We start from the raw sequence: 45,841 nt of genomic DNA, 5'->3' as shown, positions 1-45,841 counted from the left end.
ACCGGTGGTCGGAGCGGACGATCATCGGCCTGGTGATGCAGTCCCTGGACAACTCCCTGACCACCTACCTCAAGCCCAGGGGGCCGGGCAAGGGCCTGCTGACGGCGAAGCAGGGCCACGGCGCGCCCAACCCCGACCACATCCCCGAGGGCGCCGAGGCGGTCCGGCTGGTGGCGGAGGAGATCGGCGGCTTCCCGGGCACGAACGTCGGCGAGCTGATGGGCAGCCCGCTGACCGCGCACTTCCTGGGCGGCTGCCCGATCGGCGCCTCGCCTGACGAGGGCGTCATCGACCCCTACCACCGGCTCTACGGACACCCGGGCATCTCGGTCGTGGACGGCGCGGCCGTCTCCGCCAACCTCGGCGTCAACCCGTCGCTGACCATCACCGCCCAGGCCGAGCGGGCGATGTCCCTGTGGCCCAACAAGGGCGAGACCGACCCCCGCCCCGAGCAGGGCACCGGCTACGTACGCGTGCCCGTGGTGCCGCCCCGGGCCCCGGCGGTGCCCGAGGAGGCGTTCGCGGCGCTGAGGCTGCCGGTGGTGCTGCCGGTCCCGGCCGTTCCGCCGAAGCGGACGGCGCCGGAGGCGGAGACGGCGGACGCGGCGGAGTCCGCCGGGGCCGCCGAGGCCTGAGCGGACGCGCGGGAGGGGGGAGCGGCCCGGCCGCTCCCCCCTCCTGGCGCGTATGGCGCGCCCGCACGCTCACGCCGTCACAGCGTCCAACCGCGGAGCGGTCGGCCCCCGGCATCCCGGGGACCGACCGCTCGGGTCGTGACCGGACCGCTGTCCCCTGCCGTCCGGCCACTGCACCGGAGCGAGGTCCCACGACGCCCGGTCCTCACCTCCCGGGGGAGGACGGCGTCTCATCGCTCCGATGCGCTCCCCACGCCTCCGGGCGCCCGGCCGGCTCTGGGGTCGTCAGGTCCAACGACCGTGCCCCGCCGCGGTAATGCGCCGTACGGGTGGTCGTTCTCCGGTGAGGCGCGGAGCGGTCGCGGGGACGTCCGGCGGGGCACGGGCCCGGCGGGCTCAGACGCGCCCGCGGCACAGCTCCAGCAGGGTCATGGCCAAGGAGGTGCCCGGCCTGCCCAGCCGCTCGCGGTAGCGGGTGAGGATCTCCATCTCGCGCGAGAGGTTCACCCGGCGCCCGCCCGCGCCGATCCGGGCCCGCTGGATGCGGGCGGAGACCTCCATGCGCTCTTGCACCAGATCGATGATCCGGCGGTCCAGCTCGTCGATCCGCTCGCGGTCCCGCGCGATCCGCTCGTCGGCTCCGGGGGCGGCAGCGGCTGCGGATGCGGTACCGGCTTCGGTGGGGGCAGGGGTGGGGGTGGTGGTGGCCATGGCCGTACGTCCCTTCCGGGGTCGTCGCGCCCAGTGCCGGTCGCGCCCGGGGACACGGCAGGCGCCCCGGGCCTTGACCGGCCCGGGGCGCCTGGGGAAGTCGCTCGTCAGTCGTTCACGCAGCGTGCGGCATCCCGTGGCAGCCGGCCGGGCCGGTGCCATAGGTAAACCAGAAGGTCCGCGCGAACATGCGGTCCAGTATGCACCCGGAGGCGGAGCGGGGCGTGCGGAGGGTCGGACGGTGAGACGGCTGATCGGGTGCACACCCCCGGTAGACTGGGCTTTCCCAGCCCAGATCCACGCCGAAAGGCAGCCAGCCCCGTGGCATCAGAGCCCACCGCGCCCGACGCTCCGGACACCGTCCTCGTCGTCGACTTCGGCGCGCAGTACGCCCAGCTCATCGCCCGCCGTGTCCGCGAGGCCCGGGTCTACAGCGAGGTCGTCCCCTCCACCACGCCGGTGGCGGAGATGCTCGCCAGGAACCCGAAGGCGATCATCCTCTCCGGCGGTCCATCGTCCGTGTACGCCGAGGACGCGCCCGGCATCGACCGTGCGCTGTTCGAGGCCGGGGTGCCCGTCTTCGGCATGTGCTACGGCTTCCAGCTGATGGCCCAGACGCTGGGCGGCACCGTCGACAACACCGGACGCCGCGAGTACGGCGGCACGGCCCTGGCCGTGACCCGTCCCGGCTCCACCCTCTTCGAGGGCACCCCCGCCGAGCAGTCGGTGTGGATGTCGCACGGCGACGCCTGCTCGGCCGCCCCCGAGGGCTTCACCGTCACCGCCTCCACCGACGGCGTCCCCGTGGCGGCCTTCGAGGACGACGAGCGCAGGCTGTACGGCGTGCAGTACCACCCCGAGGTGATGCACTCCACGCACGGCCAGCAGGTGCTGGAGCACTTCCTCTACCGGGGCGCCGGCCTGAAGCCGACCTGGACGGCCGCAGGCGTCGTCGAGGAGCAGGTCGCGGCCATCCGCGCCCAGGTCGGCACCAAGCGCGCGATCTGCGGCCTGTCCGGCGGCGTGGACTCCGCTGTGGCCGCAGCCCTGGTCAACAAGGCCATCGGCGAGCGTCTGACCTGCGTGTACGTGGACCACGGGCTGATGCGCAAGGGCGAGTCCGAGCAGGTCGAGAAGGACTTCGTGGCCGCCACCGGTGTCCAGCTCAAGGTGGTGGACGCCGAGAAGCGCTTCCTGGACGCGCTGGCCGGCGTATCCGACCCCGAGGAGAAGCGCAAGATCATCGGCCGGGAGTTCATCCGCGTCTTCGAGCAGGCCGCGAGCGAGATCGTCGCCGAGGCCGGCTCCGGCGAGGAGGCCGTGGAGTTCCTGGTGCAGGGCACCCTCTACCCGGACGTGGTGGAGTCCGGCGGCGGCACCGGCACCGCCAACATCAAGTCCCACCACAACGTCGGCGGACTGCCCGAGGACCTCCAGTTCCAGCTCGTGGAGCCGCTGCGCAAGCTGTTCAAGGACGAGGTCCGGATGGTCGGACAGGAGCTGGGCCTGCCCGAGGAGATCGTCCACCGCCAGCCGTTCCCCGGCCCCGGTCTGGGCATCCGCATCGTCGGCGAGGTCACCAGGGAGCGCCTGGACCTGCTGCGCGAGGCCGACGCCATCGCCCGCGAGGAGCTGACGGCGGCCGGGCTGGACCGCGACATCTGGCAGTGCCCGGTGGTGCTGCTCGCCGATGTCCGCTCCGTCGGCGTCCAGGGCGACGGCCGCACCTACGGACATCCGGTCGTGCTGCGCCCGGTCTCCTCGGAGGACGCGATGACGGCCGACTGGACGCGCCTGCCGTACGAGACGCTGGCCCGTATCTCGACCCGCATCACCAACGAGGTCGCCGAGGTCAACCGCGTGGTGCTGGACGTCACCAGCAAGCCGCCGGGGACCATCGAGTGGGAGTGACGCCCTCCGCGCCCTCCTGAACGTCCCTGAACGTCAACGCCCGCGCCGCCGCTCACCCTTTCGAGCGGCGGCGCGGGCGTTTGCGGGTCGATACGCTGGGGTGAGGCCGAGAATCCCGCCCATGGGAGGAACCATGACCGCCGAGCCGCTGCCCACCTCTTCGTGGCCCGTGCCGCCGCCGGACGGCTACACAGCGGATGATCTCGACCGCATCCCGGACCTCCCGCCCCACACGGAGTTGATCGACGGGAGCCTGGTCTTCGTGAGCCCGCAGAAGTACTTCCACTCGATGGCGGTGGACCTGCTCGTGATGAACCTGCGGCAGCAGGTTCCGGAGGAGCTGCGGGCCTGCCGCGAGATGAGCGTCGTACTGAACGGACGGAACCGGCCGGAGCCGGACGTCATGATCCTCCGGGCGGAGGCGGTCACCGAGGAGGCCGAGGAGACCGGCTTCCGGGCCGAGGACGTCGTACTCGCCGCGGAGGTCGTCTCGCCGGACTCGGAGGAGCGGGACCGCAAGCGCAAGCCGCAGCTCTACGCGGAGGCGGGCATCCCGCACTTCTGGCGGATCGAGAAGGGGACGGGACGCCGCCCGGTCGTCTACGTCTTCGAGCTGGAGCCCGCGACGCGCGGCTATGTGCCCACCGGCATCCACCACGACCGGCTGAAGCTCACCGTCCCCTTCGACATCGACATCGACCTCACCGCGATCGACCGGCTGTAGAACTCCGGCCTTCCTGTGGGGGCCGCCCGAACCCCGTCAACTCCGGTGCTACTACTAACCCCTTCGAGCGGCGGGGCGGGGGTTTGCGGCAAGTCGTACCGGAGGGGTGATCACCATGGCGGCATGGACGATGTGGCGACCGCAAACGGAGTCGACGACGAGCCGTTCCCCGAGTGGCTGCGGCCCCCGTACCGGGGCTTCACCGTCGACGACCTCTTCCGCCTGACCGACCTCCCGTCCCACACCCAGCTCGTCGACGGCGCGCTGGTCTTCCGCGCCCGGCAGAGCGCGTACCACTCGCTGGCCAACTCCCTGCTGGTGGAGGGCCTGCGCCGCACCTGCCCGGCGCATCTGCGGGTGCGTCGGGAGATGGTCGTGGTGCTCGGTCCCGGGCAGGCGCCCGAGCCGGACGTGTGCGTGATCCGCGCCGAGGCCGTGCGCGGGCTGGAGGCCAACCGCTACGACGCCCGGGACGTCGTGCTGGCCGTGGAGACCGTCGCACCCGACTCGGCGATCCGCGACCGCGAACGCAAACCCCAGCTCTACGCGCGGGCGGGCATCCCGCACTTCTGGCTGGTGGAGGAGGGCACGGGCCGCCGCCCGGTGGTCCACGTCCACCGGCTCGATCCGGGGGCGGGGGCGTACGCCCTCACCGGCGTCCACGAGGGGAGGCTGACGCTCTCCGAGCCGTTCGGCATCGACATCGACCTCACCGCGATCGACCGGATGTAGCCGGCGTGCGGCCTGCCCGCGAGCCGCTCCGGGGCCGCTGTCAGTGGCCGCGGTTAGCTTCTCCCCTGACACGGAATCAGCCCGAGCGGGTCCGAAGGGAAGCGGTCATGCGCAGGTTCAAGCTCCAGGTCCAGGTCAGCGTCGACGGCTACATGGCCGGGCCGAACGGCGAGATGGACTGGATGACGTTCCCCTGGACCGACGACATCGGCGCCCACATCGACGCGCTCACCGAGCCGGTCGACCACATCGTGCTGGGCCGCCGCCTCGCCGAGGGGTTCATTCCGACCTGGGCGGCCGGGCCCGAGGGCGAGACCGAGGAGTCCATCGCCTGGATGAACGACACGCCCAAGACCGTGATCTCCGACTCCCTGGCCGAGTCGCCCTGGGAGAACGTCGCGGTCGCCGGCGGTGATCTCACCGAGGCCGTCAACCGGCTGAAGGAGCAGCCGGGCGGGGACATCATCACCTACGGGGGCGCCACCCTCGTGCGGAACCTGATCGCCCGGGACCTGCTCGACGAACTCCACCTGTTCGTCAACCCCGTCGCGCTCGGCACCGGGATGCCCGTCTTCCCCGACACCGGCTCCCACCACCGGCTGAACCTCGTCGCCGCCCGGCCGTTCGAATGCGGGATCACGGCGCTGCACTACGAGCCGAAGCGGTCCTGATCGGCGCGGGCGCCCACCACACGCCGCGCGGGACGGGGGTCCGCGCGGCGCACCCGCTCAGCCCTTCCGTCGGCGGCACCGGGAGCCGGAGGACCGTCCGGTGCGGTGCCATCCGCCCGGACCGCCGCTCGTGCCCCTACCTCGCGTCGCCGGTGCTGTCACACCGCCCTGTGAGGGGGCGACGGGGTTACGCGGCTCGCCCGTCTCCGCCGCGCAGTGTGGAGAGGAACGCGGACCAGGCGGCGGGGGACAGGCGTATGCAGGGGCCGCCGGGCTCCTTGGAGTCGCGTACGGCCACGGTGGCTGTGACGTTGTCGGCCACCTCGACGCACTGCGAATCCGGCTGGCCACCGCTGTGACCGGACTTGCGGAACACGAACTGAGACACCGCTACATCTCCTTACGGACGCTGTCGATCAGCTTGCTGGAGTCGCGTTGCGCCAAGCTCAACCGGGCGATGCGGTCGAAGACGGCGCTGTGATGCTGGGCGTCGGCTTCGCTCTCCAACCACAGCTTGACGGCGAGCGTATCGGTGCGCACTACGTCCAGCGCTCCGGCCTCCGAGAAGGACAGTACGGTGAAGGCGCTGGTCATACCAGGGTGGGCACCCACTCGGTAGGGCAGCACCTGGACGCGGACGTGAGGGAGCTCCGCCATCTCCAGCAGGCGACTGAGCTGGGCACGCATGACGCCGCGCCCGCCCACCAGTTGGTGCAGGACGGCCTCATGCATGATCGCCCAGAGCTGCAGGGGACGCTTCCCCGTGAGTCGGTCCTGCCGCTTCATGCGTGCTTCCACGAAGGGTTCGACCTCTTCGATGTCGGCCCAGTCATGGTTGCCGACAGCCAGAGCGCGGGCGTAGTCCGGCGTCTGCAACAGCCCTGGCACGAAGGACAGCTCCCAGGCGCGGACCTGGTCGGCCATCTCCTCCAGCGCGAAGTACTCGGCCATGGCTTCGAGCTGTGGGTACTGGTCCCACCAGCCCTTCGCCTTGCGGCGGTCCCGGTCGGCCTTGGCCAGCTTGAGGAGCCGGTCGATAACGGCTTCGTCGTTCACGCCGTAGAGATGACATAGCGCACGGACGTCGGGGTCCCGCATCGGCACCAAACCGCGCTCCAACTTGGCGACCTTCGCTACCGAGCTGGTGAGGGCCTCTGCCGCGTGCGGCTGCCGGAGTCCGCATGCCTCGCGCATGCGCAGCAGCTCACCACCGAGCCTCCGGCCCAGCACCGTGGAGACGGTAGCCCCACGGTTTGCACGTCTGTCCGTCATGTCTGCCTTCCTACAGGGCGGTTGAGCGCACGCACAACCGAGGCACCTGCAAGCCGAAGTCAATCACGAGAAATATTTCTGCGCATCAGACTTGATGCGCGCAATGGTTGAGCGATGCCTTCAGTGCGTAGCCGGTCACTCTCCGGATCTGACCTCCGCCGTTCGAGGCGGCGTTCTCCCTCATGAAGGCGTGATCACCATGGCCGTGTCTCGTTCCCATGCCTCCGCTGCGGTATTGCGCGAAGACAAGCTCGACTACACCCCGTTCCCCAGCAGTGTGAGTCTGGCCCGGCGCCGGACGGCGCGGCTGGTGGGCGAGTGGGGGTACCCCGGCGCAGCCGGGGACGCATCGCTGATCGTCAGCGAACTGGCCGGCAACGCACTGCTGCACGGCCGCGTGCTGGGGCGGCTGTTCAGGGTGCACCTGATGCTGACGGCGTCGGTGCTGCGCATCGAGGTCAGCGACGCACGCGGGGAGCAGTGCCCCGAGCCCAGGAGTCCGGCCGACGACGAGCAGTTCGGTCGGGGCCTGCTGATCGTGGATGCCCTCGCCGCGTGCTGGGGCACCAGCCCACGCACGGTCGGCAAGACGGTCTGGGCCGAGATCGGTCTGGGGCAGACGCGGAGTGATTGACGGCGGGGCGCGAACCGGCGCACTTCCGCCGGGGTATCAGCGGGGCACGGCAAGGAGTGGAACGCCGAACCCCTTGTACTCCTCCGGCTCCGTGGTCGCGATCTCCCAGCCCGTGGTGATGCCGGTGGCGACCGCGTGGAGCACGGGCCATCCCTGCTCGGGAAAGAGCGTCGCGGCGATACGGCCCATCACATCGGCGGAGAGCCTGTCGACACTCGAGACCTCCACCGCGGGAAGCTGCGCGAAGTGTGCGGAGATCCCCGGGCGCTGCCGTGTGGCCTCCGCCAGGCAGAGCGCGGGCACGCTGACGCTGTAGAGCGGGTCCTCGTGCGCTGCCACGATGAACCCCGAAAGCCGGCGGTTGCCGCCTCCGGCGGCGAGTAGCGCATGGTGGTCGAAGACGATGCCCTCGTTCACGCGTTCACGCCGCGGACGCTCCGGAGCCGCGCCGGGCGGCCGTCCTGGCCTTGCTCGCCGCCAGCATGCCGCGGGCCTCGACGAGTTCCTCCTCGGTCAGCTCCTGCCCGCCGAGGAAGTTCTCCTCGATGTAGGCACGGGCGCGTTCCGCCTGCTGCCGGCGCTCCAGCCGATGCCGCAGGGTTTCGTTGACCACGGAGGAGATGGAGGAGGCCTCGCCCTGGTGGATGAGGCGTTGAAGCCCTTCGAGGACGTCTGAGTCGAGAGTGACGGAGATCGGCTTCTTGGGCTTCTTCTCAGGCATGATGCGATTTTATCGCATACCCATGCTGGCCAATCGTGTGAACGGGTGGGCCTCTCACACCAGGCGGCGGGCGGTGGATTTCGCGGATGTACGCAGGTGCTCAGTAGCGGGCGATGCCGAGACCGTTCTCGACCAGTTCCCACACGTTGCTGTACGGGTCCCACCGGGTCTGGTCGGTGGTGGTGTGCTGTTCGTTCAGCTTCTTCGCGAAGTCCCGGGCCTTCTCGTAGCGGCCCTTGATCTGGCCGGGCATGACGTGCTTGGAGCGGTCCACGTCCACGCTCCGCACGTTCGCCCCATAGGTCTGGGCGAAGCCCTGGCAGCCGCGCAGCCGGGCGCCCGCGTCGTTGCAGACCCCGCCCATGGAAGTGGTGTGGTTGCGGTAGTGCAGCAGCCGCCACAGTTCGAAGCAGGGGTGGGAGTAGGCGACGTGCACCCCGGCCTTCCTCGCCCGGGAGAAGGCGGTGGGGATCTGCGGGTGGTCGTCGCGGTCGAAGACGCACCAAACCTGCGGCCAGGCCCAGTCCTTGGGCTTCAGACCGGCTCGCTTGGCCTTGCGCTCCTCCTCGCGGAGCCTGTCGACGGCCTTGTCCACCAGCGTGATCGGCTTGCGGTCCTTGGTCGCCGCGTTGGTCGTGCAGATGTGGTGAGTGGTCCGGCGGGCCGGATCGGCCGGTGCGCCGTGCTCCATGACGAGGTCGAGGTACTCCTCCTCGGTCACCTCGCCCTCGGCGTAGATGTAGACCGCGCGTTTGCGGCTCCGCTCGTCCCGCCGCGACCGCCGGCGCGTGTCGTCCTTCCCCCTGGTCCTCGCCATCAGGCTCGCTCTGCCTCCATCGCCTCGGCCATCAGCAGTCTGCGGCCCACCTGGCCCTCCGACAGGCGCGGAACGCCGCCGAAGACCCCCGCCAGATAGGACGTCATCAGGTCCTCCGTCTCCGCCGGTTTCAGGTCGGAGAGGGGGAAGACCTCGGTCGCCCCGCGTTCGTCCTTCTCCGTCAGCCAGACCTGGCCCGGCTCCAGCAATCGCCCGCCGCCGGGCTCCCGCAGGAGGGAGGGGGCGTGCGAGGTGAAAATCAACTGGGCGTTGCGGCGGTTGACCTGGGGGCGCTGGAAGAGGCGGACGACCTCGGCGGCCACCTGGGGGTGCAGGCTGGAGTCCAGCTCGTCCACCATCAGCACCGCGCCCTCGTCGAGCGCCAGCAGTATCGGACCGAGCAGCGCGAACCAGGAGCGGGTGCCGAAGGACTCCTTCTCCCAGTCGACGGCGACCGAGTCGTCGCCCTCCGCTCCCCGGACCGCGTGCCGCAGGCGGATCCTCGGAGCCTCGCCGGGGCGCCGCTCCACCTCGGCGCCGGTGATGCCCAGGTCCGCCACCCGCAGCAGCTCCTCGATGCGGTGCCGCACCTGCGGGTCCAGCAGCCGCTGGGCGGTGTACGCCTCGCGCTGCGGGCGCTCGGTCTCCGGGGTGACGTCCCACAGGTTGTCCTGGAACCAGCGGTGTATCCGGGTCAGCTGGGGGTGGTTGTCGGCAGCGGCGCGGGAGAGCAGCAGGGCGTTGGGGCGGGTGGTACGGGCCAGCCGCGCCCGGTCCTGGAGGCGCTCGGCGGGGAAGTCGAACTCCTTCTCCCGGCCGGCCTCCCGGTCGAACCAGACCTGGCGGCGGCCCTTGGGGTAGGCGTGCAGCCACTCGCTCTCCACCCGGGTGTCCCCGAGTTCGAAGCCATAGGTCCAGCGGACCCCGTCCGCCAGGACGAAGTCGACCTCCCAGAAGGAACTCTCGGCGGCGGCCTCGCGGTCCAGGGCGAACGCCTCCCGGGGCAGCCTGCGGTAGGACGTCCACTCGCCGTAGGAGGTCAGGACGGCCTCGCGCATCAGCCGCAGGGCCGCGATCACGTTGGACTTGCCGGAGGCGTTCGGGCCGAAGACCCCCAGCACGGGGTAGAGCTCCAGGCTCCTGCCGTCGGACAGCGGCAGCGTGCGGGCGGCGGCGCCGTCCCCCTCGGCGGGGACGGCGAAGGACAGCTCCTGCTCGTCGCGCAGTGACCGCACGTTGGCCACGCGGAACCTCAGCAGCATGCGTCCTCCTCGTCTCGCGCACAGGGTAACCGGGCGGTACCCGGCCGTACCCGCCGGAGAGGGAAACTCACACCAGGCGGCGGGCGGTGGCCCAGCGGGTGAGCTCGTGGCGGTTGGAGAGCTGGAGCTTGCGCAGCACCGCCGAGACATGGCTCTCGACGGTCTTGACCGAGATGAACAGCTGCTTGGCGATCTCCTTGTAGGCGTAGCCGCGCGCGATCAGGCGCAGCACCTCGCGCTCGCGCTGGGTGAGGCGGTCCAGGTCCTCGTCCACCGGCGGGGCGTCGGTGGAGGCGAAGGCGTCCAGGACGAAGCCCGCCAGGCGCGGGGAGAACACCGCGTCGCCCTCGGCGACCCGGAAGACGGCCCGGACCAGGTCCGCGCCGGTGATCGTCTTGGTGACGTAGCCGCGGGCGCCGCCGCGGATGACGCCGATGACGTCCTCGGCCGCGTCCGAGACCGACAGGGCCAGGAAGCGCACCGGGCGCTCGGGGTCGGCCATCAGCGTCGCGCTGCGGCGCAGCACCTCCACCCCGCCGCCGCCGGGCAGATGGACGTCGAGCAGGACGACGTCGGGGCGGGTCGCGGTGATGACGGTGACGGCCTGATCCACGTCGGCGGCCTCGCCGACGACCTCGACCCCGGTCTCGGCGGTGTCCCCGATCTCCGCCTGGACGCCCGTGCGGAACATCCGGTGGTCGTCCACCAGGACCACCCGGGCCCGGCGCTGCTCCTGAGGCCGCTCCCGGTGCTGCTCCTCGTTCATGCTTCCGCCCTCACGTGTCTGCCCTCTCCATCTCCAGCTCCACCACCGTGCCGCCCTCGGGAGCGGAACGCAGCACCGCCGTACCGCCGTTGCGCCGCATCCGGCCGATGATCGACTCCCGTACGCCCATCCGGTCCGGCGGCACCGAGTCCAGATCGAACCCGGGGCCGTGGTCGCGCACGGAGACGAAGACCGTACGTCCCTCGACTTCGGCGAAGACCTGCACCGGGCCGCCCTCGCCACCGTACTTGGCGGCGTTGACCATCGCCTCCCTGGCGGCCTGGAGCTGTGCGCCCAGCCCCTGGTCCAGCGGGCAGTCGCCGACGCAGACCACCTCCACCGGCACCCCGTGGTGGTCCTCCACCTCGGCGGCCGCCGCCCGCACCGCGTCGGCCAGGGTGTCCGGCTCCTCCTCCTCGTCCCTGCCCGTGCCGCTCGGCCTGTAGAGCCAGGCCCGCAGCTCGCGCTCCTGGGCGCGGGCCAGGCGGGCCACCTCGCGGGGGTTGTCCGCGTTGCGCTGGATCAGGGTGAGGGTGTGCAGGACGGAGTCGTGGACGTGGGCGGCCACCTCGGCCCGCTCCTGCGCCCGGATGCGCATCAGCCGCTCCTGGGACAGGTCCTGCGTGAGGCGGACCAGGTACGGGCCGGCCAGCAGCGCCGTGCCGACCAGCAGCGCCAGCGACGCCTGGAGCACCGTGCCCAGATGCGGTCCCAGGCCCCGGGTGACGGCGAAGCCGGTGATGCCCACACCGACCAGGAGGGCGCCCGCGGCGCTGCGGGCGATGGGCAGCAGCCGCCTGCGGCGGCTGACCTCCGCCCAGTGGGCCCGCCGGGAGTTGTCCGCCTGCCGCCAGACGACGGCCACGCCGATCCCGGCCAGCAGCAGCGGCCAGAGGTAGGCGTTCGCCTCGCCGAACTGGAGGTTGGAGCCCAGCGAGGCCAGCGCCACGACCAGCACCAGGACCGCCAGGAGCTGGCCCTTGTCGGGCCTGCGGACCTGCCGCGGCCCGTCCGCCTTCCTCGGCGCGGCCCCGACGCCGCCCGCGCCCAGCGGCACGAAGAACCAGAAGGCGGCGTACAGCAGGGCGCCCAGCCCGTTGGTCATGAACAGCACGAGGAAGACGATCCGCACCCAGGAGACCGGCACGCCCAGATGCCCGGCCAGCCCGCGTGCGACACCGCCGAGCAGCCGCCCCTCGGAGCTGCGGTAGAGCCTGCGCAGCGGCGGGGACTCGGCGGCGGGCGGCGGAGCGGTGGTGGTCACGCCACGATCGTCACACGGACGGGTGGCGCGGGGCATCAGGGTCGGTCCCTGATCCGGCCCGGAGAACTCAGGGTCGCCTCCGGGACGCCCCCTGATGCCCCGAGGGCGGGCGGCACGCCACCATGGTCCCCATGACAGACGCCCAGCCGCCCTCCGGCGAGCCCCGGCCGGACGCGCCGGAAGCCCCGGAAACTCCCCAGGCCCCGGACGCCGGGGCGCGGCTCACCCGCAGTCGCCGGCACAAGGTCGTCGCCGGGGTGTGCGGCGGCCTGGGCCGCCACTACGACCTCGACCCGGTGATCTTCCGTGTGACGCTGGCCGTGCTGTCGGTCGTCGGCGGTATCGGCCTGCTCTTCTACGGCTTCGCCTGGCTGCTCGTCCCGCTGGAGGGCGAGGAGGAGAACGAGGGGCGGCGGCTGCTGACGGGCCGGGTGGAGGGCACCACGCTGGGCGCGGTGCTGTGCGCGCTCGTCGGCAGCGGGCTGCTGCTGAACTCGCTGGGCAGCGGCGACGGCGGGACGCAGACGTTCTCCGTGCTGCTGGCCGGGGCCGTCGCCGGGGCGGCCTACTGGTCCCGGCACCGGCGCCGCACCGCGGCCGCGGAGGAGCAGGGCAGCCCGGCGGACCCGATGACGGCGCACGCCGTCGCCGACGCGCCCCCCGAGGCCCAGGCCCCGCCCGCGCCGGCCGGGCCGTCGTGGTGGCGCGAGCCGCTGACGAAGGACGGGCCGTCGCAGACACAGGCGGACACCGGTTACCTGTGGGGGCCGGAGGACGAGCCGTCCGTCGGCCTGTACGCGGGGGCGTCCCCGTACGCGAGCGCGCCTTTGTACGGGAAGGAGGCGCCTGGCGGGGACGGGTCCGGCCCCGGGCGGTCCGGTAAGCCGCGCCGGCGCAGGTCCATCGGCGGTCCGCTCCTCCTGCTGGCCCTGGCCGCGGCGGTGATCGGCGCCGCCGCCGTCTGGCACACGCAGCCGCTGGGCGTCGCGCTGTCCGTCGGCCTCGGCTCGGCGCTGGGCGTCTTCGTCCTGGGCGCGCTGGTCACCGTCTTCTACGGACGGATCGGCGGGGGGACGTTCTTCGCGATCATGTGCACCGGCCTGCTGCTGGCGGGTTCGATGCTGCTGCCGAAGGACATCACCACCGACTGGGCCGAGAGGGCGTGGAGCCCGGCGAGCGCGGCCGCGGTCCAGGAGCGGTACGAACTGGGCACCGGCTCGGCCCTGCTCGACCTCTCGGGGGCGAGTCCGGGCGAGGGCCGGACGCTGAGCACGGTGCTCGACCTGGGCGCGGGCGAGGCGCGGATCACCGTCCCCCACGACGTCGAGGTGAAGCTGACCGTCGACGTGGGTGTCGGCGGATACCGGCTCGCCGGGCTGCCCGGGGACGGCGGCTGGGGGACCGCGCAGGGAGGCGGCATCGGGATCGCCGAGCGGCGCACAATGCCCCCGGCCGAGGACGGCGCGCCGGGGGGCACGCTGCGGCTGACCGTCCGCGTCGGCGTGGGCGAGGCCGTGATCGTGCAGCACCTGCCGGACGAGGCGGCCGGGGAGGGGGGCGGCTCAGGGAAGCCGGAGAAGGACCCCGGGAAGGAGCCGGCGGGGACCGCGAGCGGTGAGGCGGTGTGCGTCCGGCCGCCGGGTGGCCGTCAGCCGGACGAGTCGGGGAAGGAGCCCCGGACCGTGTGCCCGCCGCCGTCCGTCGCCGAGGCGGTCGCGGTGTAGCCGTCGCCCGCCGTCTCCCGCGCACCGGCCGCGTGGTCGTACCGGGCCGCGAAGACGTGCCGCCCGGCGGGAACGGTCCGGCCCTCCTTCAGCGTCCAGCGGTAGACCAGTGCGCCGCCGGTCTCGCGCACGGTGACGGTGAAGTCGTCCTCGGGCAGGGTCCGCCGGCTCCCGGTGTGCCGTACACCGCCGGTCCGGGCGATCCGCACCTCCAGCACGAGCGAGGCGAGGGGCTCGCGGGTGGTGAGTGTGACGTTGCTCTGCGCCCGGTAGGCGTTGCGGTGGGGGGCGACGGTGCCCTCGGAGCGCAGCGGCCCGCTGCTCGGCGCGTCCGGGGCCCGGCCGGCGGGGGAGAACCGTGCGGCATCCGGGCCGGGCGCCGCCGGGAGCGGGCCGGCGGCCACCTCCCGTGCCGGACCGTCCTCGCGCACCGGGGAGGTGAGGACGTGGGCGCCGGCGAGGAGCGCCGCGGTCGAGGCCAGGGCGACGAGGGCGGCGCGGGGCCACGGCACGCCGCGCGCCCGGACGCGGGAGCGGCCGGGGCCGCCGTCCGGCCCGGCGGAGACGGCCCGGCTCACCCGCGCGTACATGCGCGCCCGGTCCGGCCGGTAGGAGCCGGCCTCTTCCCGCAGCAGCTCGTGCAGGGGATCCATCGTCTCAGCGCTCTCTTCCCACCGGCCTTCCGGCGGTCCGGCCTCCGGGCGGTCCGTCAGTCCAGGACGTCGATGGAGTAGCGGTTGGTCTCCACACCCGCCGCGGTGATCACCTGCACCTCCACCCGGCCGGGCTCGACGTCCACCGGCACGGGGACGGTCAGCACGGTGTCGGCCGGGTTGGCGAAGCCCCCGGTCACCGGGACCAGGGGGACGTGGACGTGGACGGCGCCGATGCGCACCGTCGTCCGGGCCAGCCGGTCCGGCGCCTCCGCGCCGGGCGGCACGAAACCCGAGCCGCGGATCTCGATGTCGTCGCCGGTGCGGATCGGCGAGTCCAGGTCGCCCACCTCGCGGGAGCGGACGACGGACAGGATGACGGGCCGGCCGCCCTCGGAGTACTTCCCGGCCAGGTACGTCAGCGCCGAGATCGCCACCAGCAGCGCCAGCCCCCAGGGCAGATCCGGCAGTTCGCCGGGCCGGCGGGCCAGCCGTACCGCCGCGAGGACCGCCGCCGCCGAGCACACCGCCACGTACTGCACATCCGTGAAGGAGCCGCGCCCGCCGTCGTCGGTGAGCAGGTCGGCGGCGCGCGGCCGGTCGGCGCGCACCTTCTGCAGGCGCTGCGCCCGCACCCGCAGCGCGACGGTCCGGTGCACGGTGACGGCGACCGCGCAGCACAGGGCGAGGACGGTCAGCAGCCCGGCGCCGCGCCCCGGATCCAGACCGGCGAGCAGCCGGGCGGGCGCGTCCGCGCCGGGGGCGAGGGCCAGTCCGACGGCGACGACCAGCACGGAGTACGAGGCCAGCAGCACCCAGACGGCGGCGACCGTGCGCGAGGTGGACAGCCGCCCGTCCTCGCCGGTCACCGGCGCCAGCACCCCGCCGCGCGCCCGGTGCAGCAGCGCGGCGGCGGTCAGCACGGCCGCGCAGACCAGCGCGGCGGCCAGTGAGGCGGTGCGCCCGGTCGTCCAGCCCGAGCCGAGCACCGCCGTGACGGCCTGGCCGGCCAGCAGCAGTGCGACCGCGCCCCAGACGGCGGCGGCGGTGCGCCGCCACAGCCGGCCCAGCCGGAAAGCGGACTCGGCGCGGGTGTGTTCGGCGACGGTGCGGGTCGCCTGGGTCAGTTCGTCGGAGACCCACTGGCGGGACGCGCCGGGCGAGTGAGCGAGGGCGGCGGGCACTCCGATGCCGGCCGCGAGTTCGTCGCGCCGCCGCCGGAACTCGGCCAGTGCGCGGCGGCGGCCCTCCCGCACCCCGTGCGGGCAGTCCGCGCAGGCGCAGCCGCCGTGCCCGGCCGGCGGAGCGCCGCCCGCCGCGCCGGACGGCCTCGCCGTCCCCTTCGGGGGCGGGCTCACCGTACCGCCGCCCCGCGCCGTGTCCACGGTCACTGTCGACCCACCTCTCCCCGGCTCTCCCCGAGCCGCCGACTCTCCGGCAACGGGAGGGAATTGTGCCCTACGGGGAAGGGGGTCGGGGCGGTGTTCCCGGCTGTCCCCGGCTGTCCCCGGCTGTTCCGCGGTCCGTTCCCGGCCCGCCCCGGCTCTTCCCGGCCTTGTCTCCCGGGCGCGGAGGCCGGTTCGCGGTGGCGGCGGGGAGGGGGTGCGCCTCCGGGAGCGCCGCGCGTCCACCACCCGGACGAGTGAGCCGCCCCGGCGGGCGGTGTGCCTTCCGAGGGTGAGGCAGTGCTTTCAGCCCTCCCCGGCCGACCGCTCGGCCGGTTCGTCGGCCGGTTCGTCGGCCGGTTCGTCGAGTGCGGACAGCGCGGCCGCCCACAGCGGCAGCAGCCAGTGTGCGACCAGCAGGACGAGCACGGTCCCGGCCAGGGTCCGGACGGAGATCGCCTCCTCGCCGCCGAAGGCCAGGAGCAGCCACAGCAGCGCGGCCAGGTGCAGGGCGAGGGAGGTCCGGTGGGCCAGGACGAAGGCCCGCCCGCGCTCGGCGTGCTGGCGCTCGTCCAGCACCCGGGCGCGCAGCTCCAGCAGGCCATGGGTGGCGAGGTTGAGCGCCCCGGTGACGAAGCACCACGCCGCCGTCAGCAGGAGGAGGGCGGCGAGCGCGCCCCACCGGGGCCCCGCGTCCGCCGACGGGGCCGTCACCGGCACCAGGACGGCGAGCGCGGCGGCGGTCAGGGTGATGTGCGCGGCGACGAGGCCGCGTCGGCGCGCACGGGTGGCGTGGAGGCGCCGGTGGCGCGGGTCGTTCATCAGCCGCAGCATGCGCCGGTCGTGGCGCGTGATGGTCTTCATACCGGTTTCCTCCCGTAGACCTCGTCGGTGAGCGGGCGGAAGGGCTCCAGGGAGAACAGCGCCTCGACGGGCAGCTCGAAGAAGGCGGCGATCCGCAGAGCCAGGTCGAGGCTCGGGTTGTAGTCGCCGCGTTCGATGTAGCCGATGGTCTGGTAATGGGCGCCGACCGCTTCCGCCAGGTGCCGGCGGGAGACCTTCCGCTCCGCCCGCACCATGGCCAGCCTGTTGTGCACCTGCTCGCTCATGTATAAGAAGTACTACATCTGTGAGTGCTCGGGCAACAGCGAGCCGGGAGACACGCGGATGCTGTGGGGCCGGGCGGGGACCGAAGCCCGCCCTGGCCGACGGGGGAGCGGGGACCCCCGGATACGCTCGCGTGCCATGGAGGCACTCACACACTTCTTCGTCGGCCTGCACATCGTCGGCATCGGCGCCCTGCTCGGCGGCTTCATGACCCAGATGAAGGCCATGGGGGCCGGCGAGGCACGTATCGTCCCGGCGATGCTGCACGGAGCCCTCACCATGCTGGTGACGGGCATCGCCCTGGTCGGCCTGAACGAGGCGGACGGCCGGACCGTCGACCACATAAAGATCGGTGTGAAGCTCACCCTGCTGGTGGTGATCCTCGCCCTGGTCTACGTCAAGCGGGACGAGGAGCGGCTGCCCGCGCCGGTGTTCGGCACCATCGGCCTGCTCACCGTCGCCAACATCTTCATCGCCGTCATGTGGGTGTAGCCGGCCACACGTACCGCGGCCACACGTACCGCGGGCGGAGGGCGGCGGTGCCTCGCACCGCCGCCCTCCGTTCGTCCCGGGCCGTTCGCCTCAGGCCGGCCGGACCGCGCTGTGGAAGGGCATGTAGTCGACGGACTCGTACCGCACCTCGGCCCCCGGCTTCGGCGCGTGGATCATCTGGCCGCCGCCCGCGTAGACGCCGACGTGGCTGATGTCGTCGTAGAAGAAGACCAGGTCGCCCGGCCGCATGTCGGCCTTGGCGATCCGGGTGCCCGCCTCCACCTGGTCGTAGGTGGTGCGCGGCAGTGAGACGCCGGCGCTGAGCCAGGCGGCCTGGGTCAGGCCCGAGCAGTCGTAGGAGTTGGGGCCGGTGGCGCCCCAGACGTACGGCTTGCCGAGCTGGGCCTCGGCGAAGGCGAGCACCTTGTCGGCCTTCGCGGCGTACGAGTCGTCCCCGGTGCCGCCGCCGGCACCGGTGTCCGTGCCGCCGGTGTCCGTGCCCGTGCCGCTGTCCGCGGGCGCCTCGGCCTGCTCGCGCTCGGCGTCCGCGGCCTTTTGGCGGGCCTCCTCCTGCCTCTCCCGCTCGGCAGCGGCGGCGGCCGCCTTGCGGCGGGCCTCCTCCTGCCGCTTGCGCTCGGCGGCGGCCAGACGCGCCTTCTCCTCGGCGGTCAGCTCCGACAGCAGTTCGCGGGCCTGCGCCAGCTTGCCCTGGACGGTCTTCTTGCTGTCCGCCAGATCCTTCTGGGCGTCGGTGAGTTCGGCCAGGCTCGCCGAGGCCTCCGAGCGTTTCTTCCGGGCCGCGCGCTGCTCGTCCCGGTAGTCGTCGACGGCCTGGCGCTGGCGGTCGGTGATCCGGTCCATCAGGTGCTTCTGGCCGAAGAAGTCCTGCGGGTTGTCGGACAGGAGCAGCACCGCGGTGCCGGAGACCCCTCCGGTGCGGTACTGCGCGGTGGCGTAGCCGCCCAGCTTCCGGCGGGCGTCGTTGAGCTTGTCCGCGCGCTCGGCGGCCTCGTCGAGGAGCCGGTCGACCTTCTCGCGCTGCTCGTCCGTCTTCTCCTTGGCCGCGTTGTACTTCTGCGTCGCGCTGCCCGCCTCCCGGTACAGCGCGTCCACCCGCTCGCGGACCTCCTCGATCGAGGGCCGGTCGTCCTCGGGCGAGGCCTGGGCCGGGCCCTGGGACAGGAGGGTCGCGGAGGCGATGGCCGCGGTGGTGAATCCGACCGCTCCGCGCCGGGAGGCGGGGGACAGCAGGGGGGTACGCGGTCTGCGGTGCGACGCCAAGGCGAGCGCTCCTTCCGTGGAACACCGCCTACCGGGTTAGCTGACGGGTTCGGGCGTCGGAAGTTCGCCCTACGGGCCCGCGGGCCCGATTCACCCCGTGGGGAGTGGGTCCCCGGCCCCGGCCGCACGGCCGGGCTCGGCGGAGGCCGCCCGTGCCGACGCTGTCGCCGGCGAGGGGTCCGGGCCGCCTGACGCTGGACCGTAGAGCACCGGTGGGACTCCTGTGAAGACTGGTGTTCGGTATATCCCGAAACCGATTCGTTATCGGTCGGTTATCGTCCGTTTCGGGGGGCCGGGCCGCGGCGGGGACGGCGGCGCTCAGTCGCGGGAGCGTCGCCCGGGCCAGCGGTACGGGTGGCGCACGACGATCGTCCCCACCTTGGAGCCGCCGCTGATCCTCAGTACCGGCATGCCGGGCACGGGCGGTTCGGTGGCCCGGTTGCGTACGGAGCCCATCCCGGAGGTGACCCCCTCGGCCCGCACCGTCCAGCCGCGCGGCACGACGACCTTGATCTCGCCCATCCCCGCGTCCAGTTCCACGAAGACCTCGCGGTGGCGGCACTCCGCCCGCGTGAAGTCGAGCACGATCCGCCCCAGGGTGGTCTTGGCGGTGATCCGCTCCGGCACCACCCAGTGGCCGTCCTGCCGGACGTCCCCGGCGACCGTCCTGAGCGCCAGCGGCTCCCGGTCGCTCGGGGCCAGGCCCGCGGAGTCCTGGCCGGGCAGGTCCGCGACCAGGGCCTCCAGATCGCCGTAGGTCTTGGCGGCGAACGTCTTCTCCAGCCGCTCGTCCAGCTCCTCCAGGTCGATGCGGCCGTCGCCGGCGGCCTCGCGCAGCCGCTCGGCCACCGCCTCGCGGTCGGTGTGCCCGGCGCGCAGTTCCGAGCCGGGACGGGGACGGGGCGCGGGGACGTCGGTCATGCCCGCCATCTTAGGAGCGCCGTCCCGGCCGGCGGCACGGCGTCCTAGACTCGACGGCGATGAGCAGCCTCTTCGACGACAGCTTCCTGGCCGACCTCGAGCCCTCCGGGGACGAGGAGCCGCCGCCCCCGCCGGAGGAGGCGTCCGCGCCGCCGGAGGACGGCGTCCCCGACGACCTCTTCGCGGGCGCCTTCGGCACCGGCGGGGCGCGCGACGCCTACTACGGCAACGGCGCGGCCCGTCCCGTCGTCGATCCGGCCGCCCTGCTGGAGGGGCTCAACGACCAGCAGCGCGCGGCCGTGGTGCACACCGGCTCGCCCCTGCTGATCGTCGCGGGCGCCGGATCCGGCAAGACGCGGGTGCTCACCCACCGCATCGCGCACCTGCTGGGCGCGCGCGGCGTCCACCCCGGGGAGATCCTCGCGATCACCTTCACCAACAAGGCCGCGGGCGAGATGAAGGAGCGCGTGGCGGAGCTGGTCGGCCCGCGCGCGCAGTCGATGTGGGTCTCCACCTTCCACAGCGCGTGCGTGCGCATCCTGCGGCGCGAGAGCAAGAAGCTCGGCTTCACCTCCAGCTTCTCGATCTACGACGCCGCCGACTCCCGCCGTCTGATGGCGCTGGTCTGCCGCGACCTGGAGCTGGACCCCAAGCGCTTCCCGCCCAAGTCGTTCAGCGCCCAGGTGTCGAACCTGAAGAACGAGCTGGTCGACGAGGAGGACTTCGCGGCCAGGGCGTCCGGGGGCACCTCCCGGGCCGAAGGCTCCGGGGGAGGCTTCGAGAAGACGCTGGCCGAGGCGTACACGATGTACCAGGCGCGGCTGCGCGAGGCCAACGCCCTGGACTTCGACGACATCATCATGACGACCGTCCACCTGCTCCAGGCGTTCCCCGAGGTCGCCGAGCACTACCGCCGCCGCTTCCGCCATGTGCTGGTCGACGAGTACCAGGACACCAACCACGCCCAGTACACCCTGATCAGGGAGCTGGTGGGCGTGGACGGCGGCGCGGGGGAGGCGGCCGGCGCGGAAGGGGGCGCGGCCGGCGGCGGGCGCGCCGAGCTGTGCGTGGTCGGCGACGCCGACCAGTCGATCTACGCGTTCCGCGGCGCCACCATCCGCAACATCCTCCAGTTCGAGGAGGACTACCCGGACGCGACCACCATCCTGCTGGAGCAGAACTACCGCTCCACCCAGACCATCCTCTCGGCCGCCAACGCCGTCATCGAGCGGAACGAGAACCGCCGCCCGAAGAACCTGTGGACCGACGCCGGGGCGGGTTCGCGCATCACGGGCTATGTGGCCGACACCGAGCACGACGAGGCGCAGTTCGTCGCCGAGGAGATCGACCGGCTGACGGACGCGGGCGAGGCGAAGGCGGGCGACGTCGCCGTCTTCTACCGCACCAACGCCCAGTCCCGTGTCTTCGAGGAGGTCTTCATCCGGGTCGGCCTGCCGTACAAGGTCGTCGGCGGGGTGCGCTTCTACGAGCGCAAGGAGGTCCGCGACGTCCTGGCGTACCTGCGGGTACTGGCCAACCCCGAGGACGCGGTGCCGCTGCGCCGCATCCTCAACGTCCCCAAGCGCGGCATCGGCGACCGGGCCGAGGCGATGATCGAGGCGCTGGCGCTGCGCGAGCGGATCACCTTCCCGCAGGCGCTGCGCCGGGTCGACGAGGCGTACGGCATGGCGGCCCGCTCGGCCAACGCCGTCAAGCGCTTCAACGCGCTGATGGAGGACCTGCGGACGGTCGTGGAGTCCGGCGCCGGTCCGGCGACCGTGGTGGAGGCGGTGCTGGAGCGCACCGGATACCTGGCGGAGCTTCAGGCCTCCACCGATCCGCAGGACGAGACCCGGGTGGAGAACCTCCAGGAACTGGCCGCCGTGGCGCTGGAGTTCGAGCAGGAGCGCGGTGAGAATCCGGGCACGCTCGCGGAGTTCCTGGAACAGGTGGCCCTCGTCGCCGACTCCGACCAGATCCCGGACGAGGACACCGAGGGATCGGGCGTGGTGACGCTGATGACGCTGCACACCGCCAAGGGCCTGGAGTTCCCGGTCGTCTTCCTGACCGGGATGGAGGACGGCGTCTTCCCGCACATGCGGACCCTGGGCAAGACCAAGGAACTGGAGGAGGAGCGGCGGCTGGCGTACGTCGGCATCACGCGGGCGCGCGAGCGGCTCTACCTCACGCGTTCGGCGATGCGCAGCGCATGGGGGCAGCCCGCTTACAACCCGCCCTCCCGCTTCCTGGAGGAGATCCCGGAGCAGTATCTGGAGTGGAAGCGCACAGGACCGATGGCCGCGCCGGGCGCAGGGGCGAGGGGCGGCGCCGGGGGGCTGTCGTCGACGGCGTCCTCCCTCTCCTCGTCGCTGTCCGCCTCGTTCCCGTCGGGCCCGGCGGCGTCGCGGCGGCGCGGTCCGAGCGGCTTCGCCACCGGCCGGGCCAAGGACCGGCCCGTGGTCGCACTGGAGGTGGGGGACCGGGTGACGCACGACAGCTTCGGGCTGGGCAGGGTGGTGGCCGTGAAGGGCAGCGGGGACAACGCGGAGGCGACGATCGACTTCGGCGGCGACAAGCCGAAGCGGCTGCTGCTGCGGTACGCCCCGGTGGAGAAGCTCTGAGGGAGCCCTCAGGGAACTCCGGGGGATCTCCGGGCCCCGGTCGGCGGCGCTGACGGCGCGCCGGCCGGGGCGGTCGGGACCGGTCGGGATCAGGTGGGGTCGAGGCCCTTGGCGCGGAACCAGGGCAGCGGGTCGATGGCCGCGCCGCCGGCCGGCCGCACCTCGAAGTGCAGATGGGGGCCGGTGGAGTTCCCGGAGTTGCCGGAGTAGGCGATGGTGTCACCGGCCTTGACGTAGCCGGAGCGGATCCGGGTGCTGCTCAGATGGCAGTACCAGGTCTCGGTCCCGTCGGGCGCGGTCACTATCGCCATGTTCCCGTAGGCGCTGTTCCACTGGGTCCTGACCGTGCCGTCGGTGGCGGCCATGACCGGGGTGCCGTAGGCGACGGGGAAGTCCAGGCCCGTGTGCAGCGACATCCAGTTGATGCCGGCCTGCCCGTAGTAGGCGCTGAGCCCCTGCTGGACCACCGGGAGCGCGAACTTGGGGCGCATCGCCTCCTTGCGCGCCGCCTCGGCCGCCTTGCGTTTGCGCTCGGCCTCCTGGCGTTCCTTGAGGTCGATGCGCTCCTGGGTGCGGCTGGCGCGGTCGGCGAAGCCCTCGGCCTCGTCGGAGAGCCCGGCGAGCTGGGTGTCGAGCTTGCTGTTGGCCGCCTTGGACTTGACCGCGGAGGCGGCGTCGGGGGCGGCCTGCGCGGTGGTGTCCTCGGCCTCGTCGCCGACGTTGCTGACGGAGGCGGCGGCCACGGCGGTCACGCCCATGACGCAGACGGACGGCACGGCGACGGTGAGCAGCGCCGAGCGCTTCGGCCGCGCGGAGCGGCGGCGGCGCGAACCCGCCGGGCGTGCCGGACGTGCCGACGGCCCGGACCTCCGCGGATCCTCCTCGCGCTCCTCCGGCCCGGCCGGGCCGGAGAGGTCGAAGGGATCGGAGGCGCCGGGCCGCTCGCTGGAGTCGGCGGACTCGTCCGGTCCGTGGCCGGGTTCGGGTTCGGGCGCGGGGAAGGCGCCGGTCCCGTCCGTGTCGGCGGAGGAGTGGGCGTCGTACCCGGCGTATCCGGTGTACTCGCCGTATTCGGTGTGCCGGTCGTACTCGGTGTACTCGGTGTATTCGCCGTGTCGGCCGTAGTCGGTGTACTCGCCGTGGGCCTGTCCGTCGCCGGCCTCGGGCTCCACCGCGGGGTAGGACCCGGAGTCGTCCCAGGAGCCGGCCGGGTGGTTGTCGTACACGGCGTGCTGTCCGGCGTCCCCGGTCCAGGAGGCTTCGGAGGAGACCGCCGGGCCGGTGTGGACGCCGGTGCCGTAGCCGGTCTCCGCCCAGCCGTGGCCGCCGCCGTCCGGGGACTCGGCGGGCTGCGCCGGGGCTTGCGTCCAGGAGCCGGCCGGGTGGTTGTCGTACACGGCGTGCTGTCCGGTGTCCCCGGTCCAGCCGTCGCCCGAGGGGAACCGCTGGTCGGCGGAGGCCTGGGAGGTGTCGCCCGGCATCGCGCCGAAGAGGGGGTCGCCGTCGCCGTACGCGGCGCCGAGGGCGTCGGAGGTGCCGGTGACGTAGCCGTACGGGGTGTCCTGCGAGCCCTGGTAGCCGTATGCGGACTGGCCGTACGGGGAGCCGTGAGGGCCGTACGAGGAGTCGGCGGGGGGATCGGCGGGGGTCGAGACTCCCGACAGGTGACGGTCGTTCACCACCAACTTCTCTTTCGCCTCGACGACAGGGGCGGAGCAGTGCGGCGACTGTACCCGGCGGTATGCGACGGCGACAATCTTCGGCAGGTTTCGGGCGGCCGGGAAACGGGCATTCGGTCGCCTTTCGGTGGACTACGGATCAGTACTTGGCCGCGTGTTCGAAATCAGTTCGAATAAATTGGGCGCCGGAAGGAGTCGGAAGACGCCGAATCGGTGCCGGAGGCCCGGGAATTCACGCGCGGGGACACGGAGATACGGGTATGCGGGAAAACCGGCGGGGCGTTCCGGGAAGCGGCGGCTGAGAGGGATGGCGGGGCGGTCCGGCCGAGGCCGGTCGGTCAGGCGGCCCCGGCGGATCCCCGTTCCGCACGCGCCGCCCGTTCCCTGCGGTGCGGCGCCCCCGCGGCCAGTTCCCGCCGTACTCCGGCGGCGACCTCCCAGTGCGCGGGAAGTGTCAGATGTCCCAGGCCGCTCACGCGCACGTTGCGGGAATTCAGGTCGGGGTGGTCGATCCGGGCGGTCTCCACGGGGACCATGAGCTGGTCCAGATCGCTCCAGAAGGCCACGAAGCGGGTGCGGCAGCCCGGCGCGGGACCGGTCAGCTCCTCGATCACGTCGGACTCCGGCCGCAGCTGGCGCACGATCGGGTGGGCCGACATCAGCGGCGCCACCCGGGTGCCGGAGTGCGGGGTGCCGAGGGTCACCAGGGTGCGGACGCGGGTGTCGCCGCCCATCCGCTGGGCGTAGTGGCGGGCGATCAGGCCGCCCAGACTGTGTCCGACCACGTCGATGCGGCGGCGGCCGGTGCTCTCGCAGACCTCCTCGACGTACTCCGCCAGACGCTCCGCGGCGCAGCGGACGTCGCAGGTGAGAGGGGAGTAGTTGAAGGCGCGGATGTCGCGCCAGCCGTTGCGCACCAGTGAGCGGCGCAGCAGGGTGAACACCGAGCGATTGTCGATGAAGCCGTGCAGCAGCAGGACGGGAGGGCAATTCTCCCCTTCACGGCTTCCCGTGTCGCCGGAGCACCCCTTCTCCCGCCTCCCCCCGGGCGGGGACCCCGGGCGCACCCGCTCGTCCTCATCGCCCGCGCCCGCCGGCGGAGCCGGTACGCACCGCTCCTGTGCCATGCCCGCGGGGTAGAGCAGGGTGCGGCTCGCCAGGGAGGCGGCCTCCAGTGCGGCGGCCCGCAGCTCACGCGGGGCGAAGGGGATCAGGGACAGCGGCAGGGCACCGAGGAACGAGCCGGACGGGATGGGCAGCGCCCTGGTGACCCTCATGCCGTCGACCTCCTCCCGGTGGCACGCGCCGGGCATATGTGGTCGTATGCCCTCTGAACGGGGGACTGATGCAGGATGGAAGCGAATCGGGGGAGGGCGGGACGGCGGACCGCCCGGGGACTCACCGCGGGTCCCCTCGGGGAGACCGGCCGTGACGGTCGGTGTCCCGTGTGATTTCCCCCTCCCTCCTTACCGCGGAACCGCCCGGTGGGGGATGCTGGCGATAACGTTCGTTCACCGGGTAACCGCCCACCGGTAGATGGTCGGGCGGGCCGGCCGGGCCGCAGTCGTTATGGGAGGCAGTGATGGGTGTGTCGGGTCCGATCCGCGTGGTGGTCGCCAAGCCGGGTCTCGACGGCCACGACCGCGGAGCCAAGGTGATCGCACGGGCGCTGCGCGATGCCGGTATGGAGGTCATCTACACCGGCCTGCACCAGACGCCCGAGCAGATCGTGGACACCGCGATCCAGGAGGACGCCGACGCGATCGGCCTGTCCATCCTCTCCGGTGCCCACAACACGCTCTTCGCCAAAGTTCTGGAGTTGCTGCGGGAGCGCGACGCGGCGGACATCAAGGTCTTCGGCGGGGGCATCATCCCCGAGGACGACATCCCCCCGCTCAAGGAGCAGGGGGTGGCCGCGATCTTCACCCCCGGTGCGCCCACCGGTGAGGTGGTGGAGTGGGTGCGCTCCCACGTACGTTCCGTGGCGGCCTGACCTCGATCCGGTCCCGGCCTACCGGTCACGGCTCGGCCGGGGCGCGGGGTCGCCGTGCCCCGGCGGCTCGAGCTCCGCGAGCATCGTGGCGCGGAGGCGGAGCGTGGCCACCAGCCGCTGGAACGCCTCCGCCCAGTAGCCGCCCGCGCCCGGTGAGCCGTCCTCGGGCTCGTCCGGGACCGCGGCCAGCGGGGCGAGGCGGTCGGCCTCGCCCGGGTCCAGGCAGCGTTCGGCCAGCCCCAGCACTCCGCTGAAGCTCCATGGATAGCTGCCCGCGTCCCGGGCGATCTCCAGCGCGTCCACCACGGCCCGGCCCAGCGGTCCGGCCCAGGGGACCGCGCAGACGCCCAGCACCCGGAACGCCTCGGACAGGCCGTGGGCGGCTATGAACTCCGCCGCCCACCGCGCCCGCTCCCGGTGCGGCAGCAGTGCCAGCAGTTTCGCCGGGTCGCCCGGGGCCGCCGCCATCGGGGCGGACGGCTTGCGCAGCAGCGCCCGCGCCCACACGGTGTTCCGCTGGCGTACGGCGGCCCGCGCCCAGGCGGCGTGCAGGTCCGCCTCCCAGTCGTCGGCCACCGGCAGCGCCGTGATCCGGGCGGGCGTACGGCCGCCCAGATGCTCCGGCCAGGTGTCCAGCGGCGCGGCCTCCACCACCTGCACCAGCCACCACGACCGCTCGCCGCGGCCCGGCGGCGCCCCGGACACCACGCCGTCGCGCCGCATACCCGGGTCGCACTCGTACGGCGCCTCGACCACCAGACGGCCCGGACGGCCGGTGCGGTCCAGCGCGACGCAGGAGCGGGCCCGGGCCGCCATCCGCGCCGCGAGCGCGGAGGAGGGCAGTGCCGACAGCAGCTCGGCGGCGGTGGCCCGGACGTTGCGGCTGCGGTCCGCCAGCGCACGTTCCAGGAACTCCTCGTCCCCCGGCGACAGGCCCTCGCGCAGCGAGTCCAGGAACATCAGCCGGTCCTCGGCCCGCTCCGCGGCCCAGGTGCCGGCCAGCAGCTCACGGGCCGCCGCCGGATCACGGCGCCGCAGGGACAGCAGCAGTGCCGACCGCTCGGCGAACAGGCCCTCCTCCCACAACCGCCGCACGGCGCCGCCGTCCTCGGGCGGGCCGAGGCCGCGCCCGGAGCGGCCGCGCAGGGCGAACCGCCAGTCCGGGTTGAGCCGCGCCAGCCACAGGGCCCGCGGTCCGCCCAGGGCGAGCGCGCCCGCGCGCAGGTCCGTGCGCGCGCGGGCCGCGTCCAGCAGGGCGGGCAGCTGCTCGGCCGGGGCGCGGTAGCCGTGGGCGCCCGCGGCGGCCAGCCACTGCGGCAGCAGCTCGGCGAGGTCGGGCGCGGTGCCCCGGCGTCCGCCACCCGCGCCGGGGCGGTCGGCGAGCAGCAGGGACAGCCGCCGGGCGGCGGCCGGCGGCAGCGGCGGGCGCGGGTCCGGCGGCGCCGGCTCCGGCCGGGGCGCGGCGGGGGCGGGCCGCAGCCCGGCCCGCCGCCGCACCGTCTCCACCGCGGCGGCGTCCAGCAGCGCCTCGACCGAGCCGCCGGGCGGTGTGCGCCGCTCCGCGCCCAGCAGTGCGGCGCCGACCAGTTCGCCCCAGCTCACCCCGCACCGCCCGGCACGTCCGGCGAGGTGAGCGGCACGGCCGCGGCCGGCTCCGACCCCGGCCCCGCTCCCGGCACCGCCTCCGGGCCCGGCCAGACGGTGTACGGGGTGAAACCCCGGTGGCCGCACTCGCCGAACACCGTGACCGGCTCGCCGCCCGAGACGGCGGCGAGCCGCCACATCCGGGAGCGCACCCCCGCCGTCCTCGCCACCGGCAGCGCGGAGCCGCCCTCGTCGGCCAGCTGCCAGCCGTCCCCGACCGGCACGGGCACCACGCCGGCCAGGACCACCGGCAGGCCCTCCAGCCACGGGTCGCCGCACAGCGCGGCGCCGTAGGAGGCCAGCGCGTCGTGCACACCGGCCCCCGGCGGCCGCCCGCCCGGCCCGGGCTCCGAGTGCCGCTCGCCGAGAGCGGCGCGCAGTGCCGGGGCGCCGGGGTAGTAGGCGAGGTCGGCGTCAACCGAGACCCCCACCGCCAGGGGCGGTTCCGGCAGCCGGCCGGCGGCGAACGACAGCACCAGAGCCGTGTGCCCGGTCCGCCGCCCGTGCAGCCAGACCCGGCGTGCCACGACCCTTCCCTCCTCGGTGTCGTGCCGGCCCAGCACCAGCCAGTGGTCGCGCACCACCGCGTCGCGGCCGGCCAGCACCTCGGCCGCCCGGGTGGTGATCCCCACCCGGGACCGCACGGTCGCGGCCAGCGGCTCCGGCAGCCCGCCGATGTTCAAGAACCCCTGGTCCAGCAGGTGCAGCAGGGCGCACTCCTCCAGCAGCCGGGACGGCCAGCCGGGGCCGGAGCCGGGGACGGCCCCCAGCTCCCGGACCCGGGCGGCCAGGCCGGGCGCCTGGGCGTCCACCATGCGGGCGGCCGTCTCCTCCCACACGCCGCGGCCCGCCTCCCCCGCCGGTCGCTCCATGTCCGCCAGACCGCCGCGCAGCAGGTCCGCCAGCCGGTGCTCCAGCTCGGTGGCGCCCGCCGAGATCCGTTCGGCCCGCCGCCCGGCCCGCCGCCGCGCCGCCTCGGGGCCGGCGGAGGCCGCCGCCCGCTCCCCGGCGCGGGCGGCGGCCTCCCCTCCTCCCCCGGCTTCCGCGGTCCCTCCGGCACACGGCCGGCCGTCCCCCTCTCCCGTGGGAGCGGCGTCAGGCGCCGGCGCCTGACGCCGCTCCGCAGGCCGCCGCGATCCCCCTGTGCTCATGTGCCCCTCGCTCTCCCCGTACGGACGCGTGATTGTCGTCGCCACCGACGCCGCAGCTCTCACCGACCGGAAACACAAGCTCGCTCTCTGTGCGGTGAACCATGTGGACGACCGTACGAGCAGCCACTGACAATCCGTCTCCGAGCATCTCCGGCCGTATCCGACCGTCCGTGACAGCCTCCGATCACCTTCGACCGCCTTCGACCGATCCCCACCGTTTCCGATGTCTCCGCACGGTGACCGGGGCGGCCGGGCAGACCGGACGGGTCGGACGGGTCGGACGGGGAGGGTGACCGCGTGATCGCCGCGGGGGATTGTCAGTGGGGCCGTGCATCGTGGGACCGACACGCGAAAGCCGCATGCGAGGGGGAAACGTGACCGCCACCAGCGCACCGGCCGCTCTGCGGCCCCACGCCGAGGAGGCCTTCGCCGAGGAGCTGGGCGCCCTGGCCGCGGCGGACGACCGGCCGCGCCCGCAGCGGTGGAGGCTGTCGCCGTGGGCCGTCGCCACCTACCTGCTCGGCGGCACCCTGCCGGACGGCACGGTCATCAGCCCCAAGTACGTCGGCCCGCGCCGGATCGTCGAGGTGGCCGTCGCCACGCTGGCCACCGACCGGGCCCTGCTGCTGCTCGGGGTGCCCGGCACCGCCAAGACCTGGGTGTCGGAGCATCTGGCGGCGGCCGTCAGCGGCGACTCCACGCTGCTGGTCCAGGGCACGGCGGGCACCGCCGAGGAGGCGGTCCGCTACGGCTGGAACTACGCGCGGCTGCTGGCCGAGGGGCCCAGCCGCGAGGCCCTGGTGCCCAGCCCCGTCATGCGGGCCATGTCCGGCGGCGCGGTCGCGCGGGTCGAGGAGCTGACCCGTATGCCGGCCGATGTGCAGGACACCCTGATCACGATCCTGTCGGAGAAGACGCTGCCGATACCGGAGCTGGGCGAGGAGGTCCAGGCCGTCCGCGGCTTCAACCTGATCGCCACGGCCAACGACCGCGACAGGGGCGTCAACGAGCTGTCCAGCGCACTGCGCCGCCGCTTCAACACCGTCGTCCTGCCGCTGCCCGGGACACCCGAGGAGGAGGTGGACATCGTGGCCCGGCGCGTGGAGCAGATCGGCCGCTCCCTGGACCTGCCCGCCGTCCCCGACGGCGCCGACGAGATCCGGCGGGTGGTCACCGTCTTCCGCGAGCTGCGCGACGGCGTCACCCTCGACGGCCGCACCAGGGTCAAGTCGCCCTCGGGCACCCTGTCGACGGCCGAGGCCATCTCGGTGGTCACCGGAGGACTGGCCCTGGCCGCCCACTTCGGCGACGGGGTGCTGCGCGCGGACGACGTGGCCGCCGGCGTCCTCGGCGCGGTCGTCCGCGACCCGGCCGCCGACCGGGTGGTGTGGCGGGAGTACCTGGAGGCGGTCGTCCGGGAGAGGGAGGGCTGGAAGGACTTCTACCGGGCCTGCCGGGAGGCGGGCGCATGAGCGTGCCCGGGACGGGGGCGGCGGTCGCCGCGGCGGGCGGCGTCGCGGGTGCCCCGGGTGCGGCGGGTGCCGCGCCGCCGCCGGGGCCGCTGCTGCTGGGCGTACGCCACCACGGTCCCGGCTCGGCGCGGGCCGTCCTGGCGGCGCTGGACGCCCACCGGCCGGCGGTGCTGCTGGTGGAGGGGCCGCCGGAGGCCGACGCGGTGGTGGGGCTCGCGGCGCACAAGGAGATGCGCCCGCCGGTCGCACTGCTGGCCCATGCGGCGGACGACCCGGGCCGCGCCGCGTTCTGGCCGCTGGCCGGATTCTCCCCGGAGTGGGTCGCCGTCCGCTGGGCGCTGGAGCACGGGGTGCCGGTGCGGTTCTTCGACCTGCCCGCGGCCCGCACCCTGGCCCTGGGGGACGAGGGCGGGGAGGAGAAGGAGGAGGGGCCGGCCGGGGAGCTGCGCCTCGACCCGCTGCGGGTGCTCGCGGAGACGGCCGGCCACGACGATCCCGAACGCTGGTGGGAGGACGTCGTCGAGCACCGCGGCGTACCGCCGGCCGGCCCCGCCGGAGCCCGCCCCGCCGACCCGTACGCGCCCTTCACCGCCCTCGCCGACGCCATGACCGCCCTGCGCGAGGCGCACGAGGGAGCATCCGGCACTCCCGCGGGCGCCTCCTCCGAAGGAGGCGCGGGCCGGCGGCGCGACGCGGTGCGCGAGGCCCATATGCGGCTGCGGCTGCGGGAGGCGTGCGGTCGGTTCGGCGACGACCGGGTCGCCGTGGTCTGCGGCGCCTGGCACGTACCGGCCCTCGCCGCGGGGGCGACCGCCGCCGCCGACCGGCGGCTGTTGAAGGGCCTGCCGAAGGTGAGGACGGAGATCACCTGGGTGCCGTGGACCAACGAGCGGCTGGCCCGGCGCAGCGGCTACGGCGCCGGGATCACCTCGCCCGGCTGGTACGGCCATCTGTTCGACGCACCCGACCGGCCCGTCGAGCGGTGGATGGCCGAGGCCGCCCGGCTGCTGCGCGAGGAGGGCCGTACCGGGGCTTCGCCGTCCTCGCCACCCTCGGTGTCCTCGGTGTCCCCGGCGCACGTCATCGAGGCGGTACGGCTCGCCGACGCCCTGGCGGCCCTGCGCGGGCGCCCCCTGCCGGGGCTCGCCGAGACGCTCGACGCGGTGCGGGCCGTGCTGTGCGAGGGCTCGGACATGCCGCTCGCCCTCGTCCACGACCGGCTGGTCGTCGGGGACGCGCTCGGCACGGTGCCGCCGGACGCCCCCGCCGTTCCGCTCCAGCGCGACCTCGCCCGCCTGCAGAGATCGCTGCGCCTCAGGCCCGAGGCGCGCGAGCGTGAACTCGACCTCGATCTGCGGGAGGAGAACGCCGCGGCGCGCAGCAGGCTGCTGCACCGGCTGCGGCTGCTCGGCGTCGACTGGGGCGAGCCGGTGCACGGCCGCGCCGGCGGCACGGGCACCTTCCGCGAGACCTGGCGGCTGCGCTGGCGGCCGGAGCTGTCGGTGCGGATCGCCGAGGCCGGGGTGTGGGGCACCACCGTGGCCGCCGCGGCCGGCGCCAGGGCCGAGGCGCTGGCCCGCGACGCCGCCTCGCTGGCCGAGACCACCGAACTGGCCGAACGCTGCCTGCTCGCCGGGCTCGGCGAGGCCCTGCCCGCGGTGATGCGCGCCCTCGCCGACCGCGCGGCCCTGGACACCGACGTCGGCCACCTGGCCCGGGCCCTGCCCGCGCTGGTGCGCTCCGTGCGCTACGGCGACGTGCGCGGCACGGACGCCGCCGCGCTGCGCGAGGTCGCCGAGGGGATCGCCGAGCGGGTGTGCGTCGGACTGCCGCCCGCCTGCGCCGGCCTCGGCGCCGCCGCCGCGGCCGAGATGCGCGGCCATGTGGACGCCGCCCACCGGGCGGTCGTCCTGCTGGCGGGGGAGGACCTGCTCACGCGCTGGTGGTCGGTGCTGCGCAGCCTCGCCGGGCGCGACCGCGCCCCCGCGGTCCCCGGGCTGCTCCGGGGCCGCTGCGTCCGGCTGCTGCTGGACGACGGGCGGCTCTCCGGGGAGGAGGCGGCCGGGCTGATGGGCCCGGCGCTCTCCCCGGGGGCCCCGCCGACGGACGCGGCGGGGTGGATCGAGGGGTTCCTGGCGGACGGCGGGATGCTGCTCGTCCACGACGAGCGGCTGCTGGCCCTGGTGGACGACTGGCTCACGGGGATGTCCGGGGAGGCGTTCACCGCCGTACTGCCGCTGCTGCGGCGGACGTTCGCCGCGTACGAGCCGGGGGTGCGGCGCACCGTCGGCGAACTGGTCCGGCGCGGTACGCGGGCGCCGGGCGGCGCGGCGGCGGCCCGGGAGACCGTCCCCGGTTTCGGGGAGGGGCCGGATCCGGAGCGCGCCGGTGCCGTACTGCCCACCCTGCGGCTGCTGTTGGGGGAACGCGCGGAGGAGGGCGCCGCGCGGGGCGGCGCGGAGGGAGAGGAGGTGACCGCACGGTGAACGAACCGGACACGGCGGCGGATACGGCGGGGAGCACCACCGGTACCACGGCCACGGCCACGGGCACGGACGGGCGGGACGCCGGCGAGCGGCTGCGGCGCTGGCGGCTGGTCCTTGGCGGCGGCCGGGACGCCGACGGCACCGGAGAAGCCCTGACCGGCCGGGACGCGGCCATGGACCGCACTCTCGCCGCCCTCTACGGGGACGAGGAGGGCGCCGGCGTCCGGCCGGGGCCGCGGTCCGCCGGGCTGGGCGCCTCGGCGCCGGGCGTGGCCCGCTGGCTGGGCGACGTCCGCGACTGCTTCCCGGCCTCCGTCGTCCAGGTGATGCAGCGGGACGCCATCGACCGGCTCGGCCTGTCCGCCCTGCTGACGGAACCGGAGCTGCTGGAGGCCGTCGAGGCGGACGTCCACCTCGCCGGCACCCTGCTCTCCCTGGGCAGGGCGATGCCCGAGGCGAGCCGGGAGGCCGCACGCGCGGTCGTCCGCAAGGTCGTCGGGGAACTGGAGCGCCGACTCGCGGCCCGCACCAGGGCGGCGCTGACGGGTGCCCTGGACCGGTCGGCGAAGATACGCCGCCCCCGCCACCGGGACATCGACTGGAACCGCACCCTCCGGGCCAACCTGGGGAACTACCTGCCCGAGTACCGCACGGTCGTGCCCGAACGGCTGGTCGGCCACGGCCGCGCCTCCCGGGCGGCGCGCAAGGACGTCGTCCTGTGCGTCGACCAGTCCGGCTCGATGGCCGCCTCGGTCGTTTACGCCTCCGTCTTCGGGGCCGTGCTCGCCTCGATGCGGTCGGTCTCCACCCGGCTGGTCGTCTTCGACACCTCCGTCGTGGACCTCACCGACCTGCTCGACGACCCCGTCGACGTCCTGTTCGGGACCAGGCTCGGCGGCGGCACCGACATCAACCGCGCGCTGGCCTACTGCCAGTCGCGCATCACCCGGCCCGCCGAGACGGTCCTCGTCCTCGTCAGCGACCTCCACGAAGGCGGCATCCGCGGCGAGATGCTCAAGCGCGTCGCCGCGATGAGGAGCGCGGGCGTGGAGTTCGTGGCGATCCTGGCGCTCTCGGACGAGGGCGCCCCCGCCTACGACCGGGAGCACGCCGCGGCACTGGCCGCACTCGGCGTGCCCGCCTTCGCCTGCACCCCCGACCACTTCCCGGAGGTGATGGCGGCGGCGATCGAGAGGCGCCCCCTGCCGATCCCCGGGGAGTGACCGGGCGTGGGCCGCACCGGTGCGCCGCGCCCGCGCCGTCATCGCCCGTCGCGCGCCGTCCGTCGCGCGCCGTCCGCCGTCCGCCGTCCGCCGTCCGCGGGGAGGCCGGCCGGGTGGTCGTCACGCCGGACGGCAGGGTCGCCCGGCCCGGGGATCCGGCCGGAAACCCGTCCGGGGACCGGCGCCCGCTCCGGCCCCCCGGACGGCCCCGGCGGCCGGCCGGATCCCGCCCTGCCGCGGCGCCTCCCACCCAGGTCGGGAGGGCGGTGTCTGTGACGGTTGTCACCGCACGGGTGTGAGCTGCGATTTATGCCGGGCACACCGACGGGGCTAACCTGCAAGGCGGACATGCCGCGCGCTCCGCAGACGCCGCGGCCACGCGGCACGCCCACGCTGACAACGAACCGCGACACCACAACTAGGGACGGACGCGCGTGGACCTGTTCGAGTACCAGGCGAGGGATCTCTTCGCCAAGCATGACGTACCGGTGCTGGCCGGTGAAGTCATCGACACGCCCGAGGCGGCGCGCGAGGCGACCGAGCGACTCGGCGGTCGCGCGGTCGTCAAGGCGCAGGTCAAGACCGGTGGCCGGGGCAAGGCCGGCGGTGTGAAGCTGGCCTCCGACCCGGACGACGCCGTCGAGAAGGCCGGCCAGATCCTGGGCATGGACATCAAGGGCCACACCGTCCACAAGGTGATGCTGGCCCAGACCGCGGACATCGCGGAGGAGTACTACGTCTCCTTCCTGCTGGACCGCGCCAACCGCACCTTCCTCGCGATGGCGTCCGTCGAGGGCGGCATGGACATCGAGGAGGTCGCGGCCACCAAGCCCGAGGCCCTGGCCAAGATCCCGGTGGACGCCGTCGAGGGCGTCACCGAGGCCAAGGCCCGCGAGATCGTCGAGGCCGCGAAGTTCCCGGCCGACGTCGCCGACGGAATCGTCGACGCCGTGCAGAAGCTGTGGACCGTCTTCGTCAAGGAGGACGCCCTCCTCGTCGAGGTGAACCCGCTGGTCAAGACCGGCGACGGTCGGATCATCGCGCTGGACGGCAAGGTGTCCCTGGACGCCAACGCCGAGTTCCGCCAGCCGGACCACGCCGCCCTGGAGGACAAGGCCGCGGCCAACCCGCTGGAGGCCGCCGCCAAGGCCAAGGGCCTGAACTACGTCAAGCTCGACGGCCAGGTCGGCATCATCGGCAACGGCGCGGGCCTGGTCATGAGCACCCTGGACGTCGTGGCCTACGCCGGTGAGAACCACGGCGGCGTCAAGCCCGCCAACTTCCTCGACATCGGCGGCGGCGCCTCCGCCGAGGTCATGGCCAACGGCCTGGAGATCATCCTCGGCGACCCGGACGTCAAGTCCGTCTTCGTCAACGTCTTCGGCGGCATCACCGCCTGCGACGCCGTCGCCAACGGCATCGTGCAGGCCCTGGAGCTGCTGAAGTCCAAGGGCGAGGACGTCTCCAAGCCGCTGGTGGTGCGCCTCGACGGCAACAACGCGGAGCTGGGCCGCAAGATCCTGAACGACGCCGACCACCCGCTGGTGCAGCAGGTGGACACCATGGACGGCGCGGCCGAGCGTGCCGCCGAGCTGGCCGCGAAGTAACGAAGGACGAGGACACCGACAACAATGGCTATCTTCCTCACCAAGGAAAGCAAGGTCATCGTCCAGGGGATGACCGGCTCCGAGGGCCAGAAGCACACCCGGCGCATGCTGGCCTCCGGCACCAACATCGTCGGCGGCGTCAACCCGCGCAAGGCGGGCACGACCGTCGACTTCGACGGGACCGAAGTGCCCGTCTTCGGCACGGTCAAGGAGGCCATGGAGGCCACCGGCGCCGACGTCACCGTCGTCTTCGTCCCGGAGAAGTTCACCAAGAGCGCGGTCATCGAGGCGATCGACGCCGAGATCCCGCTCGCCGTGGTGATCACCGAGGGCATCGCCGTCCACGACACCGCCGAGTTCTGGGCCTACGCGGGCTCCAAGGGCAACAAGACCCGCATCGTCGGCCCGAACTGCCCCGGCCTGATCACCCCCGGCCAGTCCAACGCGGGCATCATCCCGGCCGACATCACCAAGCCGGGCCGCATCGGCCTGGTCTCGAAGTCCGGCACGCTGACGTACCAGATGATGTACGAGCTGCGCGACCTCGGCTTCTCGACCTGCGTCGGCATCGGCGGCGACCCGATCATCGGCACCACCCACATCGACGCACTCAAGGCGTTCGAGGCCGACCCCGACACCGACCTGATCGTGATGATCGGCGAGATCGGCGGCGACGCCGAGGAGCGGGCCGCGGACTTCATCAAGGCCAACGTCACCAAGCCGGTCGTCGGCTACGTCGCGGGCTTCACCGCCCCCGAGGGCAAGACCATGGGCCACGCCGGCGCCATCGTCTCCGGCTCCTCCGGCACCGCCCAGGCGAAGAAGGAGGCCCTGGAGGCCGCGGGTGTGAAGGTCGGCAAGACGCCGTCCGAGACCGCCCGCCTGGCGCGCGAGCTGCTCGCCGGCTGACACGGTCGGCACAGCACGGCGCGGGCCCGCACCCCTCGGGGTGCGGGCCCGCGCCGTTCGGGGGTCTTCGCGGGCCTGTGCGGGCCTGTGGCAGCCCTCGGGGCCGTCCTCAGCCGGCCGCCCGGTCCTCCTGCCCGCCCGGGGAGGACTCGGACACGGCCGGGGTCCCGGCCTCCTGCGGCGCCTGCCGGGCGGAGTCGTGCGCCTGCGGCCCGGCCAGGGACGCCAGCAGTGCCGCCGCGGCCACCAGCGCGGTCGCCCCGAACGAGGCGCCCGTCCGCAGCCGCACCGTCCGCTCGCTGCCGTCGCGCGCCGTGCGGGCGGACGGGAGCCCGGGCAGGGAGCCGGCGTCCGCCAGCTCCTCCAGCATCGAGCGGATGATCTCCCTGCGCCGATCCGGCGCGACACGGCGCAGACCGGGCACGTACTCGGCCAGCGCCTCGCGCGCGTGCATCAGCCGCGCGGCCGTGGCGGCGGTGCTCGCCTCGCTCTCGGCGGCCGTCTCCGACACTCCCAGCCCGAGGCCGTCGTGCAGGAGCAGCGTGCGGCGGTAGGAGGGCGGCAGGTCCAGCAGGGCTTCCGGCGGCAGCCTTTCACCGCTCTCCGCGCTGTTTTTCCCCGCCCCGCTCTCCGCGCTGTTTTTCCCCGCCCCACTCTCCGCGCTGTTTTTCCCCGCCCCGCTCTCCGCGCTGTTTTTCCCCGCCCCACTCTCCGCCCCGTCTTTCCCCGCCCCGTGCTCGCCCGGTCCGTCCCTCCGGGCCGCGCGGCGGCGGGGGTCCAGCCGGTGCCAGGGCGAGAGCGCGTGGTCGTACGCCGCCGTCCGCACCCAGCCGGCCGGATCCCGGTCCACGGCGACCTCGGGCCACCGCTCCCACGCCTGCCGGAAGGCGTGGCGTACGGCCTGCCCGGCCAGTGCCCGGTCGCCGGTGAGCAGATACGTCTGGCGCAGCAGCGGCCGGGCCAGGCGCGCGTACAGCAGATCGAACGCCTCGGCCGGCCCGTCCGCCGCCGCCGGGCCGGGGAGGTCCGCGGTCTCCGTGAGCCCGAACGACGGCCCGGCGGCGGGCTCCTCGCGCTCGGAGGCTTCCGGGGCCGCGTCCTCGGCGGGCGCGGGGATGGAGAGTGTCTCGGTCATGCTGGCCGCCCCCTACGGGTCGTCATGATTGCGGCGGTATGGATGCCATACCGCCGCACTGTATGAAAAAACTGCATAGCGTGCTGTGTGCGACACATCGACTTTTTCCCTGCTCCCCGGGCGAATCGGGCGTTGTTGGCAGCATGTCGGCGTGTATCCCATGACCCGCCGCGACGCGTCGCCCTCCTCACCGCCCCCGCATGCCCTCGCGCTCATCCGTCATGCGCCGGTTCCTCCCCGCGACCGCCTTCTCGACGGTGTGATGGCCGCGGGCCTGGGCCTGGGCGGAATCGCAGTCCTCGTCATGCTGCTGTGGATCACCTCGCCCCACCCCGACGACGGTCCCGGCGGCGCGCTGCGCATCGCCGCCGACCTCTGGCTGGTGGCACACGGTGCCCCTCTCGTCCGTACCGAAACCCTCAGCGGTTCCCCCGCGCCGGTCGGGCTGGTGCCCCTGCTGCTGTGCGCCGTGCCGGTGTGGCTGCTCCACCGCACGGCCCGCGGCGCGGCCCGGGGGCCGGTGTCCGCACGAGCCCCCGGCGGGAGTCCCGGTTCGGGGCCCGGTGCGGATCCCGGCGCGGGGGACACGGGCGCGGCATGGCGCGCCATGTGCTGGATCGTCGCCGGATATCTGCTGGTCGCGGCGGCCGTGACCGGCTACGCGGCCTCCGGCCCCATCCGGGTCGATCCGCTGGGCGCCGCGCTGCGCCTGCCCGCAGTCACGGCCGCCGCCGCGGCGGCGGGAACGTGGACGGGCCTGGGGCGGCCGCTGCCCGAGGCCCCGCCGCGGCTCCTGCGCCGGATGTGCCGGATGCGCCGGATGCGGCGGCGGACGGAGCGGCCCGCGCTCACCCGCGCCGGGGCGTCGGCCGCCCTGCGCGGCGCCGCCGCGTCGGCCGCGGCGCAGTGCGCCGGGGGCGCACTGCTGACGGCGGGCGCCCTGCTGTGGCATGTGGCCACCGCCCAGCGGGCCGCGTTCCCGTCGCAGGAGCAGCCGACCCTGGAGTGGCCGGGGCTGGCGGCGGTCCTGCTGCTGGCCCTGGCCCTGACGCCCAACGCGGCCGTCTGGGGCGCGGCGTACGGCCTCGGCCCCGGGTTCACGCTCGGGGGAGGCGGCACGGTGCGGCCCGCTGCCGTGACCGGCCTGCCGCCGCTGCCGGACTTCCCGCTGCTGGCGGCCGTACCGGCCGAGGGGCCGGGCACCCCCGTGACCTGGGCCGCGGCTCTTGTGGTCCCGCTGGCGGGCGGGCTGCTCGCGGCGTGGTGCGTGGCGCGCGCGGCCGTGCCCGCCGGGGGAGGGCCCGCGGTGCTGGGCGGACGGGCGACCGCCGGCGCGGCCACGCTGGCCGCCTGCGGCTGCGGCGCGGCGATGGCGGCGCTGGCCGCCTGCGCGGGCGGTCCGCTGGGCACGGGGGCGCTGGCCCATATCGGCCCGGACTGGCGGCTCACCGGGGCCGCGGCGCTGGGCTGGACGGCCGCCCTGGGGGTGCCGACGGCCCTGGCCATGCGCTCCTGGCGGCTGCGCCCGGCCCGCGGACACTGACGCCCGGCGGCCGCGAGGCCCCCGGCCGCTCCCCGCACCCGTCGCGGTCGTCGTGACCGCGCCCCGCCTCACTCCTCGCGTTCGGGTTCACCGAACAGCGGGCGCAGCTGCTCGGGCAGATGCCGTTCGCACGCCTGGCGCGAGGAGTTGGTGAGGGCGTCCTCGACGCAGACGAAGTAGTCGCGGTAGACGAGCTGGACGGTGAACTGCGCGGCGATGATCAGCAGTGCGAGGATCCCGGTGACCAGCCCGGTCACCGCCGCCGCCAGCTGGGGCCGGCCCGAGCGGCCGGCCTCCGGGCCGGCGGGGGCGGGCGCCCGGCCCGCGCCGGGCTCCGGCGCGGTGGAGCGGTCGGCGCCGGCCACGTCCTCGGGCCGGGCGGCCGCCCGGCCGGTCTCCGCGCCGCCGCCGGTGCCGCCGTCCGCACCGCCGTCCGTACCGCCTCCGGCGCCCGGCTTGCCGCGGATGGCGCCGACGCCCCAGTACACGGCCAGCGCGCCCAGCGGCACCGCCAGCCAGGGGAGGCCGAAGAAGGCGAAGATCAGCCCCCAGCCGCCGATGACCAGGGCGTACCGGGCCCGGCGCTGGACGGGGTCGGTCGGATCCCAGCGCATACCGCCGGGTGCGCCGCCCTGCCCGCCGTTCTGCTCCGGACGGCCGCCGCTGCCGAAGCCGCCGCTCTGGCGACCCGGCTGGCGGCTGCTCCACCTGCGGCCCCAGTCGGGCGAGGAGCCCTCCGGCCGGTCGCCGCCCCGGCCGTCGCCGTCCCCGTCACCTCGCGGGGAGTCCGGTGAATCGGACGATCCGGAGGAGCCGGACGGGTCGGCCCCCTGGGGTCCACGCGGGCGCCAGGGCTGCTCGGGGCGGCCCTCGGGCGGCGCGGCGAAGGGGTTGTCCTCCTCCCGGCCGCGGGAGAGCCGGCCGTCCGAGGAGTGTGGGCCGTCCGAGTGCGGGCCGCCGAAGGAGCCCGGGAGAGGCAGGCCGGAAGGGGACGGGCCGGTGAGGGGCCGCAGCCGGAGCGGGCCCGGGGCGGTAACGGTCGGGATCCCGGTCGAGGTCTCAGGGGCCGCGCGGCGTCGTCGGTCCGTCATGTGCTCTGTGTCTTCCCCTAGATGTCGTCCCGGCCCCGGGCCGTTCGCCGATGTGTGGCCCTGACGCTACCGGGCGGCCGTCCCCCCGTCCCGAGGGGGCCGTCCGGTGTGCCGGTATCGTTGCTGACGGTCGGCCGCTTCGTAGGGTTCCCCGGATTCGTCCGCCCCACGGATTCGTACGACCGTACAAAGCCGCACCGTCCCACCGAGAGATCCGAGAAGAGCCTCGTCGTGGCTTCCGCTTCCCGTTCCTTCGCCGCCCACTCCCCGGCCCGCGTCGTGGTCCTCGTATCGGGTTCGGGCACGAACCTCCAGGCGCTCCTCGACGCCGTCGCCGAGGAGCGGCCGGACGCCTTCGGCGCCGAGATCGTCGCCGTCGGAGCCGACCGCGACGGCATCGCCGGGCTGGAGCGCGCCGAGCGCGCCGGGCTGCCCACCTTCGTCTGCCGCGTGCGCGACCACGCCGGCCGGGACGCCTGGGACCGCGCGCTGGCCGAGGCGGTGGCGGCCCACGAGCCCGACCTGGTGGTCTCCGCCGGCTTCATGAAGATCGTGGGCAAGGAGTTCCTCGCCCGGTTCGGCGGGCGCTTCGTCAACACCCACCCCGCCCTGCTCCCCAGCTTTCCCGGCGCCCACGGCGTGCGCGACGCGCTCGCGTACGGCGTGAAGGTCACCGGGTGCACCGTCCACTTCGTCGACGACGGCGTCGACACCGGCCCGATCATCGCCCAGGGCGTGGTCGAGGTGCGGGAGGAGGACGACGAATCCACGCTCCACGAGCGGATCAAGGAAGTCGAGCGGCGGCTGCTCGTCGACACGGTGCGACGCATCGCCCGCCACGGCTACCGCATCGAGGCAAGAAAGGTCATTCTCGGTCATGACTGAAGGCTCCGAGACCCCCGAGACCCCCCAGACCACCGGGGCCACCAGGCGGCCCGTCCGCCGCGCGCTGGTCAGCGTCTACGACAAGACGGGCCTGGAGGAGCTGGCCCGCGGCCTGGACGCGGCGGGCGTCAGGCTCGTCTCGACCGGCTCGACGGCCGCACGGATCGCCGCCGCGGGCGTGGAGGTCACCCGGGTCGAGGAGCTGACCGGCTTCCCCGAGTGCCTGGACGGCCGGGTGAAGACCCTCCACCCGCGGGTGCACGCCGGCATCCTGGCCGACCTGCGCCTGGAGGACCACCGCCGGCAGCTCGGCGAGCTGGACGTGGAGCCCTTCGACCTCGTCGTCGTCAACCTCTACCCCTTCCGGGAGACCGTCGCCTCCGGCGCCTCCCCGGACGAGTGCGTGGAGCAGATCGACATCGGCGGCCCGTCGATGGTCCGCGCCGCGGCCAAGAACCACCCGTCCGTGGCCGTCGTCGTCAACCCCGGCCGCTACGGCGAGGTGCTGGAGGCCGTCACGGGCGGCGGCTTCGACCTCGCCGCCCGCCGACGCCTGGCCGCCGAGGCGTTCGCGCACACCGCGGCCTACGACGTGGCCGTCGCCTCCTGGTTCGCGACCGACTACGCCCCGGCCGACGACTCCGGCTTCCCCGAGTTCCTCGGCACCGCCTACCGGCGTTCGAACGTGCTGCGCTACGGCGAGAACCCGCACCAGGCCGCCGCCCTCTACAGCGACGGCAGCGGCGGACTGGCCGGCGCCGAGCAGCTGCACGGCAAGGAGATGTCCTACAACAACTACACGGACACCGAGGCCGCGCGCCGGGCCGCCCACGACCACGCCGAGCCGTGCGTGGCGATCATCAAGCACGCCAACCCCTGCGGCATCGCCGTCGGCGCGGACGTCGCCGAGGCCCACCGCAAGGCGCACGCCTGCGACCCGCTGTCCGCCTTCGGCGGTGTGATCGCCGTCAACCGTCCGGTGACGGTCGCCATGGCCGAGCAGGTCGCCGAGATCTTCACCGAGGTCATCGTGGCGCCGGACTACGAGGACGGCGCGGTGGAGGTGCTGGCCCGCAAGAAGAACATCCGCGTGCTGCGCTGCCCCCAGGCCCCGGCCGCCCACCTGGAGCACAAGCCGGTCGACGGCGGTGCGCTGCTCCAGGTCGCCGACCGCCTCCAGGCCGACGGCGACGACCCCGCCGCCTGGACGCTCGCCACCGGCGAGGCGCTGGGGGAGGCGGAGCTGGCCGAGCTGGCCTTCGCCTGGCGTGCCTGCCGGGCGGTGAAGTCCAACGCGATCCTGCTGGCCAAGGGGGGTGCCACCGTCGGCGTCGGCATGGGCCAGGTCAACCGGGTGGACTCCGCCAAACTCGCCGTCCAGCGCGCCGGCGAGGAGCGGGCGCGCGGCTCCTACGCGGCCTCCGACGCCTTCTTCCCCTTCCCCGACGGCTTCCAGGTCCTGGCGGACGCGGGCGTGCGGGCGGTCGTCCAGCCGGGCGGTTCGGTCCGCGACGAGCAGGTGGTCGAGGCGGCGAAGGCGGCGGGTGTGACGATGTACTTCACGGGCACCCGGCACTTCTTCCACTGAGGTGGACGCACGTCAGGCCGCGCCCCGGCGGGGGCGCGGCCTGCGGTGTGCGCGGGGTCGTGTGCGGGCCGCCGTACCGGTCCTCAGGCCCGCGGGCGGTTGAACCAGGCCGCCGACTCGGCGGAGGACAGCAGCGCGACGCAGACGATGCCGAGCGCCAGCCACAGCAGCCCGAGCGGCAGCGTGAGCAGGCCGATCAGCACCAGGACGGCCGACCAGGCGATGCCCCAGATCCGCAGTCCGCCTCCGCCCTGCGGGAACTTCACGGCCAGCACGATGCCGGCGACCGCGTGGAGCAGGAAGAAGACGAACAGCGTGTAGTAGATCCCGGTGCCCACGCCCAGGTCGCCGTAGGTCTCCTCCAGATCGTCCTCGGCCGCGGCGAAGGTGACGATCGCCAGCAGTGAGAAGAGGGCCTGGAGCCCGCCGGCGATGAAGAAGATCATGCGGGACGAGTTGACCTTGCCCGGCATCGCTCCGGGCGGCCCGCCCGGCGGTCCGCCGGGAGAGCCCATCGGGCCGGGCGGCGGAGCCAGCGGGTGCTCCTCGGCGCCGCCGAAGGGGCCGTAGTGCCCGCCCGGCGGGTTGCTCGGCTGCCCTCCGGGCGGCCGGTCGTACGGGTTCTTCCGGTAGGGATCGTTCGGGGTGTTCGGGTCGGAGCTGCTCATGGCGTTCTCCTCCGGTTCCTCCGGTTCCTCGGGGCGGCCCGTGCGGCGACCGGACGCCGAGGGGCCGTACCGCGGTCCCCCCGCGGTACGGCCCCCGATGCCTGCGTCCTCGCGCGGCGCCCGCCGGACGGGCCGCGTCACTCCCTCAAGGAGCACCCTTCCCAGTACCGGCCCGCGCATCCCGGCAGATGCGGAAGACGCGCCGGAACGGGGGAGGGGCCGGCGGACGGGACTACCGCTGCTGCTTCACGACGACGCTCTTGATCACCTTGTCGGCGAAGGTCTGCTTCTTGTCGTCCCACAGCGGCCACAGGTAGCCGATGTAGCAGGCCGCGCCGTCCAGGAAGTGCGCCAGCTTGCGCACGAAGGCCATGCCGAAGCCGAGCGGCTGCCCGTCGGCCTCCCGCAGCACGCTGATCTTCAGGGCCTTCTTGCCCGGGGTCTGCCCGGTCCTGCCCTCCTGGTGGATCAGCCACAGCTGGCCGGCCAGGGAGAGCAGGGCGCCTATGGCGATCAGCGGCCAGGCGCTGCCGGGCACATCGGCCGCGTTCTGCGCGCAGATCGTGTCACCGATCGGGCAGCTGTCGGCCGCGTCGATGACCGCTCCGAGGAACTGCCCGTATCCGACGGCCATCAGGATCCCGGGGATCAGGCCGATGATCAGGCCGTCCAGCAGGGCCGCGCCGACCCGGGCGCCCCAGCCCGCGTACGGCGGCATGCCACCGCCGTGGGGCTGCTGGGGGTAGTAGGAGGCGTACGCCCCGCCGGGCTGCTGGGGGTACTGCGGGTGCTGGGGGTACGCGCCCTGCGGGGCGGCCCCCTGCTGCGGGTGGCCGTAACCGGGCTGCGGCGGCTGGCCGTAGGGGTCCTGCGGGTGGCTCATGAGCGTCTTCCTAACGAGCGGACGGGAAACGGGGACGGTCGGGGCCGAGGGGATGTCCAGGGGGACGTCCGAAGGAACACCGCGGCGCCCCCGCAGCTCCGCTGCGTGAGGAACGGGTCGTACAAGAGCGTGCCTCCCCCGTGCGCCGCACCCGTCGGCCCCCGAGGGCACGGCACCCGCGACCATGCTGGTGGGGATGGATGACGCTGTCCAGACAAGACGAGGGGCTGTGGCGAATCCGCAATGCTCCGGCCCGGCCGGCGACGTGGAGCGAGGCGTTCCGCGACATCCCTCTCACTCTCCGTGCCGAAGGCGCCGCGTGGTGCGGCGTGGTGCGGACGCGATTGGAGACCGGACCCCCGTATCCGGGAGGATGGCCCCCATGACCGCCCAGATTCTCGACGGCAAGGCCACCGCAGCCGCGATCAAGACCGAACTCGCCGCCCGCGTAGAAGCCCTGAAGGCGCGCGGCATCCAGCCCGGCCTGGGCACGCTCCTGGTCGGCGACGACGTCGGCAGCCAGAAGTACGTGGCGGGCAAGCACCGCGACTGCGCCCAGGTGGGCATCGCCTCCATCCAGCGCGAGCTGCCCGGCACCGCCTCCCAGGAGGACATCGAGGCGGTCGTCCGCGAACTCAACGAGGACCCGTCCTGCACCGGCTACATCGTGCAGCTCCCGCTGCCGCGCGGGATCGACACCAACCGCGTCCTGGAGCTGATGGACCCGGCCAAGGACGCCGACGGGCTCCACCCGACGAACCTCGGCCGCCTGGTGCTCAACGAGCGGGCCCCGCTGCCGTGCACCCCCAACGGCATCGTCGAGCTGCTGCGCCGCCACAAGGTGGAGATCGACGGGGCGGACGTGGCCGTCGTCGGACGCGGCATCACCGTCGGCCGCTCCATCGGACTGCTGCTCACCCGCCGCTCGGAGAACGCGACGGTGACCCTGTGCCACACCGGCACCCGGGACCTGGGGGAGCATCTGCGCCGGGCGGACATCGTGGTGGCGGCGGCCGGTGCGGCGCATCTGGTCCGCCCCGAGTACATCAGGCCGGGCGCGGCCGTGCTGGACGTGGGCGTCAGCCGGGACGCGGCGACGGGGAAGATCGCCGGCGATGTGCACCCGGACGTCGCGGAGGTCGCGGGGTGGCTCTCGCCGAACCCGGGCGGCGTCGGCCCGATGACGCGGGCGATGCTGCTGGCCAACGTGGTGGAGGCGGCGGAGCGCGCCGCGGGTGCGGACCGTGTCGGCTGAGACGGGGGCCGAGCGGACCCGAGGGGCCGGGGAGGCCGGGGAGACCGAGCGGAGCCGGGAGACCGGGGGAACCGCCGGGACCGGCGCCGGCCGGCGCCGGTCCCGGCGGTTCCCGCTGATCACCCGTGACACCGCCCGCCCCGAGGGGGGCGGGCGGGCGGCCCCCGGGGACGCCCCCGCGCCCGCGCGGCAGTGGCCGCTGCTGTGCGTGCTGGCCGGGACGGCCGCCGGCCTGCTGGTGACGCTCGGCCACTTCCGCGCGGGTCTGCTGACCGTCGGCCTGTCCCTGCTCACCGGCGCCGTGCTGCGCTGGGCCGTGCCGTCG

General features: G+C 74.1%; 43 protein-coding genes and 1 riboswitch (1 of these 44 running past the window's edge). Of the genes, 20 read left to right on the top strand and 23 right to left on the bottom strand.

The features are described from left to right. The coding region (locus BM237_RS20530; RefSeq protein WP_139238139.1) for a GMC oxidoreductase at positions 1–635 on the top strand (635 nt) is incomplete at its 5' end. Between the two features lie 396 nt (positions 636–1,031). Here the strand turns inward: BM237_RS20530 and BM237_RS20525 are convergent. Continuing rightward, entirely contained in the window at positions 1,032–1,346 is a 315-nt protein-coding gene (locus BM237_RS20525; RefSeq protein ID WP_093851174.1) for a chorismate mutase, read from the bottom strand. Between the two features lie 321 nt (positions 1,347–1,667). Between BM237_RS20525 and guaA the strand changes: the two genes are divergently transcribed. The 4 genes from guaA (at position 1,668) to BM237_RS20505 (ending at position 5,384) form a co-directional block, all read left to right on the top strand. After that, on the top strand, positions 1,668–3,257 hold the full coding sequence (guaA, locus tag BM237_RS20520; protein WP_093851173.1) for a glutamine-hydrolyzing GMP synthase: 1,590 nt from the start codon (positions 1,668–1,670) through the stop codon (positions 3,255–3,257). Between the two features lie 133 nt (positions 3,258–3,390). Further along, positions 3,391–3,981: a Uma2 family endonuclease gene (locus BM237_RS20515; RefSeq protein ID WP_093851172.1), complete on the top strand. Its 591-nt coding sequence runs from the start codon at positions 3,391–3,393 to the stop codon at positions 3,979–3,981. 123 nt (positions 3,982–4,104) lie between these two features. Continuing rightward, positions 4,105–4,713, top strand: coding sequence for a Uma2 family endonuclease (locus tag BM237_RS20510; RefSeq protein ID WP_093851171.1), 609 nt, complete (start codon positions 4,105–4,107; stop codon positions 4,711–4,713). 107 nt (positions 4,714–4,820) lie between these two features. Then, complete coding sequence (locus tag BM237_RS20505; protein WP_093851170.1) at positions 4,821–5,384, top strand: dihydrofolate reductase family protein; 564 nt, start codon at positions 4,821–4,823, stop codon at positions 5,382–5,384. 187 nt (positions 5,385–5,571) lie between these two features. Here the strand turns inward: BM237_RS20505 and BM237_RS20500 are convergent, their stop codons facing one another. Together BM237_RS20500 and BM237_RS20495 are read right to left on the bottom strand one after the other, a co-directional pair. Then, positions 5,572–5,772, bottom strand: coding sequence for a DUF397 domain-containing protein (locus BM237_RS20500; RefSeq protein WP_093851169.1), 201 nt, complete (start codon positions 5,770–5,772; stop codon positions 5,572–5,574). Between the two features lie 2 nt (positions 5,773–5,774). Then, complete coding sequence (locus BM237_RS20495) at positions 5,775–6,656, bottom strand: helix-turn-helix domain-containing protein (RefSeq protein WP_093851168.1); 882 nt, start codon at positions 6,654–6,656, stop codon at positions 5,775–5,777. A gap of 235 nt (positions 6,657–6,891) precedes the next feature. Here BM237_RS20495 and BM237_RS20490 point away from each other — a divergent pair, with 235 nt between their 5' ends. Then, entirely contained in the window at positions 6,892–7,290 is a 399-nt protein-coding gene (locus BM237_RS20490) for an ATP-binding protein (RefSeq protein WP_342746250.1), read from the top strand. A 36-nt stretch (positions 7,291–7,326) separates the two neighbouring features. On the opposite strand, the gene BM237_RS20485 is transcribed toward BM237_RS20490, so the two are convergent. From BM237_RS20485 to BM237_RS20460, 6 genes are all read right to left on the bottom strand, one after another. Further along, entirely contained in the window at positions 7,327–7,707 is a 381-nt protein-coding gene (locus tag BM237_RS20485) for a PIN domain-containing protein (RefSeq protein WP_093851167.1), read from the bottom strand. A gap of 4 nt (positions 7,708–7,711) precedes the next feature. Continuing rightward, a complete protein-coding gene (locus tag BM237_RS20480) occupies positions 7,712–8,011 on the bottom strand; it encodes a ribbon-helix-helix protein, CopG family (RefSeq protein ID WP_093851166.1) in 300 nt (99 codons plus the stop codon). A gap of 100 nt (positions 8,012–8,111) precedes the next feature. Next, positions 8,112–8,828, bottom strand: coding sequence for an RloB family protein (locus BM237_RS20475; RefSeq protein WP_093851165.1), 717 nt, complete (start codon positions 8,826–8,828; stop codon positions 8,112–8,114). Next, complete coding sequence (locus BM237_RS20470; protein WP_093851164.1) at positions 8,828–10,090, bottom strand: AAA family ATPase; 1,263 nt, start codon at positions 10,088–10,090, stop codon at positions 8,828–8,830. Before BM237_RS20470 ends, BM237_RS20475 begins: the two co-directional genes overlap by 1 nt. A gap of 67 nt (positions 10,091–10,157) precedes the next feature. Further along, entirely contained in the window at positions 10,158–10,856 is a 699-nt protein-coding gene (locus BM237_RS20465) for a LuxR C-terminal-related transcriptional regulator (RefSeq protein ID WP_093851163.1), read from the bottom strand. A 10-nt stretch (positions 10,857–10,866) separates the two neighbouring features. Then, positions 10,867–12,156 (bottom strand): ATP-binding protein, encoded by a 1,290-nt coding sequence (locus BM237_RS20460; RefSeq protein ID WP_093851162.1) that lies wholly within the window; start codon positions 12,154–12,156, stop codon positions 10,867–10,869. A gap of 95 nt (positions 12,157–12,251) precedes the next feature. Here BM237_RS20460 and BM237_RS20455 point away from each other — a divergent pair, with 95 nt between their 5' ends. After that, a complete protein-coding gene (locus BM237_RS20455; RefSeq protein WP_245793822.1) occupies positions 12,252–13,844 on the top strand; it encodes a PspC domain-containing protein in 1,593 nt (530 codons plus the stop codon). Here the strand turns inward: BM237_RS20455 and BM237_RS20450 are convergent. From BM237_RS20450 to BM237_RS20435, 4 genes are all read right to left on the bottom strand, one after another. Beyond that, on the bottom strand, positions 13,769–14,497 hold the full coding sequence (locus BM237_RS20450) for a hypothetical protein (protein ID WP_093851160.1): 729 nt from the start codon (positions 14,495–14,497) through the stop codon (positions 13,769–13,771). The two genes, BM237_RS20455 and BM237_RS20450, sit on opposite strands and share 76 nt — an antisense overlap. 56 nt (positions 14,498–14,553) lie before the next feature. Next, positions 14,554–15,855, bottom strand: a complete 1,302-nt coding sequence (locus tag BM237_RS20445) for a hypothetical protein (RefSeq protein WP_093851190.1) — start codon at positions 15,853–15,855, stop codon at positions 14,554–14,556. Positions 15,856–16,188: 333 nt separating this feature from the next. After that, a complete protein-coding gene (locus BM237_RS20440) occupies positions 16,189–16,746 on the bottom strand; it encodes a hypothetical protein (RefSeq protein WP_093851159.1) in 558 nt (185 codons plus the stop codon). Then, positions 16,743–16,991, bottom strand: coding sequence for a helix-turn-helix transcriptional regulator (locus BM237_RS20435; RefSeq protein WP_093851158.1), 249 nt, complete (start codon positions 16,989–16,991; stop codon positions 16,743–16,745). The genes BM237_RS20440 and BM237_RS20435 overlap by 4 nt, the downstream gene beginning before the upstream one ends. A gap of 136 nt (positions 16,992–17,127) precedes the next feature. Here BM237_RS20435 and BM237_RS20430 point away from each other — a divergent pair, with 136 nt between their 5' ends. Continuing rightward, positions 17,128–17,481 carry a hypothetical protein gene (locus BM237_RS20430; RefSeq protein ID WP_093851157.1) on the top strand — a complete coding sequence of 118 codons (354 nt, stop codon included), beginning with the start codon at positions 17,128–17,130 and terminating at the stop codon, positions 17,479–17,481. Positions 17,482–17,571: 90 nt separating this feature from the next. Here BM237_RS20430 and BM237_RS20425 read toward each other — a convergent pair whose 3' ends face one another. Beyond that, positions 17,572–18,762 carry a C40 family peptidase gene (locus BM237_RS20425; RefSeq protein WP_093851156.1) on the bottom strand — a complete coding sequence of 397 codons (1,191 nt, stop codon included), beginning with the start codon at positions 18,760–18,762 and terminating at the stop codon, positions 17,572–17,574. A 10-nt stretch (positions 18,763–18,772) separates the two neighbouring features. After that, positions 18,773–18,914: riboswitch (cyclic di-AMP (ydaO/yuaA leader) on the bottom strand. A 166-nt stretch (positions 18,915–19,080) separates the two neighbouring features. Further along, positions 19,081–19,683 (bottom strand): DUF1707 SHOCT-like domain-containing protein, encoded by a 603-nt coding sequence (locus BM237_RS20420; RefSeq protein ID WP_245793820.1) that lies wholly within the window; start codon positions 19,681–19,683, stop codon positions 19,081–19,083. A 59-nt stretch (positions 19,684–19,742) separates the two neighbouring features. Here BM237_RS20420 and pcrA point away from each other — a divergent pair, with 59 nt between their 5' ends. Then, positions 19,743–22,304, top strand: coding sequence for a DNA helicase PcrA (gene pcrA, locus BM237_RS20415; protein ID WP_093851154.1), 2,562 nt, complete (start codon positions 19,743–19,745; stop codon positions 22,302–22,304). An 89-nt stretch (positions 22,305–22,393) separates the two neighbouring features. Here the strand turns inward: pcrA and BM237_RS20410 are convergent, their stop codons facing one another. Continuing rightward, entirely contained in the window at positions 22,394–23,986 is a 1,593-nt protein-coding gene (locus tag BM237_RS20410) for a M23 family metallopeptidase (protein WP_425443719.1), read from the bottom strand. 335 nt (positions 23,987–24,321) lie between these two features. Further along, positions 24,322–25,260: an alpha/beta hydrolase gene (locus BM237_RS20405; protein WP_093851188.1), complete on the bottom strand. Its 939-nt coding sequence runs from the start codon at positions 25,258–25,260 to the stop codon at positions 24,322–24,324. A 305-nt stretch (positions 25,261–25,565) separates the two neighbouring features. Between BM237_RS20405 and icmB the strand changes: the two genes are divergently transcribed. Beyond that, on the top strand, positions 25,566–25,976 hold the full coding sequence (gene icmB / locus BM237_RS20400) for a coenzyme B12-dependent isobutyryl CoA mutase small subunit (protein ID WP_093851153.1): 411 nt from the start codon (positions 25,566–25,568) through the stop codon (positions 25,974–25,976). An 18-nt stretch (positions 25,977–25,994) separates the two neighbouring features. Here icmB and BM237_RS20395 read toward each other — a convergent pair whose 3' ends face one another. Both BM237_RS20395 and BM237_RS20390 read right to left on the bottom strand, forming a co-directional pair. After that, the gene (locus tag BM237_RS20395) at positions 25,995–27,578 is read right to left on the bottom strand and encodes a DUF5691 domain-containing protein (RefSeq protein ID WP_093851152.1); all 1,584 of its coding nucleotides are present in this window, start codon (positions 27,576–27,578) and stop codon (positions 25,995–25,997) included. Next, positions 27,575–28,771, bottom strand: a complete 1,197-nt coding sequence (locus tag BM237_RS20390) for an SWIM zinc finger family protein (RefSeq protein ID WP_175541078.1) — start codon at positions 28,769–28,771, stop codon at positions 27,575–27,577. The genes BM237_RS20395 and BM237_RS20390 overlap by 4 nt, the downstream gene beginning before the upstream one ends. Before the next feature lie 359 nt (positions 28,772–29,130). On the opposite strand from BM237_RS20390, the gene BM237_RS20385 reads away from it, so the two are divergent. The 5 genes from BM237_RS20385 (at position 29,131) to sucD (ending at position 36,468) form a co-directional block, all read left to right on the top strand. Beyond that, entirely contained in the window at positions 29,131–30,243 is a 1,113-nt protein-coding gene (locus tag BM237_RS20385) for an ATP-binding protein (protein ID WP_412720760.1), read from the top strand. Next, entirely contained in the window at positions 30,240–32,729 is a 2,490-nt protein-coding gene (locus BM237_RS20380) for a DUF5682 family protein (protein WP_245793815.1), read from the top strand. The genes BM237_RS20385 and BM237_RS20380 overlap by 4 nt, the downstream gene beginning before the upstream one ends. A 92-nt stretch (positions 32,730–32,821) precedes the next feature. Then, the gene (locus BM237_RS20375) at positions 32,822–33,952 is read left to right on the top strand and encodes a VWA domain-containing protein (protein ID WP_245793850.1); all 1,131 of its coding nucleotides are present in this window, start codon (positions 32,822–32,824) and stop codon (positions 33,950–33,952) included. Positions 33,953–34,386: 434 nt separating this feature from the next. Further along, positions 34,387–35,559, top strand: coding sequence for an ADP-forming succinate--CoA ligase subunit beta (gene sucC / locus BM237_RS20370; RefSeq protein ID WP_093851150.1), 1,173 nt, complete (start codon positions 34,387–34,389; stop codon positions 35,557–35,559). 24 nt (positions 35,560–35,583) lie between these two features. Continuing rightward, positions 35,584–36,468: a succinate--CoA ligase subunit alpha gene (gene sucD / locus BM237_RS20365; RefSeq protein WP_093851149.1), complete on the top strand. Its 885-nt coding sequence runs from the start codon at positions 35,584–35,586 to the stop codon at positions 36,466–36,468. Between the two features lie 109 nt (positions 36,469–36,577). Here the strand turns inward: sucD and BM237_RS30560 are convergent, their stop codons facing one another. Continuing rightward, a complete protein-coding gene (locus tag BM237_RS30560) occupies positions 36,578–37,603 on the bottom strand; it encodes a SigE family RNA polymerase sigma factor (protein ID WP_093851148.1) in 1,026 nt (341 codons plus the stop codon). 160 nt (positions 37,604–37,763) lie between these two features. On the opposite strand from BM237_RS30560, the gene BM237_RS20355 reads away from it, so the two are divergent. Further along, positions 37,764–39,146, top strand: a complete 1,383-nt coding sequence (locus BM237_RS20355) for a cell division protein PerM (RefSeq protein WP_245793847.1) — start codon at positions 37,764–37,766, stop codon at positions 39,144–39,146. A 68-nt stretch (positions 39,147–39,214) separates the two neighbouring features. On the opposite strand, the gene BM237_RS20350 is transcribed toward BM237_RS20355, so the two are convergent. Further along, positions 39,215–40,237: a hypothetical protein gene (locus BM237_RS20350; RefSeq protein ID WP_093851146.1), complete on the bottom strand. Its 1,023-nt coding sequence runs from the start codon at positions 40,235–40,237 to the stop codon at positions 39,215–39,217. A gap of 231 nt (positions 40,238–40,468) precedes the next feature. Between BM237_RS20350 and purN the strand changes: the two genes are divergently transcribed. Both purN and purH read left to right on the top strand, forming a co-directional pair. Next, complete coding sequence (gene purN / locus BM237_RS20345) at positions 40,469–41,122, top strand: phosphoribosylglycinamide formyltransferase (protein ID WP_093851145.1); 654 nt, start codon at positions 40,469–40,471, stop codon at positions 41,120–41,122. Beyond that, positions 41,115–42,710, top strand: coding sequence for a bifunctional phosphoribosylaminoimidazolecarboxamide formyltransferase/IMP cyclohydrolase (purH, locus tag BM237_RS20340; RefSeq protein WP_093851144.1), 1,596 nt, complete (start codon positions 41,115–41,117; stop codon positions 42,708–42,710). The genes purN and purH overlap by 8 nt, the downstream gene beginning before the upstream one ends. Before the next feature lie 83 nt (positions 42,711–42,793). Here the strand turns inward: purH and BM237_RS20335 are convergent, their stop codons facing one another. Continuing rightward, positions 42,794–43,378 carry a hypothetical protein gene (locus BM237_RS20335; protein WP_139238137.1) on the bottom strand — a complete coding sequence of 195 codons (585 nt, stop codon included), beginning with the start codon at positions 43,376–43,378 and terminating at the stop codon, positions 42,794–42,796. Between the two features lie 232 nt (positions 43,379–43,610). After that, on the bottom strand, positions 43,611–44,261 hold the full coding sequence (locus BM237_RS20330) for an RDD family protein (protein WP_093851142.1): 651 nt from the start codon (positions 44,259–44,261) through the stop codon (positions 43,611–43,613). Positions 44,262–44,643: 382 nt separating this feature from the next. Here BM237_RS20330 and BM237_RS20325 point away from each other — a divergent pair, with 382 nt between their 5' ends. Further along, complete coding sequence (locus tag BM237_RS20325; protein WP_093851141.1) at positions 44,644–45,516, top strand: bifunctional methylenetetrahydrofolate dehydrogenase/methenyltetrahydrofolate cyclohydrolase; 873 nt, start codon at positions 44,644–44,646, stop codon at positions 45,514–45,516. Continuing rightward, positions 45,506–45,841 carry the 5' portion of a DUF3017 domain-containing protein gene (locus BM237_RS20320; protein ID WP_093851186.1) on the top strand. It continues 153 nt past the right edge of the window, so only the first 336 of its 489 coding nucleotides appear in the window; the start codon lies at positions 45,506–45,508; its stop codon lies off the right edge, out of view. Before BM237_RS20325 ends, BM237_RS20320 begins: the two co-directional genes overlap by 11 nt.

This window comes from Streptomyces mangrovi (assembly GCF_900114215.1).
Taxonomy (GTDB): Bacteria; Actinomycetota; Actinomycetes; order Streptomycetales; family Streptomycetaceae; genus Streptomyces; species Streptomyces barkulensis.
The sequence above is the reverse complement of the archived record's forward strand: the minus strand, read 5'-3'. Positions and strand labels throughout refer to the sequence as shown.

Coding starts and splice junctions, on each gene's coding strand:
- BM237_RS20355 (WP_245793847.1), top strand. CDS start 37,764: ATGACCCGCCGCGACGCGTCGCCCTCCTCACCGCCCCCGCATGCCCTC.
- BM237_RS20460 (WP_093851162.1), bottom strand. CDS start 12,156: ATGCCCCGCGCCACCCGTCCGTGTGACGATCGTGGCGTGACCACCACC.
- BM237_RS20350 (WP_093851146.1), bottom strand. CDS start 40,237: ATGACGGACCGACGACGCCGCGCGGCCCCTGAGACCTCGACCGGGATC.
- BM237_RS20440 (WP_093851159.1), bottom strand. CDS start 16,746: ATGAAGACCATCACGCGCCACGACCGGCGCATGCTGCGGCTGATGAAC.
- pcrA (WP_093851154.1), top strand. CDS start 19,743: ATGAGCAGCCTCTTCGACGACAGCTTCCTGGCCGACCTCGAGCCCTCC.
- BM237_RS20505 (WP_093851170.1), top strand. CDS start 4,821: ATGCGCAGGTTCAAGCTCCAGGTCCAGGTCAGCGTCGACGGCTACATG.
- BM237_RS20510 (WP_093851171.1), top strand. CDS start 4,105: ATGGACGATGTGGCGACCGCAAACGGAGTCGACGACGAGCCGTTCCCC.
- BM237_RS20475 (WP_093851165.1), bottom strand. CDS start 8,828: ATGGCGAGGACCAGGGGGAAGGACGACACGCGCCGGCGGTCGCGGCGG.
- BM237_RS20495 (WP_093851168.1), bottom strand. CDS start 6,656: ATGACGGACAGACGTGCAAACCGTGGGGCTACCGTCTCCACGGTGCTG.
- icmB (WP_093851153.1), top strand. CDS start 25,566: ATGGGTGTGTCGGGTCCGATCCGCGTGGTGGTCGCCAAGCCGGGTCTC.
- BM237_RS20385 (WP_412720760.1), top strand. CDS start 29,131: ATGCGAGGGGGAAACGTGACCGCCACCAGCGCACCGGCCGCTCTGCGG.
- BM237_RS20380 (WP_245793815.1), top strand. CDS start 30,240: ATGAGCGTGCCCGGGACGGGGGCGGCGGTCGCCGCGGCGGGCGGCGTC.
- BM237_RS20430 (WP_093851157.1), top strand. CDS start 17,128: ATGGAGGCACTCACACACTTCTTCGTCGGCCTGCACATCGTCGGCATC.
- BM237_RS20330 (WP_093851142.1), bottom strand. CDS start 44,261: ATGAGCCACCCGCAGGACCCCTACGGCCAGCCGCCGCAGCCCGGTTAC.
- BM237_RS20390 (WP_175541078.1), bottom strand. CDS start 28,771: ATGAGCACAGGGGGATCGCGGCGGCCTGCGGAGCGGCGTCAGGCGCCG.
- purH (WP_093851144.1), top strand. CDS start 41,115: ATGACTGAAGGCTCCGAGACCCCCGAGACCCCCCAGACCACCGGGGCC.
- BM237_RS20480 (WP_093851166.1), bottom strand. CDS start 8,011: ATGCCTGAGAAGAAGCCCAAGAAGCCGATCTCCGTCACTCTCGACTCA.
- BM237_RS20465 (WP_093851163.1), bottom strand. CDS start 10,856: ATGAACGAGGAGCAGCACCGGGAGCGGCCTCAGGAGCAGCGCCGGGCC.
- BM237_RS20525 (WP_093851174.1), bottom strand. CDS start 1,346: ATGGCCACCACCACCCCCACCCCTGCCCCCACCGAAGCCGGTACCGCA.
- BM237_RS20420 (WP_245793820.1), bottom strand. CDS start 19,683: ATGACCGACGTCCCCGCGCCCCGTCCCCGTCCCGGCTCGGAACTGCGC.
- BM237_RS20335 (WP_139238137.1), bottom strand. CDS start 43,378: ATGAGCAGCTCCGACCCGAACACCCCGAACGATCCCTACCGGAAGAAC.
- BM237_RS20515 (WP_093851172.1), top strand. CDS start 3,391: ATGACCGCCGAGCCGCTGCCCACCTCTTCGTGGCCCGTGCCGCCGCCG.
- BM237_RS20450 (WP_093851160.1), bottom strand. CDS start 14,497: ATGGATCCCCTGCACGAGCTGCTGCGGGAAGAGGCCGGCTCCTACCGG.
- sucD (WP_093851149.1), top strand. CDS start 35,584: ATGGCTATCTTCCTCACCAAGGAAAGCAAGGTCATCGTCCAGGGGATG.
- BM237_RS20325 (WP_093851141.1), top strand. CDS start 44,644: ATGACCGCCCAGATTCTCGACGGCAAGGCCACCGCAGCCGCGATCAAG.
- BM237_RS30560 (WP_093851148.1), bottom strand. CDS start 37,603: ATGACCGAGACACTCTCCATCCCCGCGCCCGCCGAGGACGCGGCCCCG.
- BM237_RS20470 (WP_093851164.1), bottom strand. CDS start 10,090: ATGCTGCTGAGGTTCCGCGTGGCCAACGTGCGGTCACTGCGCGACGAG.
- BM237_RS20455 (WP_245793822.1), top strand. CDS start 12,252: ATGACAGACGCCCAGCCGCCCTCCGGCGAGCCCCGGCCGGACGCGCCG.
- BM237_RS20435 (WP_093851158.1), bottom strand. CDS start 16,991: ATGAGCGAGCAGGTGCACAACAGGCTGGCCATGGTGCGGGCGGAGCGG.
- BM237_RS20405 (WP_093851188.1), bottom strand. CDS start 25,260: ATGAGGGTCACCAGGGCGCTGCCCATCCCGTCCGGCTCGTTCCTCGGT.